Genomic DNA, 57,671 nt, shown 5'->3' with positions numbered 1-57,671 from the left:
CGATCAGTGCAATCAGGACACCCAGCCCCGTCAGCAGCCATTTGCTGCCGCCGGCAGCCCCAGAATTATTCATGTCGGATTTTTTCCCCATTTGTGACAAGGGCGGAATAATGTACTACCTAGTTACTTATGGCAATTTGTCGCAGGCACAAATGTCATGAACGGTATTGAGGCTAGTCCAGATATCCGTCGCGAGCGCTGCGCGGGATGTGCCTGTAACATGCCTGGACATTGATTCCATGCCGCTGGAGACCGCCCTTGCCTGACACTCGCCCGCCCGTTCTCGACGAAATCGACCGTCAGCTGATTGCCGCCCTGCAGATCAACGCCCGCGAGAGCGTGGCCATGCTCGCCCGGCAATTGGGCATCGCCCGGACCACCGTCACCTCGCGCCTGGCTCGGCTGGAAAAGGCCAAGGTCATTACCGGTTATGGCGTACGGCTTGGCCAGCGCGTGGTGGATGGTGGGTTGCAGGCGTATGTGGGGATTACCGTACAGCCTCGCTCCGGCAAGGAAGTGTTGCGGCGCTTGAGTGCGATGGGCCAGGTGCAGCAGCTGTGTGCGGTAAGTGGCGAATTTGATTATGTCGCTTGGTTGCGCAGCGATTCGCCAGAGCAGCTGGACCAACTGCTGGATCAGATTGGCAGTGTCGATGGGGTGGAGAAGACAACAACGTCGATCATCTTGAGCAGCAAGATCGATCGGGGGCAGCCGGTTTGAAAACTATCCAATGTGGGAGCAGCGGTGGACAGTATGCACAGAGCTATCGTCATATTGATCAGTAATCTGGCAAAACGACGACACTTTGCGTCTTATTAACGTGTTCTACGCTCTCTAGAATGGCTGGCATCTTTTCCTATACTCAGATGCGCACTCCGCGTCGGGTCGACAGCAAGGTCAGCCATGAACAAGAACAATCGCCATCCTGCAGACGGTAAAAAACCAGTCACCATTTTCGGTCCGGACTTTCCTTTCGCCTTTGACGACTGGATCGAACACCCGGCTGGCCTGGGCAGCATTCCCGAACACCATCACGGTGCCGAAGTGGCGATCGTCGGTGCCGGTATTGCCGGGCTGGTAGCCGCGTACGAACTGATGAAGCTCGGTCTCAAGCCGGTGGTCTATGAGGCCTCGAAGCTGGGTGGCCGCCTGCGCTCCCAAGCGTTCAATGGCACCGACGGCATCGTCGCGGAACTGGGCGGCATGCGTTTTCCAGTGTCATCCACTGCGTTCTATCACTACGTCGACAAGCTGAACCTTGAAACCAAACCCTTCCCCAACCCGCTGACACCAGCCTCAGGCAGTACTGTCATCGATCTGGAAGGCAAGACCCATTACGCACAGAAACTGGCGGATCTTCCTGCCCTGTTCCAGGAAGTCGCCGACGCCTGGGCCGACGCCCTGGAAGCGGGCTCGCAGTTCTCCGATATCCAGCAGGCCATCCGCGACCGCGACGTCCCGCGACTCAAGGAGCTGTGGAACACCCTCGTGCCACTGTGGGACGACCGCACTTTCTACGATTTCGTTGCCACCTCCAAAGCCTTCGCCAAACTGTCGTTCCATCACCGCGAAGTGTTCGGCCAGGTTGGTTTCGGTACCGGTGGCTGGGACTCTGACTTCCCCAACTCGATGCTGGAAATCTTCCGCGTGGTGATGACCAACTGCGACGATCACCAGCATCTGGTGGTCGGTGGTGTGGAACAAGTGCCACAGGGCATCTGGCGCCATGTCCCGGAGCGCTGCGTGCACTGGCCGCAGGGCACCAGCCTCAAGTCATTGCACAGCGGTGCGCCACGTTCCGGCGTGAAGAAAATCGCCCACGCGCCGGACGGCCGCTTTGCGGTCACCGACAACAACGGCGATACCCGCGAATACGCGGCGGTGCTGACCACCTGCCAGAGCTGGCTTTTGACCACCCAAATCGAATGCGATGAAACCCTGTTTTCGCAGAAGATGTGGATGGCCTTGGACCGCACCCGCTATATGCAGTCGTCGAAAACCTTCGTGATGGTCGACCGCCCGTTCTGGAAGGATAAAGACCCGGAAACCGGACGCGACCTGATGAGCATGACCCTCACCGATCGCCTGACCCGCGGCACCTACCTGTTCGATAACGGCGACGACAAGCCCGGGGTGATATGCCTGTCGTATTCGTGGATGAGCGACGCCTTGAAAATGCTCCCTCACCCGGTGGAAAAACGCGTCAAACTGGCGTTGGATGCTCTGAAGAAGATCTACCCGAAAGTGGACATCGCCGCGCGAATCATCGGCGATCCGATCACCGTGTCCTGGGAAGCCGACCCGCACTTCCTCGGTGCCTTCAAGGGCGCCCTGCCCGGCCACTATCGCTACAACCAGCGCATGTACGCGCACTTCATGCAGGACGACATGCCGGCCGAACAGCGCGGAATTTTCATCGCCGGCGACGACGTTTCATGGACGCCGGCCTGGGTTGAAGGTGCAGTGCAGACCTCGCTCAATGCGGTGTGGGGCATCATGAAACACTTCGGCGGTGCAACTCACGCCGAGAATCCGGGTCCAGGAGATGTGTTCAACGAGATCGGTCCGATCGCCCTGCCCGAGTAAGAGGAGTCCGAAATGCGCGTAGCCCTTTACCAATGTCCACCGTTGCCCCTGGATGTCGCCGGCAACCTTCAGCGCCTGCATCAGCTGGCACTGGAAGCAAAGGGCGCCGACTTGCTGGTATTGCCGGAGATGTTCCTGACCGGCTACAACATCGGCGTCGATGCCGTCAGTGTGTTGGCGGAAGTGTACAACGGTGAATCGGCGCAACAGATTGCGCGCATTGCCAAGGCCACCGGGATCGCCATCTTGTATGGCTATCCCGAACGCACCGGGGACGGACAGATCTACAACGCCGTGCAATTGATCGACGCCAATGGCGAGCGTCTGTGCAATTACCGCAAGACGCACCTGTTCGGTGACCTCGACCGATCGATGTTCAGCGCCGGCACGGACGACTTCCCGATCGTGGAACTCAACGGCTGGAAGCTCGGGTTCCTGATCTGCTACGACCTCGAGTTTCCGGAAAATACCCGGCGCCTGGCCCTGGCTGGCGCCGAGCTGATCCTGGTACCGACCGCCAACATGACCCCGTTCGACTTCATCGCTGATGTCACCGTACGTGCCCGGGCCTACGAAAATCAGTGCTACGTGGCTTATGCCAACTATTGCGGGCACGAAGGCGATATCCAGTACTGCGGCCAAAGCAGCGTCGCCGCACCGGACGGCAGCCGCATCGCCCAGGCGGGACTCGATGAAGCACTGATTGTCGGGGAGCTGGATCGTCAGTTGATGCTCGACTCGCGCGCCGCCAATCGCTACCTGAACGATCGCCGCCCCGAGCTTTACGGCGCGCTGAACAAGCGCTGAGCCACCGTTATCCGCTAGCATTGGCACTTCTCTGTTCTGGAAGTGCTCATGCCTGCGCTGAATCACCCTCGCCCCCACACTGAAACCCTGGCCAACGGCTTGCGGGTGACGCTGCGTCATGCCCCGGATTTGAAGCGCTGCGCGGGGGCGTTGCGAGTTGCCGCCGGCAGCCATGATGTGCCGTTGGCCTGGCCTGGACTGGCGCACTTTCTTGAACACCTGATGTTTCTCGGCACCGAGCGCTTTGCCGCCGATCGAGGGCTGATGGCTTTCGTCCAGCGCCATGGCGGCCAAGTGAATGCGCAAACCTGCGAGCGCACCACCGATTACTTTTTCGAGCTGCCTACCCAGGCGTTTGCCGAGGGTCTTGAGCGGCTGGCAGACATGCTCGCCCATCCCCGGATGGACCTGGACGACCAGCACCGGGAACGGGAAGTGCTCCACGCGGAATTCATCGCCTGGTCGCAAGATGCCGCGGCGCAACAGCAACTGGCCCTGCTGGACGGGCTTAGCGACGCGCATCCGTTGCGCGGTTTTCATGCCGGCAACCGCGACAGCCTGGCGGTGCCGCAACCTGAATTCCAGCAGGCCCTGCAGGATTATTACCAGCGTTATTACCAGACCGGACAAATGACCTTGAGCCTTGTCGGCCCCCAGAGCCTTGATGAGTTGAGGCTGCTGGCCGAAGCATTCGGCAACGTCATTGCCAAGGGCGAGAAGGTTGCGCAACAAGCGCCTACACCGCTGATGGCTGGGGCAGACAACCGTTATCAACAGACCGGCGAGCACCGGCTGGACCTGCTGTTTGCCCTTGATGCATTACCCGACTCATCGCCCGAAGCACTGGACTTTCTGTGCCATTGGCTGAATTGCGCGAAACCTGGTGGGCTGTTGGCCGAACTGCGCAAACAGGGCCGGGCCGAAAATCTCAAGGCACGCTCCTTGTATCAGTTCGCTGGACAAGCCCTGTTGCACATTGAGTTCACGCTGCCTGCCAATGCACCGGCGACCGGGATTGGCGAGCAATTGCAGGACTGGCTGGGCTTTTTCGCCCGACAGGATTGGCGCGGGTTACGCGAGGAATATGCGGCGTTGCGCAAGCGCCAGCAAGGTGTCAGCAGTGCCTTGCAACTGGCCCGACAGGACAGCGAAGAGCGCGAGACAGGGTTATCCGAAGTCGGAGTGACCGCCCTCAAGGCGATCCTGGAAATAATCGGTGCTGTGGATAACTTCACCGGCCCGTGGCAACTGCCCGCGCCCAATCCGTTCCTGCAAAGCGAAGCAGCAGCACCCAATGCCGGCTTGATTCGCGGACAAACCAGCGCCCACCGGGGCCTGCGTACCTTTGCCCAAGACCGCTCACGTAGCCGCCGCGAACGTTCGCCAATGCAATTCAGCCAGGCGCTGCCGGATAACACCGCGCAAGGCGCGGTGTATCTGCGCTGGTGCCTTGAGGCGGCCCCCGGCGCCAGCCTTCAATCGCGTCTGGAAGACAACCTGCAAGCGTTGCGCGAAGACGCAGGTCAGGCCGGCGTGGACTTTTCCTTCGGTGCATCGGGCAATCAATGGCTGTTGAAAATGACCGGCCTGCAAGCACCGATGCCCAGCATCCTCGAACACGCGTTAGGCCTGCTGACCCAACCTGAGGCAGCATTATCACAGCTATCACCAGCCCGCCCCGCGTTGATGCCGATTCGACAGCTACTCAAGGTGCTGCCCGATCACTGCCTTGAGCTTACGCCCGAATCGGACAACCTGGCGCAACTGTGGGCGAGTGCTCGCTGGACAGGCCTGGCGAGCGGTTTTTCTACCCAGACTCAAACGGCCATGGGGCTGGTGTTGAGCCGCGTGCCGGGTACTGCGGAGACGCAACAGGCACCCACACCGTCCATTCATGCGCAGCACTTGTGGAGCACTATAGAGACCGAGTCCAGCGAACACGCACTGTTGCTGTTCTGTCCGACCGCCACCCAGGAACTGGCCGACGAAGCCGCCTGGCGTCTGCTCGCCCATCTCTGTCAGACGCCCTTCTATCAGCGCCTGCGGGTAGAGTTGCAGTTGGGCTACGCAGTGTTCAGTGCCCTGCGCCAGATCCACGGGCAGACCGGGATGCTGTTAGGAGTGCAATCGCCGAACGTTGTCGCTGCAGAGCTCGTGCAGCACATCGAACAATTCCTCAGCGCATTGCCGGCGTTGGTGCAGGCACTCGACGAGAATGCCTTCATCGCCCAACGCCAAGCCCTGGCAGATCAGTTTTCCAGCGCCGCCCTGACGACAATCCAGGCCGCGGAAATGCTCTGGCAGGGCAAACTGGCGGGCCGCCCGTCGGATTATCTGATGCAGTTGCCCCAGGCCATTCTCCTGACCGATCGCGCCGCACTACTGGCCGCAGTTGAGCGATTGATCCAGGCCGACGGTGGCTGGCGCTGCCTGGCGAACACCCCTGCACCCGGCGCACCTTGGCAAGCGATAAAATGATCATTGCCTAGACTGTAAGGAGCTTTTTCAAAGTTTCATGGGCAATCCCTGTGAAATTTTGAGTAACATAGCAGCCTAACTATTTGGAACATCTCTAACCGGAGGTGGACTATACATATAGATAGCGCTGTCCAACCTTACCTGAAGGAGTTCAACTGATGGCCTGGACCAAACCAGCTTACACCGACCTGCGTATCGGCTTTGAAGTCACCATGTACTTCGCCAGCCGCTGATCTCTGCCCTGGCAGAAATGTAGTTCAACGCCTCGGTTTATCCCGAGGCGTTTTATTTTCAGCGTTGAAATGATGGAGCATCCATGTTCGTCCAGATCCTAGGTTCCGCCGCCGGCGGCGGTTTTCCTCAGTGGAACTGCAATTGCGAAAACTGCGCAGGTTTTCGCAATGGCAGCCTGCGGGCCAAGGCACGCACCCAATCGTCCATCGCGATTTCCGATAACGGCGTGAATTGGGTGCTGTGCAACACCTCCCCGGACATCCGTGCCCAGCTCCAGAGCTTCGCGCCCATGCAACCGGGGCGCGCACTGCGCGATACCGGGATCAGCGCGATCATCCTGATGGACAGCCAGATCGACCACACCACCGGCCTGCTCATGTTGCGCGAAGGTTGCCCGCACCAGGTCTGGTGCACCGACATGGTCCATGAGGACTTGAGTACCGGATTCCCGCTATTCAACATGCTGACCCACTGGAACGGCGGCCTGAGCTGGAACCGCATCGAACTCGACCAGAGCTTCAGCATCCCGGCCTGCCCGAACCTGCGCTTCACCCCGCTGCCACTGCGCAGCGCCGCGCCGCCCTACTCGCCGCATCGCTTCGACCCGCATCCAGGCGACAATATCGGCCTGATCGTCGAAGACCTCAATACCGGTGGCAAGCTGTTCTATGCGCCGGGGCTGGGCAAGGTCGATGCGCCACTGCTGGAAATCATGGCTGCCAGCGACTGCCTGTTGGTGGACGGCACGCTGTGGGACGACGACGAAATGCAGCGCCGTGGTGTCGGCACCCGCACCGGCCGGGAGATGGGCCACCTGGCGCAGAATGGGCCTGGCGGCATGCTTGAAGTGCTGGAGCAACTGCCCAAACAGCGCAAGGTGCTTATCCACATCAACAACACAAACCCGATTCTCGACGAAGATTCGCCGCAGCGGGCGGAGCTGGAACGGCGCCAGGTTGAAGTGGCGTATGACGGCATGAGTATTGTGCTGTAACGGAGGGCCCCTTCGCGAGCAGGCTCGCTCCCACAGGGGGAAGGCGATCTACTGTGGGAGCGAGCCTGCTCGCGAAGAGGCCGGTAATAACGCCTCATTTCTACGGCTGTTCGTTGGAGAACCGCAATGACCGACACCCCCATGTCCCCCGCCGAATTCGAAGCCGCCCTGCGCGCCAAGGGCGCCTACTACCACATCCACCACCCCTACCACGTGGCGATGTACGAAGGCCGGGCCACCCGCGAGCAGATCCAGGGCTGGGTCGCCAACCGCTTTTACTATCAGGTGAACATCCCCCTGAAGGACGCGGCCATCCTGGCCAATTGCCCGGACCGCGAGGTCCGTCGCGAATGGATTCAACGCCTGCTCGACCATGACGGCGCCCCCGGCGAAGACGGCGGTATCGAAGCCTGGCTGCGCCTGGGCCAGGCCGTCGGTCTCGACCCGGACCAATTGCGCTCCCAGGAACTGGTGCTGCCCGGCGTGCGTTTTGCTGTCGACGCCTACGTCAACTTCGCTCGCCGCGCCCGTTGGCAGGAAGCGGCCAGCAGCTCGCTGACCGAGCTGTTCGCCCCGCAGATCCACCAATCGCGCCTGGACAGCTGGCCGCAGCACTACCCGTGGATCGACCCCACCGGCTACGCGTATTTCCGCACGCGCCTGGGCCAGGCGCGGCGCGATGTCGAGCACGGCCTGGCCATCACCCTCGAGCACTACACGACCCGGGAAGGCCAGGAACGCATGCTGGAAATTCTCCAGTTCAAACTGGACATTCTTTGGAGCATGCTCGATGCCATGAGCATGGCCTATGAGTTGAACCGCCCGCCCTACCATACGGTGACGAGTGAACGGGTCTGGCACAAAGGAATCCCCCTATGAGTTTCGATCGCAGCAAGACCCCGACCTGGCGTCCTGGCTACCGTTTCCAGTACGAACCGGCACAGAAAGGCCACGTGCTGCTGTACCCGGAAGGCATGATTAAACTCAATGAAAGCGCGGCGCTGATCGGCGGCTTGATCGATGGCGAGCGCAATGTCGCGGCGATCATCAATGAGCTCGACCAGCAGTTCCCCGGCGTGCCCGAGCTCGGTGATGACATCGAGCAATTCATGGAGGTTGCCCGTGCACAGCACTGGATCGAACTTGCCTGATTCATCCAGGCAAGTGCCGCCCAAGCCCGAGATCGGCCTGCCCCTTTGGTTGCTGGCCGAGCTGACTTATCGCTGCCCGCTGCAATGCCCGTACTGCTCCAATCCGCTGGATTTTGCCGAACAAGGCCAGGAGTTGAGTACCGAGCAGTGGATCAAGGTGTTCCGCGAGGCCCGCGAGATGGGCGCGGCGCAGTTGGGCTTTTCCGGTGGTGAGCCGTTGGTGCGCCAGGACCTCGCCGAGCTGATTGGCGAAGCGCGCCAGCTGGGGTTCTACACCAACCTGATCACCTCCGGCATCGGCCTGACCGAGCAGAAAATCAGCGATTTCAAAAAGGCCGGTCTCGATCACATCCAGATCAGTTTCCAGGCCAGCGACGAGCAGGTGAACAACCTGCTGGCGGGCTCGAAAAAAGCCTTCGCGCAAAAGCTGGAAATGGCCCGAGCCGTGAAAGCCCATGGCTACCCGATGGTGCTGAACTTCGTCACCCATCGGCACAACATCGACAAGATCGACCGCATCATCGAGCTGTGCATTGCCCTGGAGGCCGACTTCGTCGAACTCGCCACCTGCCAGTTCTACGGCTGGGCGCAACTCAACCGGGCGGGGCTGCTGCCGACCCGGGAACAGCTTGTTCGTGCGGAGCGCATCACCAACGAATACCGCGCCAAACTGGAAGCCGAAGGGCATCCCTGCAAGTTGATTTTCGTCACCCCGGACTACTACGAAGAACGCCCGAAAGCCTGCATGAACGGCTGGGGCAGTATCTTCCTGACGGTCACACCGGACGGCACCGCCCTGCCCTGTCATGGCGCCCGACAGCTGCCGGTGCAGTTTCCCAACGTGCGCGAGCACAGCATGCAGCACATCTGGTACGACTCGTTCGGCTTCAACCGCTTTCGCGGTTACGACTGGATGCCGGAGCCATGCCGCTCCTGCGACGAGAAAGAAAAGGACTTCGGCGGCTGTCGCTGCCAGGCCTTCATGCTCACGGGGGATGCGCGCAACGCCGACCCGGTGTGCAGCAAGTCGCCTCATCACGGCGTGATCCTCAAGGCCCGCGAAGAGGCCGAGCACGCGACCCAGACCATTGAACAACTGGCCTTTCGCAATGAACGAAACTCACGCCTCATCGCCAAAAGCTGAACCCTTCAGCGCCGCCAACGCCGTCGCGGCCGGCATCGATTTTGCCGAGCTGCAGGTCGGCGCCCATGGTTTGTTCTGGAACGAATACCGCCCGGAGGATGCCGCGTGTCGGATCTGGCACTGGCGTGATGGTGTGGCCAGTTGCCTGACGCCACCCCCGTTCAGTGTGCGCAGTCGAGTGTATGAATATGGCGGTGGCGCGTTTTGCCTGACCGACGACGGCGTGGTGTTCGTCAATGAGGCGGATCAGCAGCTTTATCGCCAATCACTGCAAGGCGAGACGCAAGAGGTGCTGACCTCAGGTGTGTGTCGATATGGTGATCTGCAGTTCGCCAATGGCCAGGTACTGGCGGTAGAGGAAAACCGCAATGTACACCGCCTGGTGGCGATCGACCTGGTGGATGGCGCGCGGCATTTGTTGGCCGAAGGCGCGGACTTTTACGCCGCACCGACCTTGAGTCCCGATGCGCAACGACTGGCCTGGATTGAGTGGAGTCGCCCGGATCAACCCTGGACCGCGACCCGTTTGATGGTCGCCCGACGCCAGGCCGATGGCGGCTTCGCTGCCCCTTGCTGCGTGGCCGGCGACCAGGCGCAGGAATCGCTGCAACAACCTCGTTTCGATGCTGACAGTCGCTTGTTCTGCCTGACCGATCGCGGTGGTTTCTGGCAGCCCTGGATGGAATCGGCCGATGGCCTGACACCATTGCCCAGCACCGCCGCCGACCACGGCCCGGCACCCTGGCAACTGGGTGGTTGTACCTGGTTACCGCTAAGCGAAGGTACTTATCTGGCCAGCTGGACGGAAGGCGGTTTTGGCCGATTGGGGCTTTGCGGTAATTCGTGCAAAGACTTTACCGGCGATTACAGCCGCTTCCGCCATCTTGCCGTGGATGATCATTTCATCTACTGCATTGCTGCGTCCCCCGTCAGCTCAGCGGCGGTGATCGCCATCGATCGCCAGACCCACCAAGTGAAAGTCCTCGCCGGCGGTATTGCACCGCTGCCCGCTGAGCAGATCAGTCGCCCGCAAACGCTGCACTACCCAAGCGGTTCGGGTGAAGCCTACGGTTTCTTCTACCCTGCAATGAACGGCGACGCCAAGCCGCCATTGGTGGTGTTCATCCATGGCGGCCCAACCTCGGCGTGCTACCCGATGCTCGATCCGCGCATCCAGTACTGGGCGCAACGAGGTTTTGCCGTGGCCGATCTCAACTATCGCGGCAGCAGCGGATACGGCCGGGACTATCGCCAGGCCCTGCATTTGCGCTGGGGCGAAGTCGATGTCGAAGACGCTTGCGCGGTGGTCAGCCATCTCGCCGAACGTGGCTTGATCGATGGCCAGCGAGCTTTCATTCGCGGTGGCAGCGCCGGAGGCTATACGGCGCTGTGCGCGTTGGCGTTCCACCAGGTGTTTCGTGCCGGTGCCAGTCTTTATGGGGTCAGCGACCCTGTGGCGCTGGGACGGGCGACGCACAAATTCGAGGGTGACTACCTGGACTGGCTGATCGGTGACCCACAACAGGATGCCGAACGCTACGCCGCACGCACGCCGTTATTGCATGCCAGCAACATTCGCGTGCCGGTGATCTTCTTTCAAGGTGAGCTGGATGCCGTGGTAGTACCTCAGCAAACCCGCGACATGGTCGAGGCCCTGCAGAACAACGGTATCCTGGTCGAAGCCCATTACTACGCGGACGAACGTCACGGTTTTCGCAAAGCCGGTAACCAGGCGCATGCGCTCGAGCAGGAATGGTTGTTCTATCGGCGGGTGATGGCGCTCACAAATTGAGAGCGCCACACAGGGAAAAACGCCTCACCGCTTGGCGATGATGTACACCGCATGCACGATCCCGGGAATGTAACCGCACAGCGTCAGCAGAATATTCAGCCAGAACGCTCCACCGAACCCCACTTGCAGAAATACACCCAGTGGTGGCAACAGAATGGCGATGATGATGCGGATAAAGTCCATGGACATAGCTCCTGATTGAAGTGGGCTCACGCGAGCCCATACCCTATCGACCTGTACCGTTGGTCAGGGTTCAGCCCGACTGTTCAGGCCAATGTACCCAGGCCATGTTTCTGAACGATGCAACCGCCATAAAAAAACGCCCCACGCCAAAAGAATCAGGCGTGGGGCGTGCGTTATACCGCGAGACGGTTCGGGAATTCGTGCAGGAAGCGTCCGCTCAGACGGCAATCCCTTTACGGCATTGCAGCTGTGCGGTGCGTACGCGGGAGAAGGCACGGGCCAGGCGCAGCAGCATTTCATCGATATTGGACTTGCTGACCGTCAGCGCCGGGGTAAATCGCAGGCAATCGGCTCGCGGCGCGTCCAGCAACAGCCCTTCGTACAACGCGGCCTTGACCACGGCGTCTGCCGAGTCGTCGGAAAGCGTCAACCCCCAGAGCAAACCTTGCCCGCGTAATTCGCCGTGTCCGTAACGATGGGACAAACGCTGCAGGCCTTCGCGCAGGTGCTGCGCCATTTCCCCGACATGCTCGAGAAAGCCTTTGTCCTGCACGCTATCGAGCACCGCCAGGCCGGCTGCAGTCAGCAGTGCGTTGCCATGATGGGTACCGCTCATTTCGCCGGTTTCCAGGCAGCAGGCCTTGCCCCGCGCCAGCAGCGCCGCCACCGGTACGCCACCGCCAAGCCCTTTGCCGAGCACGACGATATCGGCCCGCACACCGAAGGACTGTTCAGCCAGCAGGCTGCCACAGCGACCGACACCGGTTTGCACCTCGTCGAAGATCAGCAGGATGCCCAACTCGCGACACAGGCGCTCGACCCCCTTGAGGTAATGTGCGGTAGCCGCAATCACCCCAGCTTCACTCTGGATCGGCTCGAGCATGATCGCCACGGTCCGTTCATCCACCGCCGCATTCAGCGCCGCAAGGTCATTGAAGGGGACGCGACTGAACCCCGGAAGCTGCGGCTCGAAGCGGTTGACCAGGGTCGAACTGTCCGACGCCGAAATCGTCCCCAGGCTACGACCATGGCAAGCCTGATTGGCCACGATAATCCGCGAAGCCCCGCCGCGATGCCGTTGACCCCATTTGCGCGCCAGCTTGATCGCCGCCTCACAGGCCTCGCTGCCGCTGTTGAGCAGGTACGCCTGGTCGCTGCCGGTGATGGCACACAGGCGCTCGGCGAGCTTGAGCATGCCGCGGTTATGCAGGGCGAAACCGGGATTGATCAACGCTTGCGCCTGCGCAGTAATGGCGCTGACCAGTGCCTTGGGGCTGTGACCAAGGCTATTGGCACCGCTGCCCTGGGAGAAATCCAGATACGCACGGTCATCGCTGTCCCACAACCAGGAACCCTGGCCGCGGGCAAAAACCTGTTGGGGTCGATCGACACTGGGCATCAGGTACTCGCTGCAAAGATTGTCTGCGTTGGGGGCAGAGGAACTGTCCTCCAGCAAATCGTCGAGACTGGGCGCATGTCGGCGCAGGCTGAACAGATTCATAGGTGCAACCCTCGCAGAAGGTTTTTTGCGTTACCTATGCAAACGTCATCGAAACGAAGGGAGTTCATCGCGTTCCGGGGCCCTGTAAGCCGTGTGAATAGGGTTAGACTAGGCTCACCCAAGGCGATGAGCTATTTCGATTTCCCAGCATTTTCGATAAGAATTACTTATGGATTTCAAGCAACTGCGTTATTTCGTCGCGGTCTACGAAGAGGGCCATGTGGGCCGGGCTGCCGAGCGCCTGTCCATTTCACAGCCGGCGCTGTCTCAACAGATCCGCCACCTTGAACAAACCCTGGATGTGAGCCTGTTCGAACGCAGCAGCAAACGCCTATTGCCGACCCTTGCGGCCCATACGCTCTATAACCATGCCCTGCCCTTGCTCGATGGCCTGCAACGGGCACGTGAAGCACTGGGCAACTTCAAGGGGCATGCGCTGCGCACCCTGGCCATTGGCGTACTGCAAACCGTGCACACCAGCCTGGTGCCACAAATGCTCGAGCGGGTGCGCAAGGCGCAACCTCATCTGGTGGTGCAGATCTATGAACTGACGGGACTGGAAATCGAGCGACGCCTGCTCAATGGTTCGCTGGACATCGGCATCGGCTACTTGCCGCCTCGTCAGCCGGGTCTGCACGGAGTGCTGTTGTACGAAGACGAACTGACGCTGGTCATCCCGGCAGACCATCCATTGCGCGAATTCAAGAAAGTCTCCATGAGCCAGGCTGCCGAATTGCCGATGTTGCTGCTGGGCGAAGAGTTTCAGATACGGCAGATCTGGCAGGCGCAAATGGCCAGCCTGGGACGGCGTCCGCAAGTGCAGGCCGAGCTGAACAACATGGCCGGCATACTCGACAGCCTGCCGCACACGCGACTGGCGACGGTGCTGCCTGGACGCTCGCAGAAGACCCACGGCAACCAGCAATTGTTGTGGAAACCCCTGAGCGAGCCGCGGGTGCCGCTGAAAGTCGGGTTGGTCTGTCGCGATGTGCAACGGCAACAGGCATCGCTGGCCTTGCTGCGCACATTGCTGGAAGAGGTGATCAATCGGCCGGATGAACGCTTGAACAGCCCGCCGGCACTGGATGGCCTGAGCTGAACACTTTTCTCGAGGCAAAAGAAAACCCCGCCGAAGCGGGGCTTTGCAGACTGTTTCCCTGACATCCATTTCACTCCGCCGTCCTGGCAGAATCCTACGTGTCCGTGTTGTTGCTTTGCGCTTCCTGCGCTACGTCCATAAGCAGTAGATTAGCTGTGGATCCAATTTACGACTATGGGAGAACAGCAGCACGTCATGTAAGAGAATGCTTACATCAGGTTACAAACTCAGAATTGCCCGGCCTCCAACAGGAACAGCGATTCGCTACCGGCCTTCACCGACGCGTTCAGCGAGTGAATACGCGGTAGCAAACGGGCGAAATAGAAGCGCGCGGTGCCCAGCTTGCTGGCGTAGAAATCGTCCTGCGTTTCCTTGCCGAGAGCCGCCTTGGCCATCAAGGCCCACATGTAGGCATAGGCTACGTAGCCAAATACTTGCAGGTACTCGACCGACGCCGCGCCGATTTCATTCGGGTTGTTTTTCGCCCGGTCCAGCAGCCATGCCGTCAGCTCGTCGAGCGTCGTCACCGCATCGTTGAGCGGCTTGGTGAACTCCGCCAGGTCAGCACTGGCCGTTGCGGTGAAGTGACGAATCTCGTCGGCAAACAGATTGTAGAACGCCCCGCCGCTGCCGACGATCTTGCGTCCCACCAGGTCCAGCGCCTGGATACCGTTGGTGCCTTCGTAGATCTGGGTGATGCGCACGTCGCGCACCAATTGCTCCTGACCCCACTCACGGATGTAACCGTGGCCGCCGAATACCTGTTGGCCGTGAACCGTGGTTTCCAGGCCCAGATCGGTGAGGAACGCCTTGGCCACCGGGGTCAGCAAGGCCACCAGGTCTTCCGCGCGCTTGCGGGTGGTGGCGTCTTCGCTGAACTTGGCGGTGTCCAATTGCATGGCGACGTAGGTCGAGAAAGCGCGGCCACCTTCGTTCGCGGCTTTCATGGTCAGCAACATGCGACGCACGTCCGGGTGGACGATGATCGGGTCAGCGACTTTGTCTTTGTTCTGCGCGCCGGTTGGCGAACGGCTCTGCAGACGATCACGAGCGTACTCGACAGCGTTCTGGTAGGAGCGCTCGCCGGTGGCCAAGCCCTGGATGCCGACGCCCAGGCGCTCGTAGTTCATCATGGTGAACATTGCCGCCAGGCCCTTGTTCGGCTCGCCGACCAGGTAACCCACGGCTTCATCGAAGTTCATCACGCAGGTCGCAGAGGCCTGGATGCCCATCTTGTGTTCGATCGAGCCGCAGTTGGCCGGGTTGCGCGCACCCAGGCTGCCGTCGGCATTGACCATGAACTTGGGCACCAGGAACAGCGAAATCCCTTTAGGTCCAGCCGGCGCATCGGGCAGTTTGGCCAGCACCAGGTGGATGATGTTTTCGGTCAGGTCGTGTTCGCCGCCGGTGATGAAGATCTTGGTGCCGCTGACCTTGTAGGAACCGTCGGCCTGAGGCTCGGCCTTGGTGCGGATGATCCCCAGGTCGGTGCCGGCGTGCGGTTCGGTCAGACACATGGAACCGGCCCAGACGCCGGCGTACATGTTCGGCAGGTAGGCGGCCTTCAGTTCTTCACTGGCGTGGGCGTTGATCGACAGGCAAGCGCCGGCGGTCAGCATCGGGTACAGACCGAACGACAGGCTGGCCGAGTTGACCATTTCCTCGACCTGGGCCGAAACGGCCTTGGGCATGCCCATGCCGCCGTAGGCCGGATCTCCACCTACACCGACCCAACCACCTTCAGCGTAGGTTTGGTAAGCCTGTGGGAAACCCGCCGGCGTGGTGACAGCACCGTCCGCCCAGTGACAACCTTCCTCGTCAGCCGCACGGCTCAGGGGCGCAACGCTTTTACTGGTGACCTTGCCGGCTTCTTCGAGAATGGCTTCGACCGTTTCAGCATCAATGGAATCGGCCAATGCTGGCAGCTCGGCCCAGAGTTTGGCGACCTCGAACACCTCATTGAGGACGAAGCGCATATCGCGCAGGGGCGCTTTGTAGTCAGCCATGGCAAACCTCGCAAATCTAAACAGATGGCTCGTAGGAAAGATGCTTTTCTTTGGGTCCGAGTGTAACCCAACAACTTTTGCGACACATAGGGTCAGCACATGACTGTTTTGTAATTTTTAGTCACCGGTGAAATGTAGAGGGGAAACGCAAGAATTGTAGAAGCGAGCCTGCTCGCGATAAACCTGAGGACGCCTCGGGGCACCTGGCTTCCAACGTTATCGTTAACGACCATCGCGAGCATGCTCGCTCCTACAGAAAAGCCCATCAGAGCGCAAACAACTCCGCCGGTAACTGCATCAGGCAATCACTCCCCGCTTCGATCGCCGCCCGATGAGCGTCGGTACGCGGCAACAGGCGCTTGAAGTAAAACTCACTGGTCGCCAGTTTGGCCCGGCAGAAATCCGCGTCGCCGCTGCCAGCATCGAGCTGCGCCTGCGCCACCAACGCCATACGCAACCACAAGTAGCCGAGGATGATGTAACCGCTGTACATCAGGTAATCCACCGATGCGGCGCCGACTTCATCCGGGTTTTTCATCGCCGCCATGCCGACCTTGGTCGTCAACTCGCCCCATTGCTGATTCAGCGCATCGAGCTGCGCCACATAGTTGCCCAACTGTGGATGCGCGACGTTGGCCGCGCAAAACTTGTGGACGATTTTAGTGAAGCCGCGCAACAGCTTGCCCTGGCTGCCGAGCACTTTGCGCCCGAGCAGGTCCAACGCCTGGATGCCATTGGTGCCCTCATAGATCGGCGCGATCCGGCAGTCGCGAACCAGCTGTTCCATACCCCATTCACGAATGAATCCGTGGCCGCCGAATACCTGCATGCCATGGTTGGTCACTTCCAGCCCGGTTTCAGTCATGAAGGCTTTGCAGATCGGCGTCAGGAAGGCCAGCAGGTCTTCGGCATCCTGGCGTGCCGTTGCATCCGAGCTCCGGTGCGCCACGTCGAGCAACTGCGCAGTGAAATAAGTCAGTGCCCGATTGCCTTCGTTGAAGGCTTTCATGGTCAGCAACATCCGACGTACATCCGGATGCACGATGATAGGGTCGGCAGCTTTATCCGGGGCTTTCGGGCCTGTCAATGCGCGCATCTGCAAACGGTCGTTGGCGTACTGGATCGCGCCCTGGAAACTCGCTTCGCCCAGGCACAAACCCTGCATGCCCGTGCCCAGCCGCGCGTGGTTCATCATGGTGAACATACAGTTGAGGCCCTTGTTCGCTTCCCCGATCAAAAAGCCCTTGGCCCCGTCGAAATTCAGCACGCAGGTGGCCGAGGCCTTGATCCCCATCTTGTGCTCGATGGCGCCGCAGGAAACCCCATTGCGCTCGCCCGCTTCGCCCTCGGTATCGGGCAGGAACTTGGGCACGATAAACAGCGAAATACCCTTGGTCCCGGCCGGCGCATCCGGCAGTTTCGCCAGTACCAGATGAATGATGTTGGCGCTCATGTCGTGCTCGCCGGCGGAGATGAAAATCTTGCTGCCGGTGATCGTATAACTGCCGTCGGCTGCAGGCACGGCGCGGGTCTTGATGATGCCCAGGTCGGTGCCGCAATGGGCTTCGGTCAGGCACATGGTGCCGGTCCATTGGCCGGCGGTGAGTTTGCTCAGGTAGGTTCGTTTCTGTTCTTCAGTGCCATGGGCGTGGATCGCCGACATGGCGCCGTGGGTCAGGCCTGGGTACATGCCCCACGACGTGTTGCTCGAACCCACCATCTCGCTGATGACCAGCCCCAGCGAGCCGGGCAGACCCTGACCGCCATACGCCGGATCAGCCGCCAGGCCATGCCAGCCACCTTCGACGTATTGGGCGAAAGCCCGCTTGAAACCTGCAGGCGTCGTGACCACACCGTTGTCGAAATGGCAGCCCTCTTCGTCGCCGCTACGGTTGAGAGGCGACAGCACGTTTTCACAAAACCTGGCACCCTCTTCGAGGATCGCACTGACCATGTCCGGACTGGCCTCGGTGGCGCCGAGCGCTGCGTAGTTGCTGTGAAAATCGAAGACGTGGTCAATCAGGAAGCGCATGTCGCGCAGGGGAGCCTTGTAGGCGGGCATGGTCGTTTCTCCGGCAGTAGATGACTCAAACCTACTGCCGCCGCCCCGCCCTTCACAATGACAGTCCAGACGCTGAATGCGCCGTCATCACTCAACCGCAGCAGCGTCCATGCGCACGGCGCCACGGCGGTTCTGACCGAACGCCATCACGCAGTTGCGTCCGGCGCCCTTGGCGCTGTAAAGCGCCTGGTCGGCGGACTTGAGCACTTTCTCGGGCGTGCGTTGTTCCACCCGTTCGGCAACGCCGATGCTGACAGTCACCGACACACTCGAGGCGCTGGCGCCGGCGCGACGCTGGCGGCCCTGATTGTCATCCTGTGGACGGCTGTCCTGATTGCGCAGATGAATGTTGTAGGTGGCAATGGATTCGCGAATGACCTCCAGGTGCGGCATGCATTCTTCGAGGGTCTTGCCGGCAAACACCAGGGCGAACTCCTCTCCACCATAACGATAGGCCTTACCGCCTCCGCCGATTTTCGACAGTTTGCTGGCGACCAGTCGCAGCACCTGGTCACCGACGTCATGGCCGTGGGTATCGTTGAATTTCTTGAAGTGGTCGACGTCACTCATGGCCAACACATAGTTGCGCCCCAGGCGCTGCATGCGCTCATTCAACGCGCGGCGCCCGGGCAGGCCGGTGAGTTCGTCACGGAAGGCCATTTGATAGGCCTCATGAGCAACGGCGGCCGCGATCATCAGCATCACCTGGCTGCACATGATGTTCAGGGTGAAGGGCAGGATGAAGGTTTTCGGCAACATCCAGAACAGCCCGAGCAACCCCACCAGCTGTGCCGCATGCAGCGGTCTTGGGTGACGCCAGTACTGGTAGGCCAGCAGCGCGAACGATGCGATGAACACGGGATAGGACAGCTGGATCAGGCTCATCCAGGCGCCGTGCAAGGCAGGCCAGCGTATCTGCGAAAGCCACACCAGCAACGCCTGTGGGTAACTTTGTTCCAGTGCCAATGCAACGCTACCGACGGCCAGTAAAACGGCGAAACGGGCGACCATGTCCTGGAACAGATGTGTACGCTCCTGCCACGCGGCGAATACGCCGAACAGCAATGGCAACAGCAGGCAACACAAATGAAAGACCACGGCGGCGTCGTCTCGCACCTTGCCGTTGTCACGGTAGTAATCGGTCTGGGTGTCGAGCAGGAAGTAGGCGATGTACACCGTGACCATCAGAAACAGCTCGCGCTGGCGTCGGTAAACCGCACAGTAGGCACCGCCGAGCAACAACACCAAGGTTGGAAGCACCTGGAACAACGACGTGAAGAACACGTTCAGGTCCTTGATGTAGGCAGCCGCGAGCCCCGCCAGTAACAGCACTGACGACGGCAAAAAATGACCCACACGGACAGCGGATGAACGCGGCAAAGGTAAAGCTCCGACCCGTCATTTCGATTGATGGCAATGTGCCAACAACTGTAACGGCATCAATCTCGACTTGCTGAGTCAATTACCAAGAAATTTTTAAGACAGCGTCTGCGGCTTGCCGGGTGGTGCAGCGTTGCATCGCGAGCAGGCTCGCTCCTACAAAGAGCATCAACCAACAGGCAAAAAAAAACCGCTGCCCCCGAAGGAGCAGCGGTTTTCTTGAAGTACCGCGTTAAGGCTTAGTAGCCCAGCGCGAAGTCCTCTTCCTTCATGTCCATCAGGTTGTTGGCGCCCGACAGCATGGTTGCAACGTGAGTGCGGGTGCGCGGCAGGATACGCTGGAAGTAGAAGCGCGCCGTCTGCAGCTTGGCGGTGTAGAACGCCTCGTCAGAAGTGCCGGCAGCCAGTTTCTCGGCGGCCAGGCGTGCCATGTCAGCCCAGAAGTAGGCCAGGCAGGCGTAACCCGAGTACATCAGGTAGTCCACCGAGGCCGCGCCGACTTCTTCGCGGTCTTTCATGGCAGCCATACCGACCTTCATGGTCAGCTCGCCCCATTCCTTGTTCAATGCAGCCAGCGGTGTGACGAACTCTTTGACAGCTTCGTTGCCTTCGTTGGTCTGGCAGAACTTGTGCACGATCTTGGTGAAGCCCTTGAGGGCCTCGCCTTGAGTCATCAGCACTTTACGGCCCAGCAGGTCGAGTGCCTGGATGCCGGTGGTGCCTTCGTACAGCATCGAAATACGGCTGTCGCGAACGTTCTGCTCCATGCCCCACTCGGCGATGAAGCCATGGCCACCGTAGATTTGCACGCCGTGGTTAGCCGATTCGAAACCGACTTCGGTCATGAAGGCCTTGGCGATCGGAGTCATGAACGCCAGCAGCGCATCGGCCTTCTTCTTCTCTTCCTCGTCCACGCCGTACTTGACGATGTCGACTTGCTTGGCGGTGAAGTAGACCATCGCACGGTTGCCTTCGGCGAATGCCTTCATGGTCAACAGCATGCGACGTACATCCGGGTGCACGATGATCGGGTCAGCGGCTTTTTCCGGCGCTTTCGGGCCAGTCAGCGAGCGCATTTGCAGACGATCACGAGCGTATTTCAGGCCACCCTGGAAACCGATTTCGGCGTGGGCCAGGCCTTGCAGCGCGGTACCCAGACGTGCGGTGTTCATGAAGGTGAACATGCAGTTCAGGCCTTTGTTCGCCGGGCCGATCAGGAAACCGGTGGCCGCGTCGAAGTTCATCACGCAGGTGGCGTTACCGTGGATGCCCATCTTGTGTTCCAGGGAGCCACAGGACACGGCGTTACGCGCACCGATCGAACCATCGGCGTTTGGCAGGAACTTTGGCACGATGAACAGCGAAATGCCTTTGGTGCCAGCCGGCGCATCGGGCAGGCGGGCCAGCACGATGTGCACGATGTTGTCGGCCATGTCGTGTTCACCGGCCGAGATGAAGATCTTGGTGCCGGAGACTTTGTAGGAACCGTCGGCCTGAGGTTCAGCCTTGGTGCGCAACATGCCCAGGTCGGTGCCGCAGTGCGGTTCGGTCAGGCACATGGTGCCGGTCCATTCACCGGAAACCAGCTTGGTCAGGTATGCCTCTTGTTGCTCAGGCGTGCCGTGCTCGGAAATGGTGTTCATCGCGCCGTGGGACAGGCCCGGGTACATGCCCCACGACCAGTTGGCTTCGCCAACCATTTCGCTGACTGCCAGGCCCAGAGACTCCGGCAGGCCTTGGCCACCGTGCTCAACGTCGTGGGCCAGGCTTGGCCAGCCGCCTTCGACGAATTGCTTGTAGGCCTCTTTGAAGCCAGTCGGGGTCTTAACGCCGGACTCGCTCCAGGTGCAGCCTTCGGTGTCGCCCACGCGGTTCAGCGGAGCCAGTACCTGCTCACAAAACTTGGCGCCTTCTTCGAGAATGGCGTCAACCATGTCCGGAGTTGCGTCTGCACAAGCCGGAAGGCTCTGATAGTGCGCTTCGTAGCCGAGCAGTTCGTCACGAACGAAGCGAATATCACGCAAGGGGGCCTTGTAGTCAGGCATAGCGATAAACCTCTGCTGATGTAACCGGGAATGAGCGACCGTTGTCGAAACGATCAAACAGTTGTTTGAAACATACGTTTACGCCCAAATCTTGTCAAGCACCGATCTTTTGCCATTCGTCATCCAACCAATAAACAGCGCGCACGCGAGCCTGACGCTATTGCACGAGCAGCGCGCAGCGCGAGAAAAGAAGATGGGTACAGGAACTCACGCTGAAAGCGTACCGCCAGACGGTGCGCTTTCAGCGTGAGTTCAGGCGTAGGTGTCGATCAAGGTGCCGAGCATTTCATCGGAAGCCTTGGCGACTTTGGCGCCCAACTCCACCTGAAACCGGCCTTCGGCCATTTCGATTTCATGGCTCACGAGGTCCGACTGCCGACTACGGTCGACCGAACGCAGGCGATCGACCTGAGCCTCGGAGGACTGGCTGCTCACCGAACGCTCGATCGTCGCGTTGGCGATTTTTCCGGCGGCTTGATCAATACGGTCTTGCCCCGCCTGAACAGTGCTCAGGCCGGCATAGAAAGCGGTATTTCCCGAGATTTCCATGGAAGTGCTCGTCCTTGCAAAGAGTCATCAGTGTTCATTGAAGCAGACATACCGAGAAATCGCCCGTCAAAAACACTAATGGCACAGTGCCGCACCATAGCCAACATCTAGTCCAGGAGGTCGAGTTGCAGGTGCTCCGCGACTGCTTCGGCCGTGACCACCTTGAGCTTCGGCACCCGCCCCAGGCAGGGCGCTGGCAAGCGTTCGGCGAGGGTCGCCAGATTTTCTTCAAGGCGCGAAGTCTTCGGATCTATGATGTTCGCCACCCATCCCGCCAGCTGCAAACCGTCCCGGGCAATCGCTTCGGCCGTCAGCAACGCGTGGTTGATGCAGCCCAAGCGTACGCCGACCACCAGGATGACCGGCAGACCCAGCGCCATCGCCAGGTCCGACAGGTTGTCCTGGTCGGCCAATGGCACGCGCCAGCCTCCAGCCCCCTCGACCAGGGTGAAGTCGGCCTGCATGTCGAGTATGTGCTGCATCGGAGTCAGCAGCGATTGCACGGTTAACGCGATGCCGGCCTCACGCGCGGCCAGGTGCGGCGCAATCGCCGGCTCCAGCGCCACCGGATTGACCTGGGTGTAGGTCAAGGGCAGCGAACACTCCGCCAGTAACGCCAGCGCGTCAGCATTGCGCAGCCCCTTGGGCGTCACCGAACAACCAGAGGCCACCGGCTTGCCTGCTGCCGTGCTTAACCCGGCTGATCGCGCGGCATACAACAGACCGGCGGCGATCGTGGTTTTCCCGACATCGGTGTCCGTACCGGTGATGAAATACGCGGAGCTCATAAGGGTTTCTCCAAAACGGCGTACACCACTTGATAAGTCGCCGGCAGGCCTTGGGCCTGACGAAACTGCTCGTAAGCCTCGACCAGGCCGAGAATCCGCGCCCGACCGGTCAAGCCGCCCGGACGCCCAGGGTTGAGGTTGTGCGCCCCCAAGGCCTTGAGCTCATGGGTCAGGCTGCGCACGTCCGGGTAATGCAGCACATGTGCCTGGTTTTCCAGGCTGATTGCGCGCAAGCCGCTGGCCGCACACAGCTGTTGATAAACGTTGAACTCGCGGAAGCGGTTGACGTGCACCATGCCATCCACCTGACGCCAGCTGTCACGCAACTCGAACAACGTGCCTACACAGAGACTAGCAAATGCAAAGACACCGCCCGGCTTGAGCACCCGATGCGCTTCGCTGAGCACCGACGCGAAGTCCGCGCACCACTGCACGGCCAGGCTGGAGAAAATCAGGTCGCACGTCGCATCGCGCAATGGCATCCGCTCGGCGTCGCCGGCGATGAAGTGCGCGGCGCCGCCCAACGGTCGGGCGTGATTGAGCATGCCTTCGGCGATGTCCAGCGCCACGCCCTGGCCGTCGGGAAACCGCTCGCCCAGCGCACGACTGAAATAGCCGGTGCCGCACCCGAGATCGAGCCAGCGCCGGGGTACGAACGCCTGCGGTAAACGGTGCAACAACTGGCCACCGACATCACGTTGCAACTCGGCCACGCTGTCGTAGCTTGCCGCGGCACGGGAAAACGACGCGGCTACCTGGCGCTTGTCGGGCAAACCACCGGGCAACTTGGGAAAGGATAAATCAGTCATCGCCGCACTCATGCAAAAAGGCCTGGATCGCCCCCGCGACACCGTGGGGATTTTCCAGGAGAAACGCGTGGCCGGCCTGTTCGATCAGACCGATTTCGACATCGGGTAGCAACGCCAGCAAGGCCTCGGCGGCTTCGGCCGGCACCAGCCCGTCGAGGCCGGCAAACAGATGCAATTGCGGACCGCGGAATGTCTGCAGGGCTTGGCGAGTGTCCATCTGCGCGAGCAATTCCAGGCCACTCAATAGCACTGCCGCCGTTGAGTGCGGCGCCCCTGCGAGCAACAGGCGAGACAAGCCGCGCGGGTCTTCGGCACCTTGGGCGCAGAGCAATGAAAAACGCTTCAAGGTCATGCGCGGATCGGCAGCGCAGCCTGCCAGAAAGGCATCGAACGTTTCGCCAGGCATTGCGTTTGGCCATTGGTCGTGGCTGACAAAAGAAGGATTGCTCGCCAAGGTCAGCAGACCACAGCAACGGTCGCCACGGCGCGCCGCCAACTCGGACGCGAGCATGCCACCCAGTGACCAGCCGCCGAGCCAGGCGTCCTGCGGCACGCTGGCGTCGAGTTCATCGAGCCAATGTTCAAGATTGCTCGAATCCAGCTCGGGCAGCGGCTCGATTTCGACCCGCATGTGTTCGTCCAGGCCCTGCAGGGCAGCGCCCAATGGTTGCAGCGGCGAAATTCCGAGGCCCCAACCGGGCAACAGAATCAATCGATCACGCATGGCCAGGCTCCGCTCCCAGTCGTTGATAACAATCGGCCAGTCCCTCCAACAATAGCTGCACTTGCGCCTCGCTATGGGCGGCAGTCAGGGTTACGCGCAGTCGGGCACTGCCGGCCGGCACGGTTGGCGGACGGATCGCACTCACCATCAAGCCGCGTTCGCGCAGCATCTGCGACAAGCGCACCGCGCGCCCGGCGTCACCAATCATGATCGGCTGGATCGGCGTGAAACTGTCCATCAGCTCCAGGCCGATTTGCTCGGCGCCCTGCCGGAACTGGCGGATCAGCGTCTGCAAATGCTCGCGGCGCCAATGCTCGCTGCGCAGCAGTTCCAGGCTTTTGAGGGTCGCACAGGCCAGGGCCGGTGGTTGGCTGGTGGTGTAAATGTAGGGGCGAGCGAACTGGATCAGGCTCTCGATCAACTCTTCGCTGCCGGCTACGAAAGCCCCCGCCGTTCCGAACGCCTTGCCGAGCGTGCCGACCAGTACCGGCACGTCGTCCTGGCTCAGGCCGAAATGTTCGACGCTCCCGCCGCCATTGGCGCCCAGCGGGCCGAAACCGTGCGCATCATCGACCATCAGCCATGCACCTTTGGCCTTGGCTTCTCGCGCCAGCGCTGGCAGATCGGCGATGTCACCGTCCATGCTGAAGACGCCGTCAGTCACGACCAGCGTATTGCCGGTGGCTTTCTCAAGACGATTGGCCAGACTCGCCGCATCGTTGTGCAAGTAGCGATTGAAACGTGCCCCTGACAAGAGGCCCGCATCGAGCAACGAAGCATGGTTGAGCCGGTCTTCGAGCACCGTATCGCCCTGCCCCACCAACGCCGTGACCGCCCCGAGATTGGCCATGTAGCCCGTGGTGAACAGCAGGGCGCGCGGACGACCGGTGAGGTCGGCCAAGGCTTCTTCCAAGGCATGATGCGGGCCGCTGTGGCCGATGACCAGATGCGACGCCCCACCCCCCACGCCCCACTTGGCAGCCCCTGCGCGCCAGGCTTCGATCACTTGGGGGTGACTGGCCAGGCCCAGGTAGTCGTTGTTGCAGAACGCCAGCAATGGCTGACCGTCGACCACCACTTGCGGCCCTTGCGGGCTTTCGAGCAACGGACGTTGGCGGTAGAGGTTTTCGGCACGACGGGCAGCCAGGCGTGCGGCGAGATCGAAAGACATGCAGGCCTCGACTATCAAATGACACATCTCCACTGTGGGAGCGAGCCTGCTCGCGAAGAGGCCTTCACATTCAACATAAGTGTCGACTGTTACATAGCTTTCGCGAGCAGGCTCGCTCCCACAGGGTTTTGCCTTCCTTCAGAAGGATCAAACAGCCGCGTTATAGAACTGCTCGCTGCTCTTTTGCTCCACCAGCGCCTGTTCAATGGCGGCCTGGTGCACTTCGTCGGCGTGCTCTTCGCGGGCTTCCGGCAAAATCCCCAAGCGCCCGAACAGTTGCATGTCCTTGTCGGCCTGCGGGTTGGCGGTGGTCAGCAGTTTTTCGCCGTAGAAAATCGAGTTGGCGCCGGCAAAGAACGCCAGGGCCTGCATCTGCTCGTTCATGGCTTCGCGGCCAGCGGACAGGCGCACGTGGGATTTAGGCATGAGGATCCGCGCGACGGCGAGCATGCGGATGAAGTCGAACGGGTCGACGTCGTCGGCATTCTCCAGGGGCGTGCCGGCGACTTTCACCAACATGTTGATCGGCACCGACTCCGGGTGCTCCGGCAGGTTGGCCAGCTGGATCAGCAGGTTGGCACGGTCATCGAGGGACTCGCCCATGCCAAGGATGCCACCGGAGCAGATCTTCATCCCCGATTCACGGACGTAGGCCAAGGTTTGCAGGCGCTCGCTGTAAGTGCGGGTGGTGATGATGCTGCCGTAGAACTCAGGCGAGGTGTCGAGGTTGTGGTTGTAGTAGTCAAGGCCAGCCTTGGCCAGCGCTTCGGTCTGGTCTTGATCGAGGCGACCGAGGGTCATGCAGGTTTCCAGGCCAAGGGCCTTGACGCCTTCGACCATCTTCAGCACATACGGCATGTCTTTGGCCGACGGGTGCTTCCACGCCGCGCCCATGCAGAAACGGGTCGACCCGATGGCCTTGGCCCGCGCGGCCTCTTCGAGGACCTTCTGCACTTCCATCAGCTTTTCTTTTTCCAGGCCGGTGTTGTAGTGACCCGACTGCGGACAATATTTGCAATCTTCCGGGCAAGCACCGGTCTTGATCGACAGCAAGGTCGATACCTGGACGCGGTTAGCGTCGAAATGCGCGCGGTGCACCGTCTGCGCCTGGAACAACAGGTCATTGAATGGCTGAACGAAGAGTGCTTTGACTTCGGCCAAAGACCAGTCATGACGCAAAGTTGCAGAGGTGCTGGCGCTCATGGGCGTTTCCTTTGTTTTATGCTTTGGCAGGCGACCGGGAAATGGAATTTCCACCGGCGCATCACAGGTGTTTCGGCATATTTAAGGAAGAGTCATGCGCTGTCAACCACGATACGATAGGCCGGTTTACATCTGGTTAAAAAATAACCACCACTGTTTACTGTGTGATGAAGTAGCCGATGGCACCACGCCCGTTTGCATGGCTTGCGAAACCGAGTTGCCATGGCTCGGCGATCATTGCCAGCGCTGCGCAGTGCCCTTGCCCGCTGCGGGCATGACGTGCGGCCAATGCCTCATGCAGCCACCGGCCTTCGAGCGAGTGGTCGCGCCCTGGACTTACAACTTCCCGATCGACAGCCTGATTACTCGCTTCAAGCACAGCGCGAAATGGCCGTATGGCCATCTGCTCGGCGACCTTCTCGCTCAATCACTGCAACATCGCTTCAACGATGACCTGCCGCGTCCCGATGTGCTGGTACCCGTGCCGATGTCTACCCGGCGCCTGCGCCAACGCGGCTTCAATCAGGCTGCCATGCTGGCGCGCTGGCTCAGCGAACGCCTCGACGTGCCTATTGATGAACGATTGCTATTGAGGCCTCAAGACACCAACGCCCAGCAAGACCTGAACGCCGAGGCACGCAAACGCAACCTGCACCACGCCTTCGCCATGGCAAGCGACGCATCAGTGAAGGGTCGCCACCTGGCGCTGGTGGACGACGTTCTGACCACCGGTGCCACGGCGCAGGCACTGACCCTGCTGCTGCTGGACGCAGGCGCCATACGGGTCGACGTCTATTGCCTGGCGCGCACACCCAAACCTGGCGAGTCGCCGTGACTTGACTCCCGGGTCCCGAGCCGCCAACGTCCTCACCACCGTCATAGCCAAAGCGTCTTGCCATGTCCTTGCCTACGTTGTTGTCCCAGCACATTGTCCGTCGCCCGCAACGCATTGCCTTGCTGCAACACATCGCCGAGCAGGGATCGATCACCCGCGCGGCGAAAAGCGCGGGCCTGAGCTACAAGGCCGCTTGGGATGCTATCGATGAGCTGAACAACCTGGCGCAGAAACCGCTGGTGGAACGCAGTGTCGGCGGCAAAGGAGGGGGTGGCGCCAAACTGTCAGCTGAAGGCGAGCGTGTGCTGCGCCTCTATCAAAAGCTGCAGGCGCTGCAAGCCCAGGTACTGGAAGCCGCTGAAGACGCAAGCGACCTTGACCTGCTCGGTCGCCTGATGCTCAGGACCAGCGCACGCAACCAGTTGCATGGAAAAGTCGCGGCCATTGAAACCCAGGGCCATAACGATCGGGTTCGCCTTGAGCTGCCCGAAGGCCTGAGTATCGCGGCGCAGATCACCCACGACAGTACCGTGCGCCTGGACCTGCAAACCGGCACTGAAGTTGTCGCCCTGATCAAGGCCGGTTGGCTCGATCTGCTGGGCGGCCGCGACGAGGCAACACCCGGTCACAATTGCCTCGAAGGTGTCATCGAGGAAATCCTCGACGCCGAAGACGGCCCCTGCGAAGTGCGAATCGGCCTGCCTAATGGTCAGACTCTCTGCGCGCTGGCCGAGCCCCGGCATTTGCAATCACGCAAGCTGACCCGCGGAACATCGGTACGCGCGCAGTTCTCTCCCTCCAATGTATTGCTCGGCACTCCGTTGTAGGAGCTGCCGCAGGCTGCGATCTTTTGACTTTGCTTTTCAAGATCAAGATCAAGATCAAAAGATCGCAGCCTGCGGCAGCTCCTACTGCAACAAAAGCTTCATCACCCACCATTAAGGTGACTGCAAAATTCGCAGGGAGCCTGATGTGAGCCTATTAGAAGAAAACCAGTCCACCGACCTCGAACAGATGGTCGGCCTCAGCCGTCGTGGCTTTATCAGCGCAGGCGCCTTGTGCGGTGCCGCCATGTTCCTCGGCGGCAACCTGCTGAGCCGCAGTGTACTGGCCGCCAGCGTCAGCGCCGGCACCAGCCAGTTGCTGGGTTTCGAAAGCATTCCCGCCGCGACTGCCGACGCGATCAGCTTGCCCCCCGGCTACAAATCTTCGGTACTGATCAGTTGGGGTCAGCCCCTGCAGAAAAACGGCCCGGCGTTCGACATGAGTGGCAACGGCACCGCCGAGCATCAGGAAGTCCAGTTCGGCGACAACAACGATGGCATGAGCCTGTTTGCCTTCCCGGATGACAACAATCGGGCGCTGATGGCGATCAACAACGAATACACCAATTACCGCTACCTCTACCCCCACGCGGGCATGCCGCAATCGGCGCAGGAAGTGCATAAGGCCCTGGCTTGCGAAGGCGTGTCGGTAATCGAAGTACAGCGTGAGAATGGTCATTGGCAGTTTGTGCAGGGCTCGCGCTATAACCGGCGCATTCACGGTAACTCGCCGATCCATCTGAGCGGCCCGGCCGCCGGTCACGAACTGTTGAAAACCCGTGCAGATGCACAAGGTAGAACGGTCCTCGGCACGTTCCAGAACTGCGCCAACGGCAAGACGCCATGGGGCACCTACCTGACCTGCGAAGAGAACTTTACCGACTGCTTTGGCAGCAGCGATGCCGAACAGAAATTCGATGCCGCACAGAAACGCTATGGCGTGGTGGCAACCAGCAAAGACATCAATTGGCATCAACACGACTCGCGCTTCGACATGGCGCACAATCCCAACGAGCTCAACCGTCATGGCTGGGTCGTCGAGATCGACCCGTTCGACCCGCAGTCGACCCCGGTCAAGCGCACTGCACTGGGCCGCTTCAAACATGAAAACGGCGCCCTGGCTGAAACCACAGACGGCCGCGCCGTGGTTTACATGGGCGACGATGAGCGCGGCGAATTCATCTATAAGTTCGTCAGCCGCGACAAGATCAATCACCAGAATCCCAAGGCCAACCGCGACCTGCTGGACCACGGCACCTTGTACGTGGCACGTTTCGACGCGGGCGACGGCAATGCCGATCACCCCAAGGGCCAAGGGCAATGGATCGAACTGACCCATGGCAAGAACGGCATCGACGTCAGCAGCGGTTTTGCCGACCAGGGCCAAGTGCTGATTCACGCGCGCCTGGCAGCCAGCGTGGTGAAGGCGACGCGCATGGACCGCCCGGAATGGATTGTCGTCAGCCCCAAGGACGGTCAGGTTTACTGCACCCTGACCAACAACGCCAAGCGTGGCGAAGACGGGCAACCGGTAGGCGGGCCGAACCCGCGTGAGAAGAACGTCTACGGGCAGATCCTGCGCTGGCGCACCGACCGCGACGACCACGCCTCGAACACCTTTGCCTGGGACCTGTTCGTGGTCGCCGGCAACCCGCAAGTGCACGCCGGTACGCCGAAGGGCGGTTCGTCGAACATCACCCCGCAGAACATGTTCAACAGTCCGGATGGCTTGGCGTTCGATAACGCTGGGCGGCTGTGGATTCAAACCGACGGCGATTCGAGTAATGCCGGTGACTTCGCCGGCATGGGCAACAATCAGATGCTCTGCGCCGACCCGACGACCGGCGAGATCCGTCGGTTCATGGTCGGGCCGATTGGTTGTGAGGTAACGGGGATCAGCTTTTCGCCGGACCAGAAGACCTTGTTCGTCGGCATTCAGCACCCGGGGGAGAACGGCGGTTCGACCTTCCCTGAGCACTTGCCGAATGGAAAGCCGCGGTCTTCGGTGATTGCCATTTCGCGTGAAGACGGAGGGGTCGTCGGCGCCTGATCGGCCCTCATCGCGGGCAAGCCCGCTCCCACAGGTTTAGTGAACGACACAAATCACTGTGGGAGCGGGCTTGCCCGCGATGGCGTCAGTCCAGACAACACACATCTCAACCCACCCCCTAAAGCAGCCCCGTCTGCGCTACCATGCCTGGCCGGACGCAGCAGCCTGCTGCGCGCAGGAGTCAGCATGGCCCACCCGTTTGAAACGCTCACCCCAGACCTCGTGCTCGATGCCGTCGAAAGCATCGGCTTTCTCAGCGATGCCCGCATTCTGGCGCTCAACAGCTACGAAAACCGTGTCTACCAGGTTGGTATCGAAGACGCCGAACCGTTGATCGCCAAGTTCTATCGCCCGCAGCGCTGGACCAACGAAGCGATTCTGGAAGAACACCAGTTCACGTTCGAGCTCGCCGAGGTCGAGGTACCGGTCGTCGCGCCGCTGATCCACAACGGTGAAACCCTGCACGAGCACAACGGCTTCCGTTTCACCCTGTTCCCCCGCCGCGGCGGACGCGCGCCGGAACCTGGCAATCTCGATCAGCTGTATCGCCTGGGTCAACTGCTCGGCCGACTGCATGCAGTGGGCTCGACCAAACCGTTTGAGCACCGTGAGGCGCTGGCGGTGAAAAACTTTGGCCATGATTCGCTGACGACTTTGCTCGAAGGCAACTTCATTCCCCGCAGCCTGCTGCCGGCCTACGAGTCCGTGGCCCGCGATCTGCTCAAGCGTGTGGAGGATGTCTACAGCAATACGCCGCACCAGAACATCCGCATGCACGGCGATTGCCACCCCGGCAACATGATGTGCCGTGATGAGATGTTCCACATCGTCGACCTCGACGACTGCCGCATGGGCCCGGCGGTACAGGACATCTGGATGATGCTGGCCGGCGATCGCCAGGAATGCCTGGGCCAGTTGTCGGAATTGATGGATGGCTACAACGAATTCCACGATTTCAATCCCCGGGAACTGGCGCTGATCGAACCCCTTCGCGCGCTGCGCCTGATGCACTACAGCGCCTGGCTCGCCCGTCGCTGGGACGACCCGGCATTCCCGCGCAGCTTTCCGTGGTTCGGCACGGAACGCTATTGGGGCGACCAGGTGTTGGCATTGCGCGAGCAGCTCGCGGCGCTGAATGAAGAACCGCTGAAGCTTTTTTAATCCGGGATCAAAAGATCGCAGCCTGCGGCAGCTCCTACGGGTGTACACCATTCCCTGTAGGAGCTGCCGCAGGCTGCGATCTTTTGCTTTCAGAAGCGACACATCTATACAACCGCCCTACAATCCCTCCTTTGTTAGCTGCCTAAGCAAGGATTCTGCATGCAAGCCGCCAACCTGCGTCGCGGGTACATTCTGGGCCTGAGTGCCTACATCATCTGGGGACTTTTCCCGCTCTACTTCAAGGCCATTGCCAACGTGCCCGCCGTGGAGATCATCATTCACCGCGTGCTGTGGTCGGCGTTGTTCGGCGCCTTGTTGCTGATGGTCTGGAAACATCCGGGCTGGTGGCGCGAGCTACGGGAGAACCCACGTCGGCTGGCGATCCTGGCCTTGAGCGGTACGCTGATCGCCGCCAACTGGCTGACGTATGTGTGGTCGGTGAACAACGGGCGCATGTTGGAGGCCAGCCTCGGTTACTACATCAACCCCTTGGTGAACGTGCTGCTGGGGATGCTGATCCTCGGTGAGCGGCTGCGACGCATGCAATGGATTGCCGTGGGGCTGGCGGCGGTTGGCGTGGCGCAACAAGTATGGCAAGTGGGCAGCCTGCCTTGGGTGTCGCTGGTGCTGGCATTGACCTTCGGTTTCTACGGGTTGATTCGCAAGCAGGCGCCGGTCAAGGCGCTCCCGGGATTGGTGGTCGAAACCTGGATGTTGGTGCCGATAGCGCTGGCCTGGTTACTGCTCAATCCAACCGCCAGCAGCGCCCAGGCTGAATTCTGGACCACCTCCGAAGCCTGGTGGCTGGTGGCTGCCGGTCCGGTAACGCTGGTGCCGCTGGTCTGCTTCAACGCTGCCGCGCGGCATTTGCCCTACACGACCCTGGGATTCCTGCAATACCTGGCACCGACCCTGGTGCTGCTGCAGGCCGTCCTGCTGTTTGATGAGCACCTATCGTCGAGTACGCTGGTTGCGTTCATCTTCATCTGGGCAGGCCTGGCGGTTTACAGCGTCGATGCCTGGTTCAGCCTGCGCCGCCGCAGCTGATCAAAAAATACACAACTCTCTACAGGCCACGTTATCCGTGGCCTGCATAGATCCTTCCCAAGGTTATCCACAGCGTGATCCCCGCCGTTTGTGCGCAAGTTACTGAAACTGCTGGTTTTTTGATCAATCTTTGAAGAGCCACGGCCGGCGTGGCCTGGCGGGCTGTCTCTACAGGTTATCCACAGGCAGGTGCACGTTTAAACTGGATAACCTGATCAAGGTTCACTGCGCAGCACCAATTCCACCATCAGGTCGTCCGCCAGGGTTTCCAGGCGCGATTGCAGCACGTCCAGAGACAGCGTCAGGGGCACCGCCAGTATCGCTTCGGCGTGGAACAGCGGCTCGCTGCTCATGGGGGCCGGACGCACCTCCGTCACCAGCCGTTCCAGGTTTACCCCCTGCTCACTGAGCAAGCGCGTGATGTCGCGCACGATCCCCGGCCGGTCATTGCCCACCAGCTCCATGGCAATCGGCTTCCAGGTGCACGACTGTTCGATACCGCTTTCGGCGATCAAGACGCGAATGCCGTGGGACGATAATCCTTGCAGGGCGTCGACCAGTGAGTCGTAGGCTTCCGCCGGGACCCCCACCCGAAGAATCCCGGCGAATTGCCCGGCCATGCGCGACATGCGGCTTTCCAGCCAGTTGCCACCATGCTCGGCGATGCATTGGGCTATGCGCTCGACCTGCCCAGGCTTGTCCGGTGCAAAAACAGTGAGTACGAGGTGGTCCATGGCGCAGCCCTCTTTTGTTATTGAAAGAGAAGTATAGGCAAGGGTTGATTCGGCGCTGGCAGGTCCTACCTCTTCGCGAGCAGGCTCGCTCCCACAAGGTCGGCGCAGGGCTTTGTGGGAGCGAGCCTGCTCGCGAATGAGTCCCGCCCAAGAACCTGCGCAACATAAATCGTGTACAACTTTTTATATTTAACTGGAACAATCTCATGCTTTTTTGAGAACATCCTCATCCCCGACGTGACTGCAATGCGTCATGGGGTCGCAGAACGACGTAATTAGTCTAATTTTCACAACCGCAACTCATCATGTAGTATGCCGCTGCGCGCACTACATAACGTTGGATCGATGTCCGCCACAGGCGCAGACGCATCCCTGAAAGCCCTGTCAGCAAGGCCCTAAAGCCGTTGATTGGTCCCCACCCAGCCGTCAGAAATGGCATGTACTGGTCGCAGGGTTTGTGGTTTAAATGGCCAGAGGCTTCATTGTTAAATTGAAGAGCTGAAAAGCGAAATAGCTGAGCAGAGTGAGGCAAGCAATGACTGAACACGTTCAAGTCGGTGGCCTGCAGGTCGCCAAAGTCCTGTTCGACTTCGTGAACAACGAAGCCATTCCCGGAACCGGCCTCACCGCCGACCAATTCTGGGCCGGTGCCGACAAGGTCATCCATGACCTGGCGCCGAAGAACAAAGCCCTACTCGCCAAACGCGATGATTTCCAGGCTCGTATCGACGGCTGGCACCAATCCCGTGCCGGTCAACCACACGACGCCGTGGCTTATAAAGCCTTCTTGCAAGACATCGGTTATCTGCTGCCAGAAGCGGCCGATTTCCAGGCAACGACGCAAAACGTCGATGAAGAAATCGCCCACATGGCCGGCCCACAGCTTGTGGTGCCGGTGATGAATGCCCGCTTCGCGCTTAACGCTTCGAACGCCCGCTGGGGTTCGCTGTACGACGCGCTCTACGGCACCGACGCCATCAGCGAGGCTGACGGCGCGGAAAAAGGCAAAGGCTACAACAAGGTTCGCGGCGACAAGGTCATCGCCTTCGCCCGGGCCTTCCTCGACGAAGCGGCGCCATTGGCGGCCGGCTCCCACGTCGATTCGACACACTACAAAATCGTTGACGGCAAACTGGTCGTCGCCCTTAAAGGCGGTAGCAACAGCGGCCTGCGCAACGACGCCCAACTGATCGGTTTCCAGGGCGATACGGCGGCACCCACCGCGATCCTGCTGAAAAACAATGGCCTGCATTTCGAAATCCAGGTCGATGCCAGCACCCCGGTCGGCCAGACCGACGCTGCCGGTGTCAAAGACATCCTGATGGAAGCCGCACTGACCACCATCATGGACTGCGAAGACTCCGTCGCCGCCGTCGACGCCGATGACAAAGTAGTGATCTACCGCAACTGGCTCGGCCTGATGAAGGGCGACCTGGCGGAAGAAGTCGCCAAGGGCGGCAAGACGTTTACCCGCACCATGAACGCCGACCGCACCTACACCGCCGTCGACGGCAGCGAATTGAGCCTGCATGGTCGTTCGTTGTTGTTCGTGCGTAACGTCGGTCACCTGATGACCATCGATGCGATCCTCGATAAAGATGGCAACGAAGTACCGGAAGGCATCCTCGACGGTCTGGTGACTGTTCTGGCGGCGATGCACAACCTGAACGGCAATACCTCGCGCAAAAATACCCGCACCGGTTCCGTCTACATCGTGAAGCCAAAGATGCACGGTCCTGAAGAAGCTGCGTTCACCAACGAGCTGTTCGGGCGCATCGAAGACGTGCTGGGCCTGCCTCGCAACACCCTGAAGGTCGGGATCATGGACGAGGAGCGCCGTACCACGGTCAACCTCAAGGCCTGTATCAAGGCTGCCAGCGAGCGCGTGGTGTTCATCAACACCGGCTTCCTCGATCGCACGGGCGATGAAATCCACACCTCCATGGAAGCCGGCCCGATGGTGCGCAAGGCCGACATGAAGGCCGAAAAATGGATTGGCGCCTACGAGAACTCCAACGTTGATATCGGCTTGAGCACCGGCCTGCAAGGCCGTGCGCAGATCGGTAAAGGCATGTGGGCAATGCCCGACCTGATGGCGGCGATGCTGGAACAGAAAATCGCTCACCCACTGGCGGGTGCCAACACCGCATGGGTGCCTTCGCCGACCGCTGCCGCGCTGCACGCGCTGCACTACCACAAGGTTGACGTGTTCGCCCGTCAGGCCGAACTGGCCAAGCGTGCTCCTGCGTCGGTGGACGATATCCTGACCATCCCGCTGGCAGTGAACCCACAGTGGACCGCAGAACAGATCCAGAACGAACTGGACAACAACAGCCAAGGCATTCTGGGTTATGTGGTGCGCTGGATCGACCAGGGCGTTGGTTGCTCGAAGGTGCCGGACATCAATGACGTCGGCCTGATGGAAGACCGTGCGACGCTGCGTATTTCCAGCCAGCACATCGCCAACTGGCTGCGTCATGGCATCGTTACCGAAGAGCAGGTGATGGCCAGCCTTAAGCGCATGGCGCCGGTGGTGGACCGTCAGAATGCCGGTGATGCGCTGTACCGTCCGCTGGCACCGAACTTCGACAGCAACATCGCCTTCCAGGCGGCAGTCGAGCTGGTGGTGGAAGGTACCAAGCAGCCCAACGGCTACACCGAGCCGGTCCTGCACCGTCGTCGTCGCGAGTTCAAGGCCAGGAACGCGCTGTAAAAAATAGTCTGCCAGACAACAATCCCCCGACCTCACGACCGGGGGATTGTAGTTTCTGACCGGTCATTTCCTGTGGCGCAAGGCGCTTTCAGCGATGCAGTTAGCGATTTTCGGTGCACACATGAACAAGGCAATACCCAGGACCGTAAGCACAAGGGCGAACAGTTTCTCGCCCCCAATGGGTTCGTCGAGCACATACCAGGAAGTCACGATGCCGGATATCGGAATGATGATCGACAATGGGGCAACCTGGCTCGCCGGATATTTCCTGATCAAGCGGTTCCATGCCCAATAACCGAAAATCGTCGCCACATAGGCCTGGAACAGAATGGACAGCAGCACCGGAGCCTTGAAGTCCGTCAATAACGCCTGGAAAGGCGCAGCCCCCCTGGCCCAGTAGGTCATCAAGTACAACGGCGCAATTGCATACAGACTCGACCAGACAACGAAGGAAAAAATGTCGATTACCTTGCTTTTCTTGATCACGACATTGCAAAGACTCCAGCACAAAGCTGCCAGCAGTATCAGAAACAGACCATGGCTCTGGCCTTGCGTCTCGGTCACATTGATGATGAACATAAGCCCCACCAATGCCAGGAGAATTCCTGCCACCTGGATCCCCGACATTTTTTCGCCGAACAACATCACCCCCCAGATGACTGTAAAAAAGGCACTGAATTGCAGGAGCAGAGAAGTCACACCGGCACTGACCCCGAGAAACATGCCATAGTTCATCAGCCAACACATCCCGACTCCGAACAAAAAACCATATAAAGCGATAGTTGAGGAACTGATGTTTTTCGGCTTGGGAACGAAGAACACCAACGGAAAGGCGCAGAAAGTTAAACGCAAGGCCGTCAGCATATACGGGTCTATACCGTCGAGACTGATATCAATGACCGAATAGTTACTTCCCCACATAACCGTTACAACAAGAATCAGGAGCAGGTCGCGCAAATCCATTTTTATCATGTTGTGTCCTGATTATCATTCACACGCATGCAAACCAGGAAAATCGCCTTTCCCGATCAAGCCATAGTTTTTCAGGCGCATGGAAACAAACGTTCGTTCAATAGTCCTCCTCAAGGAGGTCACAAGCACGGGCGTAAACTTCAGCGTGGAATAATAAATTAATATTTTCGAATTTGATTAAAACAAAGGCTAACTATAAACAGCCACCCGCACTTCAATCATCACGACGATATCTGAAACTACAGCCGCAGCTGACAGACATTTATGAATGGATATTTCTCAACCACGGCAGAAAAACTTCATTACATCGAATAGACGCAGACTTAACTCGAATACCTCTGCGCGTTGGCTTTCAGGCAACTATCACTTACAAATCTTTGGTTACTCAATCCCCAACTCATGTTTGACCAGTGCTAACAACTTTCCGGTATCAATCGGTTTGAGCAAAAAGTCGACCACGCTCAAATGCATCGCGGCAATGGCGTCTTTGACGTCGGCATCGCCGGAAACGATGATAATCGGCAGCGCGGCTCGTACGGTTTCACGAATCTGCCGAACCAGTTCCAGACCATCCACATTGCCCATGCGCAAATCGGTAATCAGCAGGCCAATTGAAGGTTTCTTGATCTCCGCTTCTGACACCAGCATCTTGAGTGCGGTCTCGCCACTGGCTGCCGTCATGCAACGAATGCCGTCCAGTGCCAGAATCTCCGACAACAGCTCCCGGGCATCCTTGTCGTCGTCAACGATCAGCACCCGCTGCGGCGGCAGGTCGGGTTCCAGCATGACGTCACTGAGTGCCTGGCGCTCGGCATCACTCAAAATATCGTGGTCGGACATGGCATTCTCTACATGTTCAATTCAATTCCCTAGCACAGTGGTAAGACATCGCTAAGCACACCATCAATGTGCACTCCGTCGGATAATTTTCCAATGGGGAAAGGTGAGGTTTTTCTCACATTTAGGTAGGTTCTTTCCGACAATGCATCACTTTTCCAGCCTACCTAGACTTACGTCCAATGGGCACCCCGACCGTAGGGGTCGACCATGGGTGAGTCATCCGACAACAACAATTCAAAAAAAGACTGCGGTAATGGTTATGAGTAAAGCGGACGCCTTCACCCAGGCAGGGAAAACCGCGGTGTTGCAAAACATTCAGGGCACTTTGCAATTCCTTCAGCGCTTCCCGCCCTTCAACCAGATGGAACACGCCCACCTGGCGTATCTGGTCGAGCAATGTCAGCTGCGTTTTTATGCCCCCGGCGAGAGCATCATCAAACCCGCCGACGGCCCGGTTGAGCATTTTTACATCGTCAAACAGGGTCGTGTTGTCGGTGAACGCCCGCACTCGGCCAAGGGCGGGACCGAAACCACCTTCGAAATCACCACGGGCGAGTGCTTTCCACTCGCTGCGCTGCTGGGGGAGCGTGCGACACGCACCGAACACCTGGCTGCCGAAGACACTTTTTGCCTACAGCTGAACAAACTTGCATTCATCAAGCTGTTCGCCATTTCCGGCACCTTCCGCGACTTTGCCCTACGCGGGGTGAGCAGCCTGTTGGACCAGGTCAACCAGCAGGTCCAGCAAAAAGCCGTGGAAACCCTCGGCACCCAATACTCGCTTAATACCCGCCTGGGCGAATTGGCCATGCGCCATCCGGTGACATGCGCCCCAACCACACCCTTGCGTGAAGCCGTGACCCAAATGCACGAGCAGCAGGTCGGCAGCATCGTGATCGTCAATGAACATAAAGCGCCGCTGGGCATTTTCACCCTGCGCGATTTGCGCCATGTCGTGGCCAACGGTATCGGCGATTTCAGCGAGGCGATCGAGCGGCACATGACCCCGTCGCCGTTTTACCTGTCTCCAGACCATAGTGCCTTCGATGCCGCGATTGCGATGACAGAGCGGCATATCGCCCACGTCTGCCTGGTCAAGGATCAGCGCCTGTGCGGTGTGGTTTCGGAACGCGATCTGTTTTCCCTGCAACGGGTCGACCTGGTTCACCTGGCGCGCACCATCCGCAGCGCCCAGCGTGTGGAAAACCTGGTGCTGCTGCGTGGCGAAATTGGTCAACTGGTGGAGCGCATGCTGGCCCACGGTGCGTCTTCGACCCAGATCACCCACATCATTACCCTGCTCAACGACCACACCGTGTGCCGGGTGATCGAGCTGACCCTGGCTGAGAAAGGCGATCCGGGCATCCCGTTCAGTTGGCTGTGTTTCGGCAGCGAAGGTCGCCGCGAACAGACACTGCACACCGATCAAGACAACGGCATTCTGTTCGAAGCGCGGGACGCGGCCCACGCCGCCGAGATTCGTGGGAAATTGCTGCCCATTGCCCATCAGATCAACCAAAGCCTGGCGCTTTGCGGTTTCACGCTGTGCAAAGGCAACATCATGGCCAGCAATCCAGAACTGTGCCTGTCGCGGATCGAATGGGCCCGACGCTTCAGCGCGTTCATTCGCGAAGCCACGCCGGAGAACCTGTTAGGGTCGAGCATCTATTTCGATTTGCGCGTGGTCTGGGGCAGCGAGCTAGGCTGCGAACAACTGCGCCGTGCGATTCTCGACCAGGTGGCCGACAACCGACTGTTCCAGCGCATGATGGCTGAAAACGCGTTGCGCAATCGTCCGCCCGTAGGACGTTTCCGTGAGTTCGTGCTGGCGCGTAAAAATGGCGAAAAAGCCACGCTGGACCTGAAGATCCAGGGCCTGACCCCCTTTGTCGACGGGGCGCGGTTACTCGCCCTCGCCCACGGCATCGAAGCGAACAATACCCTGGAGCGCTTTCGCCAACTGGTGGCCAAAGAGGTCATCGAGCCACTGGACGGTGCGGCGTATGAAGAGGCCTATCACTTCATCCAGCAAACCCGCATGCAGCAACATCAGCTACAGACCCGGGAGAATTTGCCCTACTCCAACCGGGTCGACCCCGACAGCCTCAATCATCTGGATCGACGCATCCTGCGCGAATCCCTGCGCCAGGCCCAACGCCTGCAAAGCAGCCTGTCCCTGCGATACCAATTATGAGCTACCAACTATGAGTCTTTTTTCATGGTTGCGCCCCGCCGGCCCGAGCTTGTCCGCGGACCTGCAACAACGCCTTCAACGCCTGCCTGTGGTCCAGGGATTAAGTGAATGCAGCCTGCGCGAACAGCGCTGGGTAGTGCTCGACCTGGAAACCACCGGGCTGAATATGAACAAGGACCGGGTACTGTCCATCGGCGCCGTGGTGATCGAGGATGGCGCGATCGATTTCAGCCGGCAGTTCGAGCGCACCTTGCAGTGCGACGAACTCAAACTCGGCCCCAGTGTGCTGATTCACGGCTTGGGGCCCAGTGCAATCGCCGCCGGCAGTGACCCGGCTGAGGCGTTGCTCGAGTTCATGGAGTTTGTCGGCGATAGCCCGGTGCTGGCCTTTCATGCGCCTTTCGACCAGCACATGCTCGGACGCGCATTGAAAGAGCACCTGGGCTACAAGTTGCAACATCCCTTTATGGATGTGGCGGACATCGCCCCGCTGCTGTGTCCGCAGGCCAATATCCGCGAGGCCGGCCTGGACGAGTGGATCGATTGGTTCAAACTGGAAGTCTTCGAGCGGCATAACGCCAGCGCCGACGCCCTGGCAACCGCCGAACTGGCGCTGATCCTGTTCAGCCGTGCACGTCAGCAGCAGATCCACAGCCCGCTGAACCTGCAGCAGCGGTTGAACCAGTGGAAGCGGCGGCAGCAAACACATTCTTTCTAACGGTCACGCCGTCCCGTGTAGGAGCTGCCGCAGGCTGCGATCTTTTGATCTTGGAAATCAAAATCAAAAGATCGCAGCCTGCGGCAGCTCCTACAGGGTCATACGACAATCTCCTGCCCGACCAACGCCGATTGCTTTCACTCCCCCGCCTCTGACACAATCGCGAACAATTCTCGTTAGTTAACATTTCCCAATCGGTGATGCTGCGTGTCGTCAGTTCCAAGCCCCCAAAGTGAGCTCGTCGGTGCGTTGTATCGCGACCACCGTGGTTGGCTATTGGCTTGGCTACGTCGCAATGTCACCTGCCCGCAACGGGCCGAGGACTTGAGCCAGGACACTTTCGTGCGCTTGCTCGGGCGCGAAGAACTGAAAGAGCCGCGCGAGCCGCGGGCATTGCTGGTGGCGATTGCCAAGGGCCTGCTGTTCGACTACTTCCGCCGCGCCGCGCTGGAGCAGGCTTATCTCACCGAACTGATGCTGATTCCAGAAGCCGAACAACCGTCGGTGGAAGAACAGCAAATGATCCTCGAAGACCTGAAAAACATCGATCGCCTGCTCGGCAAGCTGTCGAGCAAGGCCCGTGCGGCGTTCCTCTACAATCGACTCGATGGCCTCGGCCACGCGCAAATCGCCGAGCGCCTTGGTGTGTCGGTGCCGCGAGTGCGCCAGTACCTGGCCCAAGGCATCCGTCAGTGCTACATCGCCTTGTACGGGGAGCCGACATGAACCCGGTCAGTTCCAAGCCGGTGTCGGCACAGGTGCTCGACGCTGCCATCGCCTGGCAACTGTCCCTGGACTCCGGCAGCCCTGTGGAACGCGAAGAGTTCGCCAAATGGCACGCCGCCCACGAAGAACATGCCCGCGCCTGGCGTCAATTGGGCATGCTAGACCAGCGTTTCAGCGTCGCCAGCGGCCCCGCCCGCGCCGCCCTGCTGCAATCGCGCGAAGGCATTCGCCGCCGGGTGCGCAAGCTCGGCAGCGGCCTGGCCAGCATCGTTGCGGTGTTCGGGCTGGCACTGTTTGCCGGTGAGCGCTATTTGCCGATCGATTATTGGCTGGCCGACCAGCGCACTGCCACCGGCGAACAACGCACGATTCGCCTGGACGACGGCACCCTGATCAACCTCAACACCCACAGTGCCGTGGACGTGCGCTTCGATGACAAGCAGCGGCGAGTCATCCTCCAGGAAGGCGAAATACTGATCGAGACCGGCCACGGCGACGCACGGCCGTTCATCGTTGAAACCCGCGAAGGCCGCATGCGTGCCTTGGGCACAAGGTTCCTGGTCAAGCGTGAAGAGCAAGGTACGCGCCTGAGCGTGTTGCAATCGGCGGTGGCTGCCCATCCACAATCGAGTCCTGAAGAGCAGGTCCTGCGCGAAGGCCAGCAAATGCTGATCCGCAGCGACGGCCTGGGCCCGATTGTCGCGCTCAACCTCGGCGCCGATGCCTGGACCCGCGGCATGCTGGTAGTGGACAACGCGCGACTGGAAGATCTGGTGCGTGAAATCGGTCGCTATCGCCCTGGTCTACTGGGTGTGGCACCGGAAGTGGCCGACCTGCGGATCACCGGTAGCTTCCCGTTGCAAAACACCGACCTGGCCCTGAGCGCGCTGTTGCCAACGCTGCCGGTGCAGATTGAGCATCGTACGCAATGGTGGGTGACGGTGGCGGCGAAGACCGAGGCCAAGCCCTAAAAGGTGCTGTGTCAGTGAAGCCGCCTTCGCGGGCAAGCCACGCTCCCACAGGTTTTGTGTCGGTCACAAAATTACCGGTCAGTGCAGAACCTGTGGGAGCGGGCTTGCCCGCGGTGAGGCCATCAGATCCGCCACAAAACCCAACTTTGTTTACTGAATCGAAATTATTTCCATCCAGCCCTATCACTTTTTGATTTTCGTTCGGTACTTAGGCAATTGAGAAGTATTCACTTTCAGGAGCCGCTGTATGTCCCGTTCGTTAGACGCCTTGTTGCGCCCCGGTTTGCTGGCGCTTGCCATTGCTCTTTGCACGCCTTTGGCCAGCAGCCAATTGATCGCCGCTGAACAGGCGTCCAGCGTTCGTGCCTACAACCTGCCGGCCGCACCACTGGCCAGCACCCTGAACCAGATTGCCAGCCAGGCCGGCCTGGCGTTGTCGTTGAACCCGTCGCTGGCCGCCGGCAAGAGTTCGGCCCCGGTCCAGGGCCAGTTCGACGCTGCCGGCGCCCTGCGCGAAGCCCTGCGTGGCACCGGGCTGCAACTGGAGCAAAGCGGCGGCACCTACACCCTGGTGACCGTGCCTGAGGGTGTGATGGCTTTGCCGGCAACCAGCGTCATCGGTGTAGAAGCAGAGACTGAAAACGCCTGGGGTCCGGTGCAAGGCTACCTGGCCAAGCGCACCGCTGCCGGCACCAAGACCGACACGGCACTGGCAGAAGTACCACGCTCGATTTCTGTTGCCACCCGCGAGCAGATGCAAGACCGTGCCGTACAGAATCTCGATGACGCTGTACGCTACATGCCCGGGGTCATTGCCAGCAGCTACGGCAGCGATAGCCGTGCCGAGTGGCTGAAAGTTCGTGGATTTGAGCCCACTCAGTTCCTCGATGGATTGCCGCTGCCAAAGGGCACTTACACCATGCCGAAAATAGAGACCTGGGACCTTGAGCGAGTAGCACTGCTGCGTGGCCCTGCCTCCTCGCTTTACGGCCAGACACCGCCTGGCGGCTTGCTCGACATGGTCAGCCGACGCCCTGATGCGTTGGCCAGCAACGAAGTGCAATTGCAAGTTGGCAGCTACGAGCGTAAGCAGATCAGTTTCGACAGTACCGGTCCGGTCGATGACGAAGGGCGTTTTTTGTACCGCGTCAGCGGTGTGGTGCGTGATAGCAACACCACCATCGAGCACATCGACGACAAGCGTTACAACATCGCTCCCAGCCTGACCTGGAACATCGATCCCGATACCACGCTGACTTTCCTCAGCCAGTACAACCGTGACGATACCGGTACCACCAGCCAGTTCCTTCCGCTACAGGGCACCAAACTGTCCTCGCCCGCTGGAGAAGTGAAGTTCCACAAGAATCTCGGTGATCCGGAATGGGAGTTCTACGACAAGACCTATTACGCGTTGGGATATGCCTTTGAGCACCGGATGAACGACGTTTGGCAGTTCCGTCAGAACCTTCGCTATACCAAGAGCGATCTGTCCTTCCAGAGCATTACCGCGGGCGGTTTCTATGGTTCGGTCGAAGACGACGGCACCCTGTCCCGGGGTGCCAACGTAGTTGACGAAGACCTCAGCCAGTTTGCCGTGGATAACAATTTCCAGGCCGATTTCGACACCGCCGCCATCAGGCACACACTGTTGCTGGGGCTGGATCACCAACGCGTCAACACCAACTACAAATGGCTGTTCGGCAACGCGCCAACCAGCAACATCACCCACCCGATCTACGGGCAGGACTTCAGTAACGTCCAATACACCGCGTTCAATGACTACAACCAGAAGACCCATGACACAGGCCTCTATGTCCAGGACCAGATGGCCCTCGACAACTGGCGCCTGACCCTGGGTGGTCGTCAGGACTGGCTGCACACGGATTCGACGTTCTACAACATGAACAATGCCAAGGACACCCGCGACGACACCAATTTCAGCGGCAACGCGGCCATCAGCTATGTGTTCGACTCCGGCTTCACTCCCTACATCTCCTACGCCGAATCCTTCCAGGCAGAAGCAGGTGGCGCCAACGGCGAGGCATTCCGCCCTGGCATTGGCAAGCAATATGAAATCGGACTCAAGTACCAACCACCGGGCACCGACATGCTGTTCACGGCTGCCGCCTATGACCTGACCCGCAAGGACATCGTACTCAGCGACACCCTGGGCGTTTCTCGCCCGCTGGGTGAAGCGAAAGTCCGAGGCTTCGAGCTGGAGGCAACCGGCAACGTCAACGAAAACCTGAATCTGACGGCTTCGTACACCTACGCCAACAGCAAGATGACCAAAGTCACCGATCCGCTGGACAAAAATCGCCCGCTGCCACTGACCCCGGAAAACCAGGGCGCGGCATGGGCTGACTACACCTGGCATACCGGTGTTCTGGATGGCTTTGGAATCGGCTTTGGTGTGCGCTATATCGGCGAAACCGACAACATCGCCATCGGCAGCATGGCCTTTGTACGCGATCCGTCAGACGGCCACAGCGATTCCTATACCGTCTATGACGCGGCCGTTCATTACGACCTGGGCCGCCTGGACAATGCACTCAAGGGCGTCAGTGTCAGCGTCAACGCCAACAACGTATTCGACAAGGAATACATCTCGACCTGTGACGGTTTCTACTGCTACTACGGCGACCGTCGCAACGTCATGGCCAGCCTTGACTACAAGTGGTAACGACTTGATCTGACACGCCCGGTACCCAGGCCGTCCTTCGAGGACGGCCTGGGTATTTCTGGAGGCTACGAAATGAAAAGTAAAACAATTCGCCGCTGGTCCTTTGTCCACACCTGGACCAGCCTGATCTGCACGGTGTTCCTGCTGATGCTGGCACTCACCGGCCTGCCGTTGATCTTTCACCATGAGATCGACCATTTGCTGGGCGATGCCGCCGAATTGAAGCAAATGCCGGCAGACACACCGCAACTGAATCTGCAGCAGCTTGTGCAGGCGGCTGAAAAGCATCGTCCCGGTGACGTCATGCAGTATTTCGGTTTCGACGATGATGAGCCCAACGGCGCAATCGCGATCATGGCGGCCACCGCGGGCACCGAGCCGAACTCTTCCCACACCTTCATGCTCGACGCCCGCACCGGCGAAGCGCTGGAGATGCCATCGGCCAATGGCGGCTTCATGATGGTCATGCTGCGCTTGCATGTAGACATGTTCGCCGGGCTGCCGGGCAAGTTGTTGCTGGCGTTCATGGGTTTGCTGTTCGTCGTCGCGATCGTTTCCGGCACGGTGCTGTACCTGCCGTTCATGCGTCGCCTGAAATTCGCCACCGTGCGCCAGGACAAATCCACCCGCCTGCGCTGGCTCGACCTGCACAACCTGATCGGCGTGGTGACCCTGACCTGGGCCCTGGTGGTCGGCGTAACCGGCGTGATCAGTGCCTGCGCCGACCTGTTGATCGCCGCGTGGCGCAACGACAGCCTGAGCGCGATGGTTGCGCCGTATCGCGATGCGCCCCCGCTGTCGCAACTGGCGCCGGCTACACGTTTGCTCGATATCGCCAAGGAAGTCGCACCCGGCATGCAACCGGACTTCATTGCCTTTCCCGGCACGCGGTTCTCCAGCGAACACCATTACGCTGTGTTCATGAAAGGCAGCACGCACCTGACCTCGCACTTGCTGACACCGGTGCTGATCGACGCCAGCACCCTGAAAGTCACCGCCGTGGCCGAGCGTCCCTGGTACATGGACGCCATGGGCATGTCGCAGCCTTTGCATTTCGGTGACTACGGCGGCATGCCGATGCAAATCCTCTGGGCCACCCTGGATGTGCTGACGATCATTGTGCTCGGCAGTGGCGTTTACCTGTGGGTGGTGCGGCGCAAGGCGGTGAAACCCGTACTGGAGAAAGCGGAGAGCGTGGCATGAGGCCCCGCCAGTCGAGTTTCTGGAAGGTGTTCGCCACCCCAACTGTTATCGCCTTGTTCAGCGCGGGCGGGTTATTTGCCGCGTTGCTCGGCGATGGCGTTTGGGATGCCCTGAGCTGGCTTGGATTAGGCATCCCTGCCGTCCTCGCCCTGCGCGGCCTCCTGCAATGCCGGTAACGGACATCCCCCTGTAGGAGCGAGCCTGCTCGCGAAAGCGGTGTGTCAGAGAGCATTGATGTCAACTGACACGGCCTCTTCGCGAGCAGGCTCGCTCCCACAATTGAATGTGATCTTGAGCTCTCGCCTCCACACGTTATGCTGCGTGACACCGCCACCAACCGAGTCACTGCCATGTCCACCCCGAGCATGACCCTGTACCACAACCCCCTCTCCCCCTTCGTCCGCAAAGTCATGGTGCTCTTGCACGAAACCGGTCAACAGGACCGCGTTGCCCTACAGAATTGCGTGCTCACACCGGTTGATCCGGACCAGACCCTGATCGACGACAACCCCTTGAGCAAGATCCCCGCCCTGCGACTGGCCGATGGCAGCATCATCCACGACAGCCGGGTGATCCTCGACTATCTGGATCACCAGCACGTCGGCAACCCGCTGATCCCCCGCGAAGGCTCGGCCCGCTGGCGGCGCCTGACACTCGCCTCCCTGGCCGACGGCATCATGGACGCCGCGGTACTGGTGCGCTACGAAGTCGCCCTGCGCGCCCCGGAAAAACACTGGGACCAATGGCTCGACGGCCAGCGCGACAAAATCCGCCGTGCCCTGGCGTTGCTGGAAAAAGATGCGATGGCCGAGCTGGCCAGCCATTTCGACATCGCCGCGATCGGAGTGGCCTGTGCGTTAGGGTATCTGGATTTGCGCCATCCGGACCTGGACTGGCGATCGGCCAATCCGCAGTTGGCGGCGTGGTATTTCGAGGTGAGTCAAAGGCCTTCGATGTTGGCGACGATGCCGAAGGTTTGATGAAGCTACACCAACACCCTGTGAACCGATCAACAATCCGGCTTGTCCGCCGTAAACCTGCGAGCCGGATTCACCGCCGCGCCAAACTCGCGCAAGGCCTTGGCGCCGATCAACAATGGGTAATTGAAGCTACTGCGATCGGTGAGGTTAACCTCGACCGTGCGTTTGACATTGCCCAGGCACAACTCCAGATCCACCACCGGTCGCTTGGTGGGCGCGATCACTTCGCTGTCATCTTCGTCCTCTTCGGAACGGGTCTTGATCTTGCTGATCCGCGCGACCTTGTGTTCGTAAACCTTATTGCTCGCGCCCTTGGTGGCGAGACGGAAGCGCACCCAGTCTTCGCCGTCGCGGGTGAAGGTTTCGATGTCCTTGGCCGACAGCGACGCGGTCAGGGCGCCGGTGTCCATCTTGGCCTTGAGCACTTCGCCGCCGATTTCCGGTAGCGCGATGTATTCGTAGCGACCGTACAGGGTCGGCTCGGCGGCCATGACCGGCAGGGCGATGAGTGAAAACAGTGCAAGAAGGGATTTCACGTACGGGGAGTCCTTGAGAGATGGGCAGCGCAATTTTAGACCGTTGTCGAATAGATCGTTCCCACGCAGCGCAAAGGATTGCCTCAACGTACGCTCTGCGTTCGGCTCCTGATTTGGGACGCAGCGCGTCCCGGTCTGCATTCCCACGCGGAGCGTGGGAATGATCGGTGTCAGGAGGTTAGCGCGTCAAAGGTGAAACATTCGTCACCGGTGATTTGGCCTGTCGCCCGAAGCTGCTTATCATGGCGCGCCCAAACGCTTCCAAGAGTTCTTTATGCGCCGCCTGCTCACCGGCTGTTTTGTCACATTGCTGCTGTTACTTAACACCCTGGTCCTGATCGGCCCCTTGATGGTGTTTGCCCTGCTCAAGCTGGTCCTGCCCGGCCGCTTTCGCGATTATGCGTCCTGGGTGGTGATGTGGATTGCCGAGACCTGGTCGGAAATCGACAAGCTGATCTTTCGCCTGTGCATTCCCACCCGATGGGATATCCGCGGCGGTGACGATCTGCGTCGTGACACTTCGTATCTGGTGATCAGCAATCATCAGTCCTGGGTCGATATCCCGGCGCTGATCCAGTCGCTGAACCGACGCACACCGTTTTTCAAATTCTTCCTCAAGAAAGAACTGATCTGGGTGCCGTTCCTCGGCCTGGCATGGTGGGCGCTGGATTACCCATTCATGAAGCGCTACACCAAGGCTTTTCTGGCGAAGAACCCGGAACTGGCCGGCAAGGATCTGGAGATCACCAAACAGGCCTGCGAACTGTTCAAGCGCCAGCCCGTGACCGTGGTCAACTATCTGGAAGGCACTCGCTACACCAGCGCCAAAAGCACCCAGCAACAATCACCCTTCACTCACCTGCTCAGGCCCAAGGCCGGTGGGGTAGCCTTTGTGCTGGCAGCGATGGGCGAACAACTGGATGCCATTCTCGACGTCACCGTGGTCTATCCACAGCAAGCGATTCCGGGGTTCTGGGACTTGATCAGCGGCAACGTTCCGAGGGTCATCATTGACATCAAGACCCGCGAACTCGACCCGGCGCTTTGGCAGGGCGACTACGAAAACGATCCACTGTTTCGCGAGAAAGTCCAGAACTGGGTCAACCAGCTCTGGAACGAGAAGGACCGGCGTATCGACGATTTGCGCGCCGAGAGTCGCTGAATCAGCTACCGGTGCTGGTGCCGAATCCTGTGTCTGTGCCTGTGCCTGTGCCTGTGCCTGTGCCTGTGCCTGTGCCTGTGCCTGTGCCTGTGCCCCAGATGCTGCCCAAGCTACTCAGCAGGGAACCGCCGACGCCTTGTTGACCTAGGTACTGCAGGATCACCGGGGTAAACATCCCGATCATGCCGGTGTCCATGCCCAGGGCGCTGAAGGCGTTGTTCAGGTCATTGGTGTCCTTGACGTTGCCCAGGGCGTTATCCAGCCCTGCGGCCTTGCCGCTCGAACCGAGCAAACCGGCGAGCGCCCCCAACTCTCCCCCACCCGAGAGAATGTCGATGCCCGGCACGCTTTTGGCCAGCTCCGAATAATCGGTCGAACTCAGCTGATTCTTCGCCAACCCAAGCATCGCCCCGGCGCCGCCGACGGCTTGCTCTGGCGTGATGTTCAATTGGGTGAGCGCGCCCAGCAGGTCTGCTGTCTCAGAGGTCGGCGCAGCCTCCGTGGCCGCGTTGCCCTTCATGCCGGAAATGGCACTGGCCGCATCGCTCAGGCTGAATTGTGCAAAAGCCGGGCTGACCACCAGGGTCATGAGCGATGCCAGGACAAAACCGCGTGAAATCTTCATTCAGACATCCTCTTGCGTCGAGAAAAAACACCCGGCTTTCGGGCGCAAAGCTGCCGGTTTGACCGGGTAGCCGCGGGCATGTTCCTCAGGCCTGCATCCATTTCTCATCCGTTCGTCACAAAGGAGCCCTGAAGCCTGCGGCAATATCAGATTTTCAAACGAAAAAGTGATGTGCACACGCAGCTCTAAAAAACGCGCATTGAGCAAATGCAACTTACAAAAAAAGGGCGATCCAAGATCGCCCTTTTTTACCTATACAGCGTTTACGCCGCGCTGAACAACTTATGCGGATCAATCACAAATTTCTTCGGCACGCCCGCATCAAACTCGCCATACCCTTCCGGCGCCTGATCCAGGCTGATCACCTGCACACCCACCACTTCAGCAATGTTGATACGGTCCCACATGATCGCCTGCATCAGCTGGCGGTTGTACTTCATGACCGGGGTCTGGCCGGTGTGGAAGCTGTGGGATTTGGCCCAGCCCAGACCAAAGCGAATGCTCAGGCTGCCCATTTTCGCGGCGGCGTCCACGGCGCCCGGGTCTTCGGTGACGTAGAGACCTGGGATACCGATCTTGCCGGCTACGCGTACTACGCCCATCAGCGAATTGAGCACGGTGGCCGGAGCTTCGTGTTTCACGCCGTCATGGCCGTGACCGCGGGCTTCGAAGCCTACGGCGTCGATGGCGCAATCCACTTCTGGCTCGCCCAGCAGTGCGGCGATTTGCTCGTGCAGTGGAGTGTCAAGGGACAGGTCGGCGATTTCGAAACCCTGGGCCTTGGCGTGGGCCAGGCGCACGGTATTGACGTCACCGACGATTACCACCGCCGCACCCAGCAGGCGAGCGGAAGCGGCCGCCGCCAAGCCGACCGGGCCAGCACCGGCGATGTATACGGTGCTGCCTGGGCCAACGCCGGCGGTCACTGCGCCGTGGTAGCCGGTCGGCAGGATGTCGGAGAGGCAGGTCAGGTCGCGGATTTTTTCCATCGCGCGATCGCGGTCCGGCAGTTTCAGCAGGTTGAAGTCGGCGTAAGGCACCATCGCGTATTCAGCCTGGCCACCGGTCCAGTCACCCATGTCGACGTAACCATAAGCACCACCGGGACGCGCCGGGTTAACGCTCAGGCACACGCCGGTATGCATTTCCTTGCAGGAACGGCAGCGCCCGCAAGCCACGTTGAACGGAACAGACACCAGGTCGCCGATCTGCAGGTTCTCGACGTCGCTGCCCTTCTCGATCACTTCACCGGTGATCTCGTGACCCAGGACCAGGCCGGTTTGCGCAGTGGTACGGCCGCGCACCATGTGCTGGTCGGAACCACAGATATTGGTGGAAACCACGCGCAGGATGACGGCGTGGTTGATTTTCCTGCCGCGCGGGTCCTGCATTTTCGGATAGTCGATTTTCTGTACTTCGACCTTGCCAGCGCCGAGATACACCACACCACGATTGCCAGACATGCTTTCACCTCGCTGTTGTTTTTATGTAGCGGTCGCGTCGCCATGAATCGGCGGCGCGTTGATTGCTCGGGTTATTGCCTGTTTGTCTTGTGTTGCTTGTCAGGGCCTCTTCGCGAGCAGGCTCGCTCCCACAGTGAATCTCGGAACAACACAAAAAACCTGTGGGAGCGAGCCTGCTCGCGAAGGCGATCTAAAGAACGACCGTACGATTGGCGTTCAAGAACACTCTTCTCTCAATGTGATAACCCACCGCCCGGGCCAATGTCAGCCCTTCGATATCGCGCCCCTTGGCGATCAGGTCTTCCGGGTAATGACTGTGATCCACCACCTCGACGCCTTGGGCGATGATCGGTCCTTCGTCCAGGTCGTTGTTGATGTAGTGCGCCGTGGCACCGACCAGTTTCACGCCTTTGTTGTAGGCCTGGTGATAGGGTTTGGCACCCTTGAAACCCGGCAGCAGGGAGTGGTGGATGTTGATCGCCCTGCCGTCGAGCTTGCGGCACAGCTCCGGCGACAGCACCTGCATGTAGCGGGCAAGGATCACCAACTCGGCACCGGACTCCTCGATCACCTGCAAGACCTGACGCTCTTGGGATGGTTTGTCGTTCGGGTCCAGCGGGAAATGGTAGTACGGGATCTGGTGCCAGTCGGCCAGCGGCTTGAGGTCCGGGTGGTTGGAGACCACGGCGACTACGTCCATCGACAATTGGCCGATGCGTTGGCGGTAGAGCAGGTCGTTGAGGCAGTGATCGGCCTTGGAGACCATGATCACCACTTTAGGCCGGTAATGCGGCGGCGTCAGTTCGAAGACCATGCCGAAAGATGCACCGCGTTCAGCGAGGCCTGCGCGAAACGACTGTTCGTCGAAACCCTCCGGCTGGCGGAACTCCACCCGAATGAAGAAACGGCCCGAGAGCCGGTCATCGAAGGAGTGGTGCTCGGTGACGTAACAGCCCTGCTCGAACAGAAAGCGCGTCACCGCGTCCACGGTGCCGAGCACGCTGGGGCAGTCGGCGGTCAAGATCCATGTGTCTGGGGCGCGGCTCATAGTGCGGTGACTCCTGAGGCATCGATAAACGAAAGCTGCATCTTGTGGGAGCGAGCCTGCTCGCGATGGACGTTAACGATAACGCGTATTTCCTGAATCAACGCGTTGCCCTCAAGTTCATCGCGAGCAGGCTCGCTCCCACAGTTGATCGCCTCCATGACTGGCTCTAATCAAGCCTGGACGCTAAGCCCGTATTCGGCAGACGCATCCTGCAACCACAACCACCAGTAATCCGAGAAGCTGCGACGGATCAGCAGCTCCCAGGTGTCTTCAGCGGTGTGACGGATCACCAGTTGCGATTTGGCGAACACCGTGCCAACAGCCTTGCCCACCGGGAAGTTGTTGGGGTGCACGTCGTAGCTGGTGGACTTCATCAATACCTGGCGCACGTTCGGGCCGCTCAGTTCGAGGATCTGCTGGCCACCGCTGACGTTGACGATCTGGATGTGCAGGTCGCCCAGCGCTTTGCGCAGTTTTTGCTCGGCGGCGAATTCTTCGCCGGTCGGGACGATCAGCAGCCACTCATCCGGCCCCATCCATTGCAGGCTGGTCTCGCCTTTGACGATGACGGTCAGAGCGCCCGGCAATTCGATGCCCAGGGCCTTGTGCACGCCCGCGGCAAATGCAGCGTCGTGGCCATCACCACGGATGGTCAGGTGACCAAGGAGTTTTTTCTCACGCACGGTCACGCCGGCGTTCTTGCGACCCTTGCCCACGAGGCTGGCGAGGTCGGCGTGATGCAGCGACGACTCGGCCTTGGCCCCGTTGGTTGGGCGCTGTTGGTAAACATTGGCTGCGGTCATAAAGCACCTGTTCCTGAATTCTGTTGGCCCTGTGGAGGCTGTTCCGCCGCCTTCGCGAGCAGGCTCGCTCCCACAAGGGTTACGCAATCTCTGTGGGAGCGAGCCTGCTCGCGAAAGCGTCGGCAGGCTCACCACAGGGCCTGGGCAATTACACGTTCTGGCGTTCGCCTTTCGGATCGAAGAACACCGAAGAAACGATTTCCGCCTCGATCACGCTGCCATCCGCCAGTGGCGCGAACACACGTTCGCCCATGCGGTTCAGGCCGCCCTTGACCACGCCCATGGCAAACGAATAGCCCAGGGAGTTGTGCAGGTAGCTGGAGGTCACGTGACCGACCATGGTCATCGGGATGGCCTGCTTGGTGTTGAACACCAGCTGCGCACCTTCCGGCAGCCACTTGTTCGGATCGATCGGCTTGAGGCCGACCAGCTGCTTGCGCTGATCACGCACGCAGTCTTCACGGTTCATCCCGCGCCAGCCGATCCACGAGAACGGTTTGTTGCGACCGACACACCAGCCCATGTTCAGGTCATCTGGGGTCATCGAGCTGTCAGTGTCCTGGCCGACGATGATGAAGCCCTTCTCGGCCCGCAGCACGTGCATGGTTTCGGTGCCGTACGGCGTCAGGTTGTACTTCTTGCCCGCGTCGACGATTTTTTCCAGCACGCCCATGGCGTAGTCGGCTTGCACGTTGACCTCGTACGACAGCTCACCGGTAAACGAAATCCGGAAAATCCGCGCCGGCACGCCACCGACCAGGGCTTCTTTCCAGGTCATGAACGGGAAGGCTTCGTTGCTCAGGTCGGCGTCGGTGACTTCGCTGAGCAGCTTGCGGCTGTTCGGCCCGGACAGGGTCATGGTCGCCCAGTGATCGGTCACGGAAGTGAAGTACACCTTCAGGTCCGGCCATTCGGTCTGGTGGTAGATCTCCAGCCATTGCAGCACGCGTGCAGCGCCCCCAGTGGTGGTGGTCATCACGAAATGGTTGTCGGCGAGGCAGGCGGTTACGCCGTCGTCGAAGACCATGCCGTCTTCTTTGCACATCAGGCCGTAGCGGGCCTTGCCCACGTCGAGCTTGGTCCAGGCGTTGGTGTAGATGCGGTTGAGGAACTCGCGTGAATCCGGGCCCTGGATGTCGATCTTGCCCAGGGTCGAAGCATCCAGCAGGCCGACGCTGTCGCGCACGGCTTTGCATTCGCGCTTGACTGCTGCGTGCATGTCTTCACCGGATTTCGGGAAGTACCATGGACGTTTCCACTGGCCAACATCTTCAAACTCGGCACCATTTTTCAGGTGCCACTGATGCAGCGCGGTGTAGCGCACTGGCTCGAAAATGTGCCCACAGTGACGACCAGCCACCGCGCCGAAGGTCACCGGCGTGTAGTTCGGACGGAACATGGTGGTGCCCATCTGCGGGATGGTCACGTTCAGCGAACGGGCAGCAATGGCCAGGCCGTTGACGTTGCCGAGCTTGCCCTGATCGGTGCCGAAGCCCAGCGCGGTATAGCGCTTGACGTGCTCGACCGACTCGAAGCCCTCGCGGGTCGCCAGTTCAATGGCGGCTGCGGTGACGTCGTTCTGCAGGTCGACAAATTGCTTCGGCGCCCTTGCGGTGTTCTTTTCATGAGGCACCTGGAACAGCGCCAGGGTCGGTTCTTCCAGACGGGTCAAGGCTTTTGGCAAGGTCGCTTCGACCGTACCGAAACCGGCTTCGCTGGCAGCGCGAACACCGCCTTCAAAACCGTCAGCCAGGGAATCGCCGAGGCCGTAGACGCCGTTGATGCCACCGACGCAAACACGTTTTTGCGGTGCTTCGCCCGGTACGAAACCAAGGATATCTTCGCGCCAGATCGGCTTGCCGCCCAGGTGCGAGGCCAGGTGAACCACCGGGCTGTAACCGCCGGAGCTGGCGACGATGTCGCAGTCGAGCCATTCACCAGGGCTGGTGACTTTGTGGCCTTTGACATCGATCGCGGCCACGCGGGCAGCGGTCACGTGCTTGGTGCCACGGGCCTCGATCACGGCGCTGCCGGTGAGGATGCGGATGCCCTTGGCGCGTGCTTCTTCCACCAGCGCACCGCGCGGGTTGCTGCGGGCGTCGGCGACGGCCACCACTTGCAGGCCGGCATCGAGCCAGTCCAGGGCCACGCGATAGGCGTGGTCGTTATTGGTCGACAGCACCAGTTTCTTGCCCGGTGCTACACCGTAGCGGCGCACATAAGTCGAGACGGCACCGGCCAGCATGTTGCCCGGCACGTCGTTGTTGCCGTAGACCAGTGGACGCTCGTGAGCGCCGGTCGCCAGCACGACACGCTTGGCGCGAACACGGTGGATGCGCTGACGTACCTGGCCAATCGGCGCGCGGTCACCGAGGTGATCGGTGAGGCGTTCGTGAATGGTCAGGAAGTTGTGGTCGTGGTAGCCGTTGACCGTGGCGCGCGGCAACAGCAGCACGTCCGGGGTGTTCTTCAGCTCGGCGATGACGCTGGCAACCCACTCGGTCGCAGGCTTGCCGTCGAGGCTTTCGCGGGAGTCGAGCAGACTGCCGCCGAACTCTTCCTGTTCGTCCGCCAGGATCACCCGGGCACCGCTACGCGCAGCCGCCAGTGCAGCGGCCAGGCCTGCAGGGCCGGCGCCGACGATCAGCACGTCGCAGTGCTGGTTCATGTAGTCGTAGGTGTCCGGATCGTTCTCGGTCGGCGAGCGACCAAGACCGGCTGCCTTACGAATGTACTTCTCGTAGGTCATCCAGAACGATTGCGGGTACATGAAGGTTTTGTAGTAGAAACCCGGTGGCATCAGCTTGCCGCCGACCTTGCCGAGAATCCCCATCATGTCGTTGTTCACGCTTGGCCAGCCGTTGGTGCTGGTGGCGACCAGGCCCTGGTACAGCGCTTGTTGCGTGGCGCGCACGTTCGGGATTTGCGTGGCTTCGGTGGCACCGATCTGCAGCACCGCGTTCGGCTCTTCGGCACCGGCGGCGAAGATGCCGCGCGGACGGGAATACTTGAAGCTGCGACCGATGATGTCGACGCCGTTAGCCAGCAGTGCTGCGGCCAGGGAGTCGCCTTCAAAGCCTTTGTAGCTCTGACCGTTGAAGGTGAACGTCAGGACTTTGTTGCGGTCGATCCGTCCGCCGTTGGACAGGCGATTGATCTGGCTCATACCTTCTCTCCCAGAGCCGTGGTGGCCGCTTTCGGGCTATCGGTCTTGTCGGTGAATTGTGGCTTGGTGCCGATCTTGTAGGTTTCGAGAATCTCGTAGGTCACGGTGTCGCGGGTGACGTTGAAGTATTGGCGGCAACCGGCGACGTGATCCCACAGCTCGTGGTGCAGGCCGCGAGGGTTATCGCGGAAGAACATGTAGTCGCCCCACTCCTCGTCGGTGCAGCTGTTGGGGTCCAGTGGGCGCGGGATGTGCGCCTGGCCGGATGCGTGGAATTCCTCTTCGGAGCGCAGTTCGCCGCAGTGAGGACAGAAGATATGCAACATGGGGATTTCTCCTGTTAGTGGGCAACCGCAGCAGCGCCGTGTTCATCGATCAACGCACCGTTGTGGAAACGGTCGATGGAGAAAGGTGCGGCCAACGGGTGCATTTCACCCTTGGCCAGGCTTGCGGCAAACACGTTGCCCGAGCCAGGTGTTGCCTTGAAGCCACCGGTACCCCAACCGCAGTTGAAGAACATGTTCGGGACCGGGGTTTTCGAAATGATCGGGCACGCATCCGGCGTGGTGTCGACGATGCCGCCCCACTGACGGTTCATGCGTACGCGGGACAAGACCGGGAACATCTCGACGATGGCCTGGATGGTGTGCTCGATCACCGGGTACGAACCACGCTGGCCATAGCCGTTGTAGCCATCGATACCGGCGCCGATCACCAGGTCGCCCTTGTCGGACTGGCTGATGTAGCCGTGTACGGCGTTGGACATGATCACGCTGTCGATAATCGGCTTGATCGGCTCGGACACCAGCGCTTGCAGCGGGTGGGATTCGATCGGCAGACGGAAACCGGCCAGCTTGGCCATGTGCCCGGAGTTACCGGCGGTCACTACGCCAACACGCTTGGCGCCGATGAAGCCCTTGTTGGTTTCCACGCCGATGCACACGCCGTTTTCCTTGCGGAAGCCGATTACTTCGGTCTGCTGGATCAGGTCCACGCCCAAGGCGTCGGCGGCACGGGCAAAACCCCAGGCCACGGCATCGTGACGGGCCACGCCGCCGCGACGCTGGACGGTAGCGCCCATCACCGGGTAGCGGGTGTTCTTCGAGCAGTCGAGGTACGGGATCTCATCGGCCACTTGCTTGGCATCGAGCAGCTCGCCGTCCACGCCGTTGAGGCGGTTGGCGCTGACCCGACGCTCGGAATCACGGATGTCCTGCAGGGTGTGGCACAGGTTGTAGACGCCACGCTGGGAGAACATCACGTTGTAGTTGAGGTCCTGGGACAGGCCTTCCCACAGTTTCATCGCGTGTTCGTACAGGTGCGCAGACTCGTCCCACAGGTAGTTGGAGCGAACGATGGTGGTGTTGCGCGCGGTGTTACCGCCACCCAGCCAGCCTTTCTCGACCACGGCCACGTTGGTGATGCCGTGCTCCTTGGCCAGGTAGTAGGCCGTGGCCAGACCGTGCCCGCCACCGCCGACGATGACTACGTCGTAGACCTTTTTAGGGGTC

Annotated in this window: 51 protein-coding genes (2 of these 51 only partly in view); 26 read left to right on the top strand and 25 right to left on the bottom strand. The window is 60.1% G+C overall.

Annotation, left to right across the window (positions count from 1 at the left end; translation table 11 throughout):
• Positions 1–73, bottom strand: the 5' portion of a protein-coding gene (locus tag PSUM_RS19520; protein WP_020798841.1) for a glucose/quinate/shikimate family membrane-bound PQQ-dependent dehydrogenase. It extends 2,282 nt beyond the left edge of the window; the window shows 73 of its 2,355 coding nt (coding positions 1–73); its start codon is at positions 71–73; its stop codon lies off the left edge, out of view.
• Between the two features lie 185 nt (positions 74–258).
• Between PSUM_RS19520 and PSUM_RS19515 the strand changes: the two genes are divergently transcribed.
• The 10 genes from PSUM_RS19515 to PSUM_RS19470 all read left to right on the top strand — a co-directional run bounded on the left by PSUM_RS19515 (position 259) and on the right by PSUM_RS19470 (position 11,186).
• Positions 259–720 (top strand): Lrp/AsnC family transcriptional regulator, encoded by a 462-nt coding sequence (locus PSUM_RS19515; RefSeq protein WP_008061529.1) that lies wholly within the window; start codon positions 259–261, stop codon positions 718–720.
• A 183-nt stretch (positions 721–903) separates the two neighbouring features.
• Positions 904–2,586, top strand: a complete 1,683-nt coding sequence (locus PSUM_RS19510) for a flavin monoamine oxidase family protein (protein WP_020798843.1) — start codon at positions 904–906, stop codon at positions 2,584–2,586.
• Positions 2,587–2,598: 12 nt separating this feature from the next.
• Complete coding sequence (locus PSUM_RS19505; protein ID WP_083349825.1) at positions 2,599–3,393, top strand: carbon-nitrogen hydrolase family protein; 795 nt, start codon at positions 2,599–2,601, stop codon at positions 3,391–3,393.
• Between the two features lie 48 nt (positions 3,394–3,441).
• On the top strand, positions 3,442–5,871 hold the full coding sequence (gene pqqF / locus PSUM_RS19500) for a pyrroloquinoline quinone biosynthesis protein PqqF (RefSeq protein WP_083349826.1): 2,430 nt from the start codon (positions 3,442–3,444) through the stop codon (positions 5,869–5,871).
• Between the two features lie 158 nt (positions 5,872–6,029).
• Complete coding sequence (gene pqqA, locus PSUM_RS19495; protein ID WP_003444522.1) at positions 6,030–6,104, top strand: pyrroloquinoline quinone precursor peptide PqqA; 75 nt, start codon at positions 6,030–6,032, stop codon at positions 6,102–6,104.
• An 83-nt stretch (positions 6,105–6,187) separates the two neighbouring features.
• Positions 6,188–7,099 carry a pyrroloquinoline quinone biosynthesis protein PqqB gene (gene pqqB, locus PSUM_RS19490; protein WP_020798846.1) on the top strand — a complete coding sequence of 304 codons (912 nt, stop codon included), beginning with the start codon at positions 6,188–6,190 and terminating at the stop codon, positions 7,097–7,099.
• Between the two features lie 126 nt (positions 7,100–7,225).
• On the top strand, positions 7,226–7,978 hold the full coding sequence (pqqC, locus tag PSUM_RS19485; RefSeq protein ID WP_033043061.1) for a pyrroloquinoline-quinone synthase PqqC: 753 nt from the start codon (positions 7,226–7,228) through the stop codon (positions 7,976–7,978).
• Complete coding sequence (gene pqqD / locus PSUM_RS19480) at positions 7,975–8,250, top strand: pyrroloquinoline quinone biosynthesis peptide chaperone PqqD (RefSeq protein WP_020796019.1); 276 nt, start codon at positions 7,975–7,977, stop codon at positions 8,248–8,250. Before pqqC ends, pqqD begins: the two co-directional genes overlap by 4 nt.
• The gene (gene pqqE, locus PSUM_RS19475; RefSeq protein ID WP_020796020.1) at positions 8,222–9,394 is read left to right on the top strand and encodes a pyrroloquinoline quinone biosynthesis protein PqqE; all 1,173 of its coding nucleotides are present in this window, start codon (positions 8,222–8,224) and stop codon (positions 9,392–9,394) included. The genes pqqD and pqqE overlap by 29 nt, the downstream gene beginning before the upstream one ends.
• Complete coding sequence (locus PSUM_RS19470) at positions 9,360–11,186, top strand: S9 family peptidase (protein ID WP_083349827.1); 1,827 nt, start codon at positions 9,360–9,362, stop codon at positions 11,184–11,186. The genes pqqE and PSUM_RS19470 overlap by 35 nt, the downstream gene beginning before the upstream one ends.
• A gap of 24 nt (positions 11,187–11,210) precedes the next feature.
• Here the strand turns inward: PSUM_RS19470 and PSUM_RS19465 are convergent, their stop codons facing one another.
• Together PSUM_RS19465 and PSUM_RS19460 are read right to left on the bottom strand one after the other, a co-directional pair.
• Positions 11,211–11,369, bottom strand: a complete 159-nt coding sequence (locus PSUM_RS19465; protein ID WP_003228885.1) for a YqaE/Pmp3 family membrane protein — start codon at positions 11,367–11,369, stop codon at positions 11,211–11,213.
• Positions 11,370–11,586: 217 nt separating this feature from the next.
• On the bottom strand, positions 11,587–12,870 hold the full coding sequence (locus PSUM_RS19460; protein WP_083349828.1) for an aspartate aminotransferase family protein: 1,284 nt from the start codon (positions 12,868–12,870) through the stop codon (positions 11,587–11,589).
• A 169-nt stretch (positions 12,871–13,039) separates the two neighbouring features.
• Between PSUM_RS19460 and PSUM_RS19455 the strand changes: the two genes are divergently transcribed.
• Entirely contained in the window at positions 13,040–13,969 is a 930-nt protein-coding gene (locus tag PSUM_RS19455; protein ID WP_020796023.1) for a LysR family transcriptional regulator, read from the top strand.
• Between the two features lie 227 nt (positions 13,970–14,196).
• On the opposite strand, the gene PSUM_RS19450 is transcribed toward PSUM_RS19455, so the two are convergent.
• The 10 genes from PSUM_RS19450 to bioB form a co-directional block, all read right to left on the bottom strand.
• Positions 14,197–15,975 carry an acyl-CoA dehydrogenase C-terminal domain-containing protein gene (locus PSUM_RS19450; RefSeq protein ID WP_033044806.1) on the bottom strand — a complete coding sequence of 593 codons (1,779 nt, stop codon included), beginning with the start codon at positions 15,973–15,975 and terminating at the stop codon, positions 14,197–14,199.
• A gap of 265 nt (positions 15,976–16,240) precedes the next feature.
• On the bottom strand, positions 16,241–18,037 hold the full coding sequence (locus PSUM_RS19445) for an acyl-CoA dehydrogenase C-terminal domain-containing protein (RefSeq protein WP_083349829.1): 1,797 nt from the start codon (positions 18,035–18,037) through the stop codon (positions 16,241–16,243).
• A gap of 87 nt (positions 18,038–18,124) precedes the next feature.
• Positions 18,125–19,417: a GGDEF domain-containing protein gene (locus PSUM_RS19440; protein ID WP_042955245.1), complete on the bottom strand. Its 1,293-nt coding sequence runs from the start codon at positions 19,415–19,417 to the stop codon at positions 18,125–18,127.
• A 239-nt stretch (positions 19,418–19,656) separates the two neighbouring features.
• Positions 19,657–21,462, bottom strand: a complete 1,806-nt coding sequence (locus tag PSUM_RS19435; protein ID WP_020796028.1) for a phenylacyl-CoA dehydrogenase — start codon at positions 21,460–21,462, stop codon at positions 19,657–19,659.
• Positions 21,463–21,714: 252 nt separating this feature from the next.
• On the bottom strand, positions 21,715–22,011 hold the full coding sequence (locus PSUM_RS19430) for a hypothetical protein (RefSeq protein WP_020796029.1): 297 nt from the start codon (positions 22,009–22,011) through the stop codon (positions 21,715–21,717).
• Positions 22,012–22,118: 107 nt separating this feature from the next.
• Complete coding sequence (gene bioD, locus PSUM_RS19425) at positions 22,119–22,799, bottom strand: dethiobiotin synthase (protein WP_020796030.1); 681 nt, start codon at positions 22,797–22,799, stop codon at positions 22,119–22,121.
• Positions 22,796–23,608, bottom strand: a complete 813-nt coding sequence (gene bioC / locus PSUM_RS19420) for a malonyl-ACP O-methyltransferase BioC (protein ID WP_020796031.1) — start codon at positions 23,606–23,608, stop codon at positions 22,796–22,798. Before bioC ends, bioD begins: the two co-directional genes overlap by 4 nt.
• A complete protein-coding gene (locus tag PSUM_RS19415; protein WP_020796032.1) occupies positions 23,601–24,332 on the bottom strand; it encodes an alpha/beta fold hydrolase in 732 nt (243 codons plus the stop codon). Before PSUM_RS19415 ends, bioC begins: the two co-directional genes overlap by 8 nt.
• Positions 24,325–25,503, bottom strand: a complete 1,179-nt coding sequence (gene bioF, locus PSUM_RS19410; RefSeq protein WP_033043280.1) for an 8-amino-7-oxononanoate synthase — start codon at positions 25,501–25,503, stop codon at positions 24,325–24,327. Before bioF ends, PSUM_RS19415 begins: the two co-directional genes overlap by 8 nt.
• 147 nt (positions 25,504–25,650) lie before the next feature.
• Positions 25,651–26,706, bottom strand: coding sequence for a biotin synthase BioB (bioB, locus tag PSUM_RS19405; protein ID WP_020796035.1), 1,056 nt, complete (start codon positions 26,704–26,706; stop codon positions 25,651–25,653).
• Positions 26,707–26,800: 94 nt separating this feature from the next.
• Between bioB and PSUM_RS19400 the strand changes: the two genes are divergently transcribed.
• The 5 genes from PSUM_RS19400 (at position 26,801) to rarD (ending at position 32,623) form a co-directional block, all read left to right on the top strand.
• Positions 26,801–27,541: a ComFC family protein gene (locus PSUM_RS19400; RefSeq protein ID WP_020796036.1), complete on the top strand. Its 741-nt coding sequence runs from the start codon at positions 26,801–26,803 to the stop codon at positions 27,539–27,541.
• A gap of 62 nt (positions 27,542–27,603) precedes the next feature.
• Entirely contained in the window at positions 27,604–28,368 is a 765-nt protein-coding gene (locus PSUM_RS19395) for a TOBE domain-containing protein (protein ID WP_083349830.1), read from the top strand.
• A gap of 145 nt (positions 28,369–28,513) precedes the next feature.
• On the top strand, positions 28,514–30,415 hold the full coding sequence (locus PSUM_RS19390; RefSeq protein ID WP_083349831.1) for a PhoX family protein: 1,902 nt from the start codon (positions 28,514–28,516) through the stop codon (positions 30,413–30,415).
• Between the two features lie 186 nt (positions 30,416–30,601).
• Complete coding sequence (locus PSUM_RS19385) at positions 30,602–31,576, top strand: serine/threonine protein kinase (protein WP_020796039.1); 975 nt, start codon at positions 30,602–30,604, stop codon at positions 31,574–31,576.
• A 159-nt stretch (positions 31,577–31,735) separates the two neighbouring features.
• A complete protein-coding gene (rarD, locus tag PSUM_RS19380; RefSeq protein WP_083349832.1) occupies positions 31,736–32,623 on the top strand; it encodes an EamA family transporter RarD in 888 nt (295 codons plus the stop codon).
• Between the two features lie 215 nt (positions 32,624–32,838).
• On the opposite strand, the gene PSUM_RS19375 is transcribed toward rarD, so the two are convergent.
• Positions 32,839–33,357 (bottom strand): glycine cleavage system transcriptional repressor, encoded by a 519-nt coding sequence (locus PSUM_RS19375; RefSeq protein ID WP_020796041.1) that lies wholly within the window; start codon positions 33,355–33,357, stop codon positions 32,839–32,841.
• A gap of 535 nt (positions 33,358–33,892) precedes the next feature.
• Here PSUM_RS19375 and PSUM_RS19370 point away from each other — a divergent pair.
• Complete coding sequence (locus PSUM_RS19370; RefSeq protein WP_033041524.1) at positions 33,893–36,070, top strand: malate synthase G; 2,178 nt, start codon at positions 33,893–33,895, stop codon at positions 36,068–36,070.
• 63 nt (positions 36,071–36,133) lie between these two features.
• On the opposite strand, the gene PSUM_RS19365 is transcribed toward PSUM_RS19370, so the two are convergent.
• Together PSUM_RS19365 and PSUM_RS19360 are read right to left on the bottom strand one after the other, a co-directional pair.
• Positions 36,134–37,042: an EamA family transporter gene (locus PSUM_RS19365; protein ID WP_083349833.1), complete on the bottom strand. Its 909-nt coding sequence runs from the start codon at positions 37,040–37,042 to the stop codon at positions 36,134–36,136.
• Between the two features lie 381 nt (positions 37,043–37,423).
• Positions 37,424–37,882 carry a response regulator gene (locus tag PSUM_RS19360; protein ID WP_033038636.1) on the bottom strand — a complete coding sequence of 153 codons (459 nt, stop codon included), beginning with the start codon at positions 37,880–37,882 and terminating at the stop codon, positions 37,424–37,426.
• Positions 37,883–38,141: 259 nt separating this feature from the next.
• Between PSUM_RS19360 and PSUM_RS19355 the strand changes: the two genes are divergently transcribed.
• From PSUM_RS19355 to PSUM_RS19320, 8 genes are all read left to right on the top strand, one after another.
• Complete coding sequence (locus PSUM_RS19355) at positions 38,142–40,076, top strand: putative nucleotidyltransferase substrate binding domain-containing protein (RefSeq protein WP_305366734.1); 1,935 nt, start codon at positions 38,142–38,144, stop codon at positions 40,074–40,076.
• 10 nt (positions 40,077–40,086) lie between these two features.
• A complete protein-coding gene (locus PSUM_RS19350; RefSeq protein WP_033042590.1) occupies positions 40,087–40,794 on the top strand; it encodes a 3'-5' exonuclease in 708 nt (235 codons plus the stop codon).
• Positions 40,795–41,001: 207 nt separating this feature from the next.
• Entirely contained in the window at positions 41,002–41,520 is a 519-nt protein-coding gene (locus PSUM_RS19345; RefSeq protein WP_033045381.1) for an RNA polymerase sigma factor, read from the top strand.
• A complete protein-coding gene (locus tag PSUM_RS19340; protein ID WP_083349834.1) occupies positions 41,517–42,491 on the top strand; it encodes a FecR domain-containing protein in 975 nt (324 codons plus the stop codon). Before PSUM_RS19345 ends, PSUM_RS19340 begins: the two co-directional genes overlap by 4 nt.
• 247 nt (positions 42,492–42,738) lie before the next feature.
• The gene (locus PSUM_RS19335; protein ID WP_083349835.1) at positions 42,739–45,174 is read left to right on the top strand and encodes a TonB-dependent siderophore receptor; all 2,436 of its coding nucleotides are present in this window, start codon (positions 42,739–42,741) and stop codon (positions 45,172–45,174) included.
• 72 nt (positions 45,175–45,246) lie between these two features.
• Positions 45,247–46,377: a PepSY-associated TM helix domain-containing protein gene (locus PSUM_RS19330; protein WP_020796050.1), complete on the top strand. Its 1,131-nt coding sequence runs from the start codon at positions 45,247–45,249 to the stop codon at positions 46,375–46,377.
• Positions 46,374–46,553: a hypothetical protein gene (locus tag PSUM_RS19325; protein ID WP_020796051.1), complete on the top strand. Its 180-nt coding sequence runs from the start codon at positions 46,374–46,376 to the stop codon at positions 46,551–46,553. Before PSUM_RS19330 ends, PSUM_RS19325 begins: the two co-directional genes overlap by 4 nt.
• Before the next feature lie 174 nt (positions 46,554–46,727).
• Complete coding sequence (locus tag PSUM_RS19320; protein ID WP_033045382.1) at positions 46,728–47,357, top strand: glutathione S-transferase; 630 nt, start codon at positions 46,728–46,730, stop codon at positions 47,355–47,357.
• A 29-nt stretch (positions 47,358–47,386) separates the two neighbouring features.
• On the opposite strand, the gene rloA2 is transcribed toward PSUM_RS19320, so the two are convergent.
• The gene (gene rloA2, locus PSUM_RS19315; RefSeq protein ID WP_020796053.1) at positions 47,387–47,893 is read right to left on the bottom strand and encodes a retropepsin-like aspartic peptidase RloA2; all 507 of its coding nucleotides are present in this window, start codon (positions 47,891–47,893) and stop codon (positions 47,387–47,389) included.
• A 274-nt stretch (positions 47,894–48,167) separates the two neighbouring features.
• Here rloA2 and PSUM_RS19310 point away from each other — a divergent pair, with 274 nt between their 5' ends.
• Complete coding sequence (locus tag PSUM_RS19310; RefSeq protein ID WP_083349836.1) at positions 48,168–49,055, top strand: 1-acylglycerol-3-phosphate O-acyltransferase, YihG family; 888 nt, start codon at positions 48,168–48,170, stop codon at positions 49,053–49,055.
• Between the two features lies 1 nt (position 49,056).
• Here PSUM_RS19310 and PSUM_RS19305 read toward each other — a convergent pair whose 3' ends face one another.
• The 8 genes from PSUM_RS19305 to PSUM_RS19275 all read right to left on the bottom strand — a co-directional run.
• Positions 49,057–49,680, bottom strand: coding sequence for a DUF2780 domain-containing protein (locus tag PSUM_RS19305; RefSeq protein ID WP_083349837.1), 624 nt, complete (start codon positions 49,678–49,680; stop codon positions 49,057–49,059).
• Positions 49,681–49,943: 263 nt separating this feature from the next.
• Positions 49,944–51,143, bottom strand: a complete 1,200-nt coding sequence (gene fdhA, locus PSUM_RS19300) for a formaldehyde dehydrogenase, glutathione-independent (RefSeq protein ID WP_020796056.1) — start codon at positions 51,141–51,143, stop codon at positions 49,944–49,946.
• 190 nt (positions 51,144–51,333) lie between these two features.
• On the bottom strand, positions 51,334–52,191 hold the full coding sequence (gene purU, locus PSUM_RS19295; protein WP_020796057.1) for a formyltetrahydrofolate deformylase: 858 nt from the start codon (positions 52,189–52,191) through the stop codon (positions 51,334–51,336).
• Positions 52,188–52,349 carry a hypothetical protein gene (locus PSUM_RS31730; RefSeq protein ID WP_020796058.1) on the bottom strand — a complete coding sequence of 54 codons (162 nt, stop codon included), beginning with the start codon at positions 52,347–52,349 and terminating at the stop codon, positions 52,188–52,190. Before PSUM_RS31730 ends, purU begins: the two co-directional genes overlap by 4 nt.
• 12 nt (positions 52,350–52,361) lie before the next feature.
• Positions 52,362–52,994, bottom strand: coding sequence for a sarcosine oxidase subunit gamma (locus tag PSUM_RS19290; RefSeq protein WP_020796059.1), 633 nt, complete (start codon positions 52,992–52,994; stop codon positions 52,362–52,364).
• A 148-nt stretch (positions 52,995–53,142) separates the two neighbouring features.
• Positions 53,143–56,160 carry a sarcosine oxidase subunit alpha gene (locus PSUM_RS19285; RefSeq protein ID WP_083349838.1) on the bottom strand — a complete coding sequence of 1,006 codons (3,018 nt, stop codon included), beginning with the start codon at positions 56,158–56,160 and terminating at the stop codon, positions 53,143–53,145.
• Positions 56,157–56,486, bottom strand: a complete 330-nt coding sequence (locus PSUM_RS19280) for a sarcosine oxidase subunit delta (RefSeq protein ID WP_008057118.1) — start codon at positions 56,484–56,486, stop codon at positions 56,157–56,159. Before PSUM_RS19280 ends, PSUM_RS19285 begins: the two co-directional genes overlap by 4 nt.
• A 14-nt stretch (positions 56,487–56,500) precedes the next feature.
• On the bottom strand, positions 56,501–57,671 hold the 3' portion of the coding sequence (locus tag PSUM_RS19275) for a sarcosine oxidase subunit beta (protein ID WP_007980419.1). 80 nt of this gene lie beyond the right edge of the window; 1,171 of the gene's 1,251 nt are visible here — the last part of the coding sequence; its start codon lies beyond the right edge, outside the window — the gene reads right to left on this strand; it ends in the stop codon at positions 56,501–56,503.

The sequence above is a fragment of the Pseudomonas umsongensis genome, assembly GCF_002236105.1.
Classification (GTDB): Bacteria; Pseudomonadota; Gammaproteobacteria; order Pseudomonadales; family Pseudomonadaceae; genus Aquipseudomonas; species Aquipseudomonas umsongensis.
The sequence above is the reverse complement of the archived record's forward strand: the minus strand, read 5'-3'. Positions and strand labels throughout refer to the sequence as shown.

What these genes read in the sequence shown, in the direction of transcription:
- PSUM_RS19510 (WP_020798843.1), top strand. Translation starts at nt 904, where the DNA reads ATGAACAAGAACAATCGCCATCCTGCAGACGGTAAAAAACCAGTCACC.
- PSUM_RS19505 (WP_083349825.1), top strand. Translation starts at nt 2,599, where the DNA reads ATGCGCGTAGCCCTTTACCAATGTCCACCGTTGCCCCTGGATGTCGCC.
- pqqF (WP_083349826.1), top strand. Translation starts at nt 3,442, where the DNA reads ATGCCTGCGCTGAATCACCCTCGCCCCCACACTGAAACCCTGGCCAAC.
- pqqB (WP_020798846.1), top strand. Translation starts at nt 6,188, where the DNA reads ATGTTCGTCCAGATCCTAGGTTCCGCCGCCGGCGGCGGTTTTCCTCAG.
- pqqC (WP_033043061.1), top strand. Translation starts at nt 7,226, where the DNA reads ATGACCGACACCCCCATGTCCCCCGCCGAATTCGAAGCCGCCCTGCGC.
- pqqD (WP_020796019.1), top strand. Translation starts at nt 7,975, where the DNA reads ATGAGTTTCGATCGCAGCAAGACCCCGACCTGGCGTCCTGGCTACCGT.
- PSUM_RS19470 (WP_083349827.1), top strand. Translation starts at nt 9,360, where the DNA reads ATGAACGAAACTCACGCCTCATCGCCAAAAGCTGAACCCTTCAGCGCC.
- PSUM_RS19465 (WP_003228885.1), bottom strand. Translation starts at nt 11,369, where the DNA reads ATGGACTTTATCCGCATCATCATCGCCATTCTGTTGCCACCACTGGGT.
- PSUM_RS19460 (WP_083349828.1), bottom strand. Translation starts at nt 12,870, where the DNA reads ATGAATCTGTTCAGCCTGCGCCGACATGCGCCCAGTCTCGACGATTTG.
- PSUM_RS19455 (WP_020796023.1), top strand. Translation starts at nt 13,040, where the DNA reads ATGGATTTCAAGCAACTGCGTTATTTCGTCGCGGTCTACGAAGAGGGC.
- PSUM_RS19450 (WP_033044806.1), bottom strand. Translation starts at nt 15,975, where the DNA reads ATGGCTGACTACAAAGCGCCCCTGCGCGATATGCGCTTCGTCCTCAAT.
- PSUM_RS19445 (WP_083349829.1), bottom strand. Translation starts at nt 18,037, where the DNA reads ATGCCCGCCTACAAGGCTCCCCTGCGCGACATGCGCTTCCTGATTGAC.
- PSUM_RS19435 (WP_020796028.1), bottom strand. Translation starts at nt 21,462, where the DNA reads ATGCCTGACTACAAGGCCCCCTTGCGTGATATTCGCTTCGTTCGTGAC.
- PSUM_RS19430 (WP_020796029.1), bottom strand. Translation starts at nt 22,011, where the DNA reads ATGGAAATCTCGGGAAATACCGCTTTCTATGCCGGCCTGAGCACTGTT.
- bioD (WP_020796030.1), bottom strand. Translation starts at nt 22,799, where the DNA reads ATGAGCTCCGCGTATTTCATCACCGGTACGGACACCGATGTCGGGAAA.
- bioC (WP_020796031.1), bottom strand. Translation starts at nt 23,608, where the DNA reads ATGACTGATTTATCCTTTCCCAAGTTGCCCGGTGGTTTGCCCGACAAG.
- PSUM_RS19415 (WP_020796032.1), bottom strand. Translation starts at nt 24,332, where the DNA reads ATGCGTGATCGATTGATTCTGTTGCCCGGTTGGGGCCTCGGAATTTCG.
- bioF (WP_033043280.1), bottom strand. Translation starts at nt 25,503, where the DNA reads ATGTCTTTCGATCTCGCCGCACGCCTGGCTGCCCGTCGTGCCGAAAAC.
- bioB (WP_020796035.1), bottom strand. Translation starts at nt 26,706, where the DNA reads ATGAGCGCCAGCACCTCTGCAACTTTGCGTCATGACTGGTCTTTGGCC.
- PSUM_RS19400 (WP_020796036.1), top strand. Translation starts at nt 26,801, where the DNA reads ATGCGCTGTCAACCACGATACGATAGGCCGGTTTACATCTGGTTAAAA.
- PSUM_RS19395 (WP_083349830.1), top strand. Translation starts at nt 27,604, where the DNA reads ATGTCCTTGCCTACGTTGTTGTCCCAGCACATTGTCCGTCGCCCGCAA.
- PSUM_RS19385 (WP_020796039.1), top strand. Translation starts at nt 30,602, where the DNA reads ATGGCCCACCCGTTTGAAACGCTCACCCCAGACCTCGTGCTCGATGCC.
- rarD (WP_083349832.1), top strand. Translation starts at nt 31,736, where the DNA reads ATGCAAGCCGCCAACCTGCGTCGCGGGTACATTCTGGGCCTGAGTGCC.
- PSUM_RS19375 (WP_020796041.1), bottom strand. Translation starts at nt 33,357, where the DNA reads ATGGACCACCTCGTACTCACTGTTTTTGCACCGGACAAGCCTGGGCAG.
- PSUM_RS19370 (WP_033041524.1), top strand. Translation starts at nt 33,893, where the DNA reads ATGACTGAACACGTTCAAGTCGGTGGCCTGCAGGTCGCCAAAGTCCTG.
- PSUM_RS19365 (WP_083349833.1), bottom strand. Translation starts at nt 37,042, where the DNA reads ATGATAAAAATGGATTTGCGCGACCTGCTCCTGATTCTTGTTGTAACG.
- PSUM_RS19360 (WP_033038636.1), bottom strand. Translation starts at nt 37,882, where the DNA reads ATGTCCGACCACGATATTTTGAGTGATGCCGAGCGCCAGGCACTCAGT.
- PSUM_RS19355 (WP_305366734.1), top strand. Translation starts at nt 38,142, where the DNA reads ATGAGTAAAGCGGACGCCTTCACCCAGGCAGGGAAAACCGCGGTGTTG.
- PSUM_RS19350 (WP_033042590.1), top strand. Translation starts at nt 40,087, where the DNA reads ATGAGTCTTTTTTCATGGTTGCGCCCCGCCGGCCCGAGCTTGTCCGCG.
- PSUM_RS19340 (WP_083349834.1), top strand. Translation starts at nt 41,517, where the DNA reads ATGAACCCGGTCAGTTCCAAGCCGGTGTCGGCACAGGTGCTCGACGCT.
- PSUM_RS19335 (WP_083349835.1), top strand. Translation starts at nt 42,739, where the DNA reads ATGTCCCGTTCGTTAGACGCCTTGTTGCGCCCCGGTTTGCTGGCGCTT.
- PSUM_RS19330 (WP_020796050.1), top strand. Translation starts at nt 45,247, where the DNA reads ATGAAAAGTAAAACAATTCGCCGCTGGTCCTTTGTCCACACCTGGACC.
- PSUM_RS19325 (WP_020796051.1), top strand. Translation starts at nt 46,374, where the DNA reads ATGAGGCCCCGCCAGTCGAGTTTCTGGAAGGTGTTCGCCACCCCAACT.
- PSUM_RS19320 (WP_033045382.1), top strand. Translation starts at nt 46,728, where the DNA reads ATGTCCACCCCGAGCATGACCCTGTACCACAACCCCCTCTCCCCCTTC.
- PSUM_RS19310 (WP_083349836.1), top strand. Translation starts at nt 48,168, where the DNA reads ATGCGCCGCCTGCTCACCGGCTGTTTTGTCACATTGCTGCTGTTACTT.
- PSUM_RS19305 (WP_083349837.1), bottom strand. Translation starts at nt 49,680, where the DNA reads ATGAAGATTTCACGCGGTTTTGTCCTGGCATCGCTCATGACCCTGGTG.
- fdhA (WP_020796056.1), bottom strand. Translation starts at nt 51,143, where the DNA reads ATGTCTGGCAATCGTGGTGTGGTGTATCTCGGCGCTGGCAAGGTCGAA.
- purU (WP_020796057.1), bottom strand. Translation starts at nt 52,191, where the DNA reads ATGAGCCGCGCCCCAGACACATGGATCTTGACCGCCGACTGCCCCAGC.
- PSUM_RS31730 (WP_020796058.1), bottom strand. Translation starts at nt 52,349, where the DNA reads ATGGAGGCGATCAACTGTGGGAGCGAGCCTGCTCGCGATGAACTTGAG.
- PSUM_RS19290 (WP_020796059.1), bottom strand. Translation starts at nt 52,994, where the DNA reads ATGACCGCAGCCAATGTTTACCAACAGCGCCCAACCAACGGGGCCAAG.
- PSUM_RS19285 (WP_083349838.1), bottom strand. Translation starts at nt 56,160, where the DNA reads ATGAGCCAGATCAATCGCCTGTCCAACGGCGGACGGATCGACCGCAAC.
- PSUM_RS19280 (WP_008057118.1), bottom strand. Translation starts at nt 56,486, where the DNA reads ATGTTGCATATCTTCTGTCCTCACTGCGGCGAACTGCGCTCCGAAGAG.